Genomic DNA, 53,816 nt, shown 5'->3' on the forward strand with positions numbered 1-53,816 from the left:
CCATTTTGAGGGACGCTTAGAAAACCATATCGATCTGTGAAATTAACCTGACACAGAATTATGAACAGCCTCATTGTCATCGCCATTTTGAGTTGCAATGTGTTCATAGTTATTAACGCCTAGACCTGCACCAACATACCAAGGTGTTAGCTCCTGAGATGCGCTGGCAGCAAGTGGAAGCATTGACGTAAGTAAAACTACTTTTAATGTGTTCTTCATCATTTTCTCTAAGTCCATTGTTTATGATTCTCCACCAATATGCTTTGCGGGTTTTATGCAAAACATTGCTAGCACTTAGTGTGGGGATCCTTTGGTATTGTAGCCAGCGGTTAATTATCACTGCATTTGTTAAATTTTTCCAGTGGTTAATCTTAAGTTTTTTATGGTCACTCATTCTGTTAGTTGCGCTGAGTGTTAAAAAGGCATTCCTTAGAATGCCTTTTGTGTTTGTATTTTGTTAAATAAATTTATTGCTAGCGTGTCCAAATCCAGTTTTCAATCTCTACAGGATCGACACCATTAGCCTTAATATAATTGCGATGATCAACGAGTCTTTGAAGCATATCAGTCGTAATTGAAACATGTTTGGTTTCATCAATAACGCCCTGTTGGAACAGCTTGTATGCCATATCAATCACTAAGTGATAGCGAGAAGTACCATTACGAACGCCCATGTCGAACGGTGTCGTTGTTGAGCCTTCTTCCTCATAACCTTTAATTCTAAAACGACGACTTCCTTTGTAATCAAAAATTAACTTTTTGATTGTATTTGGGTAACCGTGATAGTTAAAGACAACGCCTTTATCTTGAGTAAATATTTCATCCATTAGCCAAGATTTTTCTTTAAACTTGCGACTACCTAAGCCATCACAGCTTAATTCGGTTACGCTAACAAAGCGAATTCTAACTCTTGGAAGTAACTCTCGAATTAATACTAAAGATGCCATACATTCTTGGGTGACATAATCACCACAACCTGCCAGTACAATATCTGGATTCTCATCTGAGGCGAAATCCCATACCATCACGCCATCTTTAGCTTGTTTGCGAGCTTCTTCTAAACTGAGCCATTGTGGCAGTTCTTTTTTACCTGCCACAAGAATGTTGAGTTTGTCACGATCTGCAAATGCGCGCTCTGTGTAAACGAGAGTGCTGTTGGCGTCAGCGGGCAAATAAGCCGAGATAATTTTGGGATGTTTTTCTAACATTGCCCCAAGGAATGAGGGGTTTTGATGCGAATAACCATTGTGGTCTTGGCGCTCTAGCAATGAAGAGAGCACAATGTTACAGGCAGGAAGTGGTTTGCGGAAATGCACTCCTTGGCTGGCATAAACGTATTTGCAGTATTGATCCGCCATAGATGAGACGACCTGCGAGAATGATTCGTAGGTTGGGAACATCCCGTGACGGCCTGTGACTGTATAGCCATGTAACATGCCAAAGAGTAGGTTTTCAGACAGCAATTCGAGTACGCGACCATCGCGTGACATGTCATCATCCCAACTTTCGATTGGCCACTGCCAAGCTCGATCGGTTTCTTCAAATACTGCTTGTAATTGGTTCGAATAGGTTTCATCGGGACTGAAAATGCGTAGGTTATGCTGGTCACGGTTGAGTTTGAATGCGTCACGCATCCATTCGCCCATTTTCAGCATTGAGTAGCCACGATGACCACGTGGAACCTCTGGACCGTAACTAAGCTTCTCTAGATCAGGGTTAGATAAGGCCCTTACGACTTCACCCCCATAGGTTAGATGTTGGCGACCACAGGCTAAGTGTTTAGGTGGAATTAAAGAACAAATATCAGCATCAAAAATCAGCTCACCTTTGTCATTCATATGGTACAGATCTTGGAAATGATAGTTGGCAAGCCAAGTATCCAGAGCTTCAAGATGACCTTTATCGGTAGCGCATTTATTGACGATCACTTGGTGTGATTCGCAGTTGCCTTCTAATTTTTTACCATTATATTCGCTAACCCCCGTCCAGCCTTTTGCTGTACGCATCAAAATGACTGGCCAACGTGGTTTTACAACATCTTCACCACTACGAGCACGATGTTGGATCTCATTGATCATGCCATAGGCGGTATCCATTGCATTAAGCATTTGCAGGTAGACATCTTCTTCTTGCTCGCTGTCAACAATAATCGGGAAATAGCCAAGACCACGGAATTCTAGATCCAATTCTTCATGGCTCATGCGTCCCATGCGTGTAGGGCCAGAGATTTTATAACCATTAATATGGACTATGGGTAAAACGGCACCATTTGTCGCTGGTGACACTAAACGGTTTGCATACCAGGATGCCGCCAATGGGCCTGTTTCAGACTCACCGTCGCCAATGAGTACTGTTGCAATCAGGTCTGGGTTGTCTAGAACTGCGCCCCAACCAACAGCGAGTGAATAGCCGAGTTCTCCGCCTTCGAGGATTTGACCGGGCGCCTCTGGGTTCGCGTGTGAAGGATAACCATAGGCGGCGGAAAACTTTTTACAGATATCTTCAATCCCCGTTTCATTATAGGGGATAGTCTCGGGGTAAAAATGGCTTAATGAGCCTTCGAGAAATAAGTTTGCCTGTACAGCGGGAAAACCGTGACCTGGGCCGACTAAATAGATGAATGGACGATTATGTTTGACTATGAGTCTGTTAATGTTGGCATAGACAAAGTTGATCCCTGGGCATGTACCCCAGTGGCCGAGTAAACGTGGTTTAATGTCTGAATGTGCTAGTGGACGTTTATGTAAGACGTTTTGTTTAAGGTAAATTTGTGATGTTGCGAGGAAGTTGGTTGCTCTAACGTATTTTTTTAGAGCATTAATTTCATGTATGTGCGTCATATTAAGCCTCACTAGAGCTGACGAAAGTATGTGGGTTTTCGATGTAGCTACTATATTTGTAATTTTATTACAAAAATGTGCCCTACATCCAAATTTTAAAAGTTGTGTTAGCTGTTAAGTATAGTCGCTCGAGGTAGATTATTTGTTAATTTAGCTTTAACAAAGACTTGGAAAAGTTATTAGCTGTGATGACGGCGACATTTTAGTGTGCAAACACAAGCTTGATCACATGAGTAATTTCGAATACTGTGCTATTTTGCCGCGTTGAATTCGGTAGCCGTGTTGTTGTAAATTCACGGAAGGATAATTTGAAGAAATAAATCTACTGATATTCTTATCTTTAATCTGGAAGGATTCATTCACCACAAATATTGTGCCTCTCGCTTTTACTGCGTAGAAGAGGGGAGTATTTGCTACGGGAAGACGTAAAATAATGTTAGAAACCATTGTTAATTTTTTGAACGCACTGCTTTGGGGTAAGTTGTTAGTTTATGGACTGGTTGGAGCAGGTCTCTATTTCACCCTTAGACTGATGTTTATTCAGCTTACTCACTTCAAACACTCTCTGAAAGTCATGGGCATGAGCCGTCAAGGCTGCGATAGTGGGTTATCTTCATTTCAAGTATTTTGTACTAGCATGGCAGCCCGTGTCGGGGCGGGAAATATGGCGGGTGTTGCGGTTGCTATTGGGGCTGCGGGACCTGGAGCCGTATTTTGGATGTGGTTGATTGCCGTGCTGGGGATGGCCACTGCTATGGTTGAATCCACCCTAGCCCAAGTTTATAAAGTACGTGATAATGATGGTCAATTTCGCGGCGGCCCTTCTTACTATATGGAAAAGGGGCTAGGTCAAAGATGGATGGGGGTGTTATTTGCCTTTTTCCTGATTATCGCCTTCGGACTCGTTTTCAATGCTGTTCAAGCCAATACCATCACAGGTGCAATGGAGCGGGTATTTGGCTTTGATCCAACCTATGTGGGCATTGGTTTAGTGTTAGCCAGTGGCTTTGTGATTATGGGTGGGCTACGTAAAGTGGCTCGAGTTTCCGAGTTTATTGTGCCAATCATGGCACTAGCCTATATTTTAGTCGCTTTTATCATTGTTGTTTTCAACTTAGAACAGTTACCTGCAATCATCAGTCTTATCGTAAAAAGTGCTTTTGGTTGGCAAGAAGCCGCCGCTGGTGGTGTTGCCTATACAGTAGCGCAAGCTATGCAAGCAGGCATAGCACGCGGCTTATTCTCTAACGAGGCGGGGATGGGGAGTGCTGCCAATGTGGCTGCGAGTGCTTCACCAAACCCCAATCATCCAGCATCCCAAGGGTTTGTGCAGATGATGGGAGTGTTTGTCGATACTATTGTTATCTGTACTGCAACTGCCGCCATCATCTTACTTTCCGGTGATATAGGCTCCAGTGAGGATGGTATTCGTTTAACGATTAATGCCATGTCCAATCATGTCGGTGATTGGGGCGGGGCCTTTATTGCGGTTGCTATTTTCCTCTTCTGTTTCACCTCGATCATTGCCAACTATTCCTACGCCGAAACCAATGTGATGTTTTTAACGGGTAACAGCACAAAAGCACTGCCTTTATTTCGACTATGTGTTCTGGCTATGGTGATGTTTGGCGCTGTCGCTAAGATTAGCCTAGTATGGAGCTTAGCGGATGTGTCTATGGGACTGATGGCTACGGTGAATATTGTGGCGTTATTGCTATTGTCGGGTTTAGCTATTCGAGTGATTAATGATTATCGTGAGCAGCTTAAGGCGGGTCAGACTCCAGAGTTTGATCGCAGTAAGTTTCCTGAATTGATGGATCAGCTAGATAATGATATTTGGCAGGATGCAAGTGCTACTGAGCCTGTTGAGAGTCGCTAGCCGTCCCCGAGAGTTATTTGGCTGATGGCCACAATCGGAAAAACCACGCAGTCAACGCGTGGTTTTTTTATCTCTCTTGCGTATCATAGGCGTGTATTTCTTTCTGTTGGAGTTTTTAATGTTGATATTGGTTTCACCGGCGAAAACCTTAGATTTTGAGCAACCCCCGCTGACACAGATTCATACTCATCCCGATTTTTTATCCCATAGTCAGGAGTTGATCCAGATCTGCAGACAGTTAACGCCAAGTGACATAGCCACATTGATGAAGGTTAGTGACAATATTGCAGGCTTAAATGCCGCTCGCTTTGGGGACTGGCAGCCGCATTTCACCCTTGAAAATGCGAAACAAGCTATTTTTGCTTTTAGAGGTGATGTATATACCGGTTTTGATGCCGATACATTATCGACGCCAGAGTTGGAAAGAGCGCAATCTCAATTGCGTATTCTGTCAGGATTATATGGTTTACTGCGCCCCCTCGATTTGATATTGCCCTATCGTTTAGAAATGGGAACCTCATTAACCAATCCAAAGGGAAAGAATCTTTATGAATTTTGGGGCAATATTTTAACCCAGGCGGTTAATCAAGCCATAGTAGACCAAGGTGATGACATCATTGTTAATCTCGCCTCGAATGAGTATTTTAAAGCCATTAAAGTGAAGCAGTTACAAGGTGAACTTATTACACCAGTCTTTAAAGATTTGAAGAATGGCCAATATAAAGTGATTAGTTTTTTTGCTAAACGAGCACGGGGAATGATGGCCCGTTATATTATTAAACAGCAAATTAATTCAATTGAAGGGTTAAAAGGATTCGATGTTGCGGGTTATTACTATAGTGAAGAATTGAGTAAACCAAACGAACCAACTTTTTTAAGGGAAGCACAGCTATAAAAGTAGACTGTGAATAATAAAGAGCAGTTAAGGCTGCTCTTTATTATAGTAAAGAATTATAGTAGATTATTTATTACTCTCAACAACGAGAGGTGTTAACACTATATTTGAATTTGCCATGATATAAGCAAATTGGGCATAGGCTGCGACATTTTGTGCCAGTGCAGCCGGATCGATTTTGTCTAAGGTATCATTTGGGGTATGGTGATAATCAAAATAATCATGACCATCCTGCCTCAATGATGCAACTGGTACACCTAATGCTGGCAGCATTGATACATCGGGTCCTCCAGATGCTTGGTTATTACCCAGTGCGACACCGTTAGCTGCCATAGGGCTAAGGGCGGTTTGGACTTCAGCAAAGACACTGTCATTCACTTTAGTATCGATTTGATAAATCCGCCCTGCGCCGAAGTCTGATTCCGCGGCAATATAGTGTTGAGTTAACTCGGTTTTATGGGCCTCGGCATAAGCTTTACCTCCGATCAGTCCCATTTCTTCAGCGGCATATAACACGACCCGAACTGTACGGGCGGGTTTAACTTTAAGGTCTTGAATGTGCTTGGCTGCGGCCGTGATAATCGCGACACCAGCACCATCATCAATAGCGCCCGTTCCCTCATCCCATGAATCTAAATGAGCACCAATAAGGACTATTTCACTGGGCTTACTGCTGCCTGTGACCTCGGCAATCACATTATAGGAAGTGTTAAATCCTAGGTCTTTTGGTGACATATGCAACTCGAGTACGGCATTGGGATTACGTTTTAATATGGCGTCGATTAAATCTGCATCTGGGTTTGACATGGCCGCTGCTGGGATTTTAGGCACCCCATCTTGATAGCGCATCATGCCAGTATGAGCCATACGATCATGATCAGTGCCTATGGAGCGAATAACGATAGCAACAGCGCCTTTTTGTGCCGCTGCAACAGCTCCCTTAGCGCGTCCTCCGACACTTTTACCATAACCTTCACCCGTAATATGCCGTTCGGTCTTTTGATCAATAAAGGCAATCTTACCTCTTACTTCATCGGGATTTGCCTGTTGAAGTGCTTCTAGACTATCAAAGCGGGCGATCTGGGCTTGAATGCCTTCAATGGGGGTTGCAACACTTCCTCCTAATGCGGTAATGACGAGTGGTTGTTCCGTTGGCGAGATAATTTTTGCTTTGGCTTCACCACGTTCCCATATTGGCACTTGTACTGGCTCTTTATAAACGCGGTCAAATCCAAGACTCGTTAATTTATCCATAGCCCAGTTTACCGCAATAGTATCCTTTGGACTGCCGGCCAATCTTGGACCAACTTCAACGGTTAAGGATTCAACTATCTCGTATCCAAGCGAAGAGGATAATGCAGTTTGTTTTAATTGAGAGACTTCATCTGTCTGGGGCGCCCTGTCAATGTGATTTTGGCAAGCACTTAAACCGCTAATTAAAAGGCCTGTTATTAGTGCTGTCTGATAGGATTTCATAGGTTTCCTTTATTTTTATTAAGCATGTCCCATTTTTGAAAACAATCTAGCAAAAAATGTGCTTTATGTCCCGACTATATCTGTAAGGCAACGCTATATTAGCGCAGGGGTTAGTTTTAGGAGAAAAAGTGCGTAATGAATATTGAATTGATGCAGGAGCGAGCCGATCATGCCGTAGTGCTATTAAAGGCACTTGCGAATGAGCGACGTCTATTTATTCTTTGTTATTTATTGAATGAAGGCGAGATGTGCGTTGGCGAAATGAATAAAAAATTAGGCTTGAGTCAATCGGCACTATCACAACATCTTGCTTGGTTACGCAAAGATAATTTAGTCACCACACGCAAAGAAGCGCAAACGGTATTTTATTCGCTGAAAAGTGATGAGGTACGGGAGATGATCCATCTACTGAACAACATTTATTGTCATTAATGGTGTTTTTCAGATATAAAAAAACCGGCAATTGCCGGTTTTTTCTATTTGCTACAGATATTAAGCAGCGATTGCTTTGATCTTAGCGTTCAAGCGAGCCTTATGACGAGCAGCTTTATTCTTGTGAATAAGGCCTTTAGTCGCCATACGGTCAACGATTGGTTGTGCAGCAGCAAAAGCTTCTGTTGCTGTTTTGTGATCGCCTGCTTTAATTGCAGCGATTACTTTTTTAACGTATGTACGTAACATTGAGCGACGGCTGGCGTTATGCTGACGACGCTTTTCAGATTGAAGCGCGCGCTTCTTTGCAGACTTGCTATTAGCCAAGGTGCAACTCCTAAAAACTGGATTTGATACTTTTAAAGGCCGAGGAATATGCCTGCATTTAGTCACTTTGTCAATGACTATGATTGAATATTCATCATAAAGATAAATTAATCCAACCTGCCTTGGCTATCTTCAACCCAACTCGTGTAATATGTGGCGCAATTCTAACAGCTATTGCCGCAGTGTGACAGAGCCTGAGTCGATTTTTTGAGATGTATCACCTAATCAATTCGATACGGGTCTGGGGGACGATTGAGTAAAAAATTATTAAAATCTGGCATGATCGTTAGTGCTATGACATTGATATCCCGTGTTTTAGGTTTAGTCCGAGACGTTGTAGTTGCCAATTTAATGGGAGCCGGGACAAGCGCCGATGTTTTTTTCTTCGCCAATAAAATTCCCAATTTTTTGCGCCGATTGTTTGCCGAAGGAGCATTTGCGCAAGCTTTCGTTCCCGTTTTAACTGAATATCAAGAAAAGCACTCTTCGGATGAAACCCGTGAGTTACTGAGCAAGGTGGCGGGGACGCTTGGTTTGCTCGTCACTATAGTGACTCTAGTTGGTGTGATAGCATCGCCCGTTTTATCTGCGCTTTTTGGTGGCGGCTGGTTCGTTGCTTGGCTGAACAATGAGCCCGACGGCGCTAAATTTGAACTTGCCACCGTTGTGCTTAAAATTACCTTTCCTTACCTGTGGTTTATTACTTTTACGGCGTTGGCGGGCTCGATTTTAAACACTCGTGGACGTTTTGCGGTATCTGCGTTTACCCCCGTCTTTCTCAATGTGGCAATCATTGCCGCCGCCATTTTTTATGCTCCGACATCGAGCCAGCCAGAGATAACCTTGGCGTGGGGGGTGTTTTGTGGTGGTTTAATCCAATTCCTATTCCAAATTCCATTTCTTTTACGGGAAAAGGCCCTTGTTAAGCCTTCTTGGGGCTGGCATCACCCCGGCGTGGTAAAGATTAGAACCTTGATGATACCGGCATTATTTGGGGTCTCGGTTTCACAAATAAACCTGTTATTTGATACTTTTATTGCCAGTTTTTTGATGACAGGCTCCATTAGTTGGCTGTACTACTCTGATCGTTTGTTGGAGTTCCCCTTAGGCTTGTTCGGCATCGCCATTGGAACCGTAATTTTACCCGCATTATCACGGAACCATGTCAATGACGAAGGGGCAGGTTTTGGGTTGACTATGGATTGGGGAATAAAAGCCATTCTCTTGCTTGGATTGCCTGCGATGATGGGGTTAATTGTATTAGCTAAACCTATGTTAATGGTCCTGTTTATGCGCGGTGCTTTTTCAATTAATGATGTTGAAATGGCATCCTATAGTTTGATGGCTTATGGCAGTGGTTTGCTCAGCTTTATGCTGATCAAGGTTCTGGCTCCTGGGTATTACTCTCGCCAAGATACTAAGACACCCGTTCGTTATGGCATTATTGCCATGATCACTAACATGGGATTCAACTTGTTGTTTGCAATACCTTTTGGCTATGTTGGACTGGCGATTGCGACCTCGATGTCGGCTTTACTTAACGCCATATTATTGTACCGGGGATTACATTTAGCGGGCGTTTATCGAATTTCACAGCCAACTATAGTGTTTTTTGTTAAAGCCGTGGTCTCGACGGCCCTTATGGTGGTAGTCTTACACTACTTTTTACCTTCGCAATCACAATGGTTAGAGTGGCATCTGATCGATCGCACCAAAGCATTGATAAGTTTGATTTCTATGGGGGCGATAACCTATCTACTTGGGCTACTTTTGCTTGGAATTCGTCCTTGGTCTATTAAACGGGGAGTTTGATTGCTGATTCTCATCGCGAGCTGTTATATAATCAGCCGATTTGCGCTTGGCAGTTGTCTAACGTTATGGAATTAATCCGCGGTATACATAACATTTTGTCATCCCACCACGGGTGTGTTTTGACTATAGGTAATTTTGATGGCGTTCATCGCGGTCATGCACAAGTGATTACAAACTTAGTGCAGAAGGCCAAGCAGTTATCGCTTCCATCTACTTTGATGACGTTTGAACCTCAGCCGCAGGAATTGTTCAGTGGTGAGAATGCTCCCGCCCGTTTGAGCTTATTGCGAGATAAGGTCATTTTGCTCGATGAGTTGGGTGTCGAGCGGTTAGTATGTGTTAACTTTAATCGCGCTTTTGCCGATCAACCCGCCGAGCATTTTATTGAAGAACTGTTGGTTCGTAAGCTAGGGGTGAAATACCTCGTTATTGGCGATGATTTTTGCTTTGGCAAAGGGCGTAAAGGCAATTTTGAAATGCTGATGCAAGCGGGGGCTCGCTATGGTTTTACTGTAGTCAGTACCCAAAGTTTTATGCTTGGCTCACAAAGAGTGAGTTCCACGGCGGTGCGTGAGCAATTGGCGAAGGGAAACCTTGAACAGGCTCGGCGTCTGTTAGGTCATCCATTCACCCTGAGTGGGCGGGTTGCCCATGGGCAAAAAATTGGTAGAACCATAGGTTTTCCTACTGCCAATATTGCACTTAAACGTAATGTTGTGCCCGTGCGTGGGGTATTCGCGGTTAAGTTATATTGGGATGATAGTGACATTTATGAAGGGGTTGCCAATATTGGCTTTCGCCCAACCGTAAACGGCCAAGTGTGTCAGCTCGAAGTCCATCTATTTGATTTTGATGATGACATTTACGGCAAACATGTTGAGGTTGAATTAGTGGCAAAGTTGAGGGATGAACAACCCTTCGATTCATTGGATGCGCTAAAACAACAAATTTTGAATGATGCAAATGAGGCCAGGGCTTTATTTGGTAATGATGCAGGCTGAAATTTATCAGTTTAATTAACGGTATAGGATCAATGAGCGACTATAAATTTACTTTGAATTTGCCGGAAACAGAGTTTCCGATGCGTGGTAATTTGGCAAATCGCGAGCCAGAGATGTTAGAGCGCTGGACAAAAGACGGTCTGTACCAACAGATCCGCGATAGCCGCATTGGCCGCACTCCCTTCATTTTGCATGATGGTCCACCCTATGCGAATGGCAGCATTCATATTGGTCACTCAGTAAATAAAATCCTTAAGGACATCATTGTTAAGTCAAAAACCCTATCCGGTTTTGATGCGCCTTATGTCCCTGGTTGGGATTGTCATGGCCTGCCTATTGAACTCAAAGTTGAACAAAAAGTCGGTAAGCCTGGCCAAAAAATCTCTGCGGCAGAATTTCGCGAAGAATGCCGTAAATACGCGGCTGAGCAAGTGAATGGTCAGCGTGAAGACTTCGTTCGCCTAGGTGTGCTCGGTGACTGGTACAATCCGTATCTCACTATGGATTTTTCAACCGAAGCCAATATCGTGCGCTCTTTGTCAAAAGTGATTGAAAACGGTCACTTGCATAAAGGGGTGAAGCCTGTTCACTGGTGTACTGACTGTGGTTCAGCACTTGCCGAAGCCGAAGTTGAATACGAAGACAAGACATCACCCGCTATCGATGTGGCTTTTATCGCCGTAGATAGTAAGGCTGTTGCCGCTAAGTTCGGCGTAAGCGATTACTCACATCCAGTCGCTATGGTGATTTGGACGACTACGCCATGGACTCTGCCTGCAAACCGTGCTTTATCTATCAGCCCAGAGCTTGATTACAGCTTGGTTGAATTTGTTAAAGAGGGTGTGACGCAAGCATTGATCTTAGCCGATGTGTTAGTTGAAGCTTGTATGACTCGTTATAGCGCCGAGAGCCACAGCGTGTTAGCCAAAGTCAAAGGCGCAGCACTTGAGCTGGTTCGCTTTAAGCATCCATTCTTAGCCTTTGATGTGCCGGCGATTTTAGGTGATCACGTCACAACCGATGCAGGTACCGGTGTGGTTCACACCGCCCCTGGCCACGGTCAAGACGACTTTGTTGTCGGTCAAAAATACGGTTTAGAAGTGGCAAACCCCGTTGGCGATAACGGTGTTTATAAGCCAGATACAGAATTTTTTGCCGGCCAACATGTCTTTAAAGCCAACGATAATGTCGTCGCGCTGCTGAAAGAGAAAGGTGCATTGTTACACCATGTCGCCTATCGCCACAGCTATCCACATTGCTGGCGCCATAAGACACCGATTATTTTCCGCGCAACGCCGCAGTGGTTTATTTCTATGGATAACCACGGGTTGCGAGCGCAAGCATTGAAAGAAATTGAACAGACCCAGTGGATCCCTGATTGGGGCCAAAGTCGTATCGAGAAGATGGTTGAGAATCGTCCGGATTGGTGTATCTCGCGTCAACGTACTTGGGGTGTGCCAATTACCTTGTTTGTGAATCGTGAAACCGAAGAGCTGCATCCTGATAGCGTGTCATTAATGGCGCGGGTAGCAAATCGTATTGAACAGCAAGGCATTCAAGCCTGGTGGGATCTCGATGCTGCCGAGTTGCTCGGTGACGAAGCGGAGCAATACCGTAAAGTGACTGATACTTTGGACGTTTGGTACGATTCAGGTTCTACCTTTGCCTCTGTTATTGCCGCTCGCCCTGAATTCCACGGGCATGGCGTTGATTTATATCTTGAAGGTAGCGACCAACACCGCGGTTGGTTTATGTCATCTTTGATGATTTCAACGGCAATGAATGGCAAAGCGCCATACAAGCAAGTGCTTACTCACGGTTTTACCGTCGATGGCAAAGGCCGTAAGATGTCAAAATCTATTGGTAACGTGATTGCACCGCAAACGGTAACGAATAAATTAGGCGCCGATATTCTGCGCTTGTGGGTTGCGGCGACGGATTATAGTGGTGAAATGACGGTTTCCGATGAAATCTTAAATCGCAGCGCCGATGCCTACCGCCGTATTCGTAACACTGCTCGTTTCCTATTGGCCAACTTAAACGGTTTTGATCCTGCGAAGGATTTAGTCGCAGTGGAAGATATGGTGGCACTCGATCGCTGGGTAGTTCGCCGTGCGACCGCACTACAGCAGGAAATTATTGAGGCTTTTGAGCAATATAACTTCCATAGCGTGACACAGAAATTAATGCAGTTCTGTTCGGTTGAACTGGGTAGTTTCTACTTAGATATCATTAAAGATCGTCAGTATACGGCTAAGCAAGAAGGCCATGCGCGCCGTAGCTGCCAATCTGCGTTATTCCATATTGCTGAAGCTATGGTGCGCTGGATTGCGCCAATTCTAAGCTTTACCGCCGATGAAGTATGGCAATTATTGCCAGGTGAACGCGATGCCTATGTCTTTACTCAAGAATGGTACCAAGGTCTGCAATCTATCACTTTAGATACTGATCTGAGTGATGTGTACTGGGAAAATCTGCTGACCGTTCGTAACGAAGTCAACAAGGTCATTGAGCAAGCTCGCCGTGACAAACGTATCGGTGGTTCGCTAGAGGCTGAAGTGACGCTGTTTGCCGATGCAGCTTTAACCGAGCAATTAACCCATATCGGTGATGAGCTGCGCTTTGTGCTTTTGACCTCAGCAGCAAAAGTGTTGCCGCTTGCAGATGCAACGACCGATGCGGTTGAAACTGAGCTGGCTTCATTGAAGTTATTAGTGACGGCTAGCGCTGCACAAAAGTGTGAGCGTTGTTGGCACCATAGGGAAGAAGTTGGCACCATTGAGGCCCACCCAACCCTCTGTACTCGCTGCGTAACAAACATTGAAGGTGACGGCGAAGTTCGTCAGTTTGCGTAAAGGATCTGTATGCCATTAACTTGGAAGGACAGTGGCTTACGTTGGTATTGGGTAGCTGTATTGGTGTTTTTGGCCGATCAGCTATCTAAGCAATGGGTCTTAGCCAATTTTGATTTGTTTGAATCTGTGCAGTTATTGCCCTTTTTTAATTTTACCTATGTCCGCAACTATGGTGCCGCTTTTAGTTTTTTAAGTGAAGCCGGTGGTTGGCAGCGTTGGCTGTTTACCATTATTGCTGTGGGTTTTAGCACTTTATTAACCCTTTGGTTGCGTAAGCAATCGGCTTCATTATGGAAACTGAACTTAGCTTATACCTTAGTGATAGGTGGTGCTTTAGGTAATTTGATCGATAGATTGGTGCACGGCTTTGTGGTGGACTTTATCGATTTTTATTGGGGAAAAAGCCATTATCCGGCTTTTAACATTGCCGACTCAGCGATTTTTATCGGTGCCGTATTGATCATTTGGGATGCATTCTTAAGCGGTAAATCCGAGCAAAATACAAGCGAAGGGGTGAAGTAGTGACTGTTACACGTTCATTGTTGTGCCATATGAATATTGTGCTAGAAGATGGCTCAACGGCCGATAGTACTAAAGCCTCCGGTAAACCAGCGCGTTTGAATGTGGGCGATGGTACTTTGAGCCCTGCATTTGAGGCTCAACTAGTCAAACTGAACGAAGGGGATAAACACAGTTTTACCCTAGACGCTGTGGATGCCTTTGGCGAATCGAATCCAGATGCAATCCATTATATGGATAGAAGCCGTTTCCCTGCGGACATGACGTTAGAAGCGGGTGTGATTGTCAGTTTTGCAGGGCCAGGCGGCAGTGAGATCCCTGGTATTGTCCGTGATGTAGCGGGCGATTCCATCACAGTCGATCTGAATCATCCTCTGGCTGGACACAAAATCACATTTGAACTGGATGTTGTAAAGGTACTTTAAAATGAAATTCGATCCTACCAGCCCTAGTTTGAATATTATGCTTGCCAATCCGCGAGGCTTTTGTGCGGGAGTGGATCGGGCGATTAGTATAGTCGAACGCGCACTTGAACTATTTTCACCCCCGATTTATGTTCGCCATGAAGTAGTCCATAACCGTTATGTGGTGCAGAATCTTAAGGATCGGGGTGCTGTTTTTGTCGAAGAATTAGACCAAGTTCCTGATAACAATATCGTGATCTTTAGTGCCCATGGGGTTTCTCAAGCTGTGAGGGCAGAGGCCAAGGCGCGTGGCTTAAGGGTCTTCGATGCGACTTGTCCCTTAGTCACTAAAGTACATCTACAAGTGACCCGTGCTAGCCGTAAAGGGATCGAATGCATTTTAATTGGCCATGAAGGTCACCCTGAAGTTGAAGGGACAATGGGCCAATACGATAACCCAAATGGCGGTGTTTATCTGATTGAATCCCCTGCAGATGTCGATACTCTAGTCGTTCGCAATCCCGATAATCTTTGCTTTGTAACCCAAACAACCTTATCGGTAGATGATACGTTAGATATTATTGCGGCACTGCAAAAACGTTTCCCCTCGATCGAAGGGCCACGTAAAGATGATATCTGTTATGCGACACAAAACCGTCAAGATGCGGTGCGCAATTTGTCTGCCGATGTGGATTTATTGATAGTTGTAGGTTCTAAGAACAGCTCTAACTCTAATCGGCTGCGTGAGTTAGCATTAAAAACGGGAACTCAATCATATCTCGTGGATACTGCGGATGATGTTGAATCAAGCTGGTTTAATAATGTGACGCGTGTTGCTGTTACTGCGGGGGCGTCGGCACCTGAAGTGCTAGTACAACAAGTGGTACAAGCGATAGCCAAGTTGGCTCCGAGTGTTGTGACCGAAGTTGAAGGTCGTAAAGAAGACACTGTTTTTGCTGTTCCAGCAGAATTGCGCTAATCCACTTTAATGTAGCTAATAAAAAAGAGGCTTAAGGCCTCTTTTTTATTAGCTAAAATTTCCCAAATGCATACAAAGCATAATGGCACCAAGGCTTATATGCTATTGTTACTGGCTACTTACAATTTAGTCATCTATTATTAACTCCTGATGGTGTTTTCATCGTAAGATTAAGATTTTTAAAGGGTAAATTGCTGAAAAGCTTGTCAAAAATATGACTAAATTCGAATGTTTGACACAAAAAAAATTTCAACGAGGCTTCTCATTAATAGAAGTGCTTGTCGCATTAGTGATCTTAGTTATTGGCTTAATAGGCATTTTTAATCTGCACATAGTCGCAAAGCGAAGTAGCTTCGAGTCATTTCAACAGACACAGGCCTCATATTATGCCAACGATATCATCAACCGCATGAAGCTTAATCGAACGCAGCTCGCTAGTTACAATGGTGATTATACAGGCTCCCAAACCGCTATCACTCCAGTATCACCTGCGTGTGAAGGAGGAACGCTATGCACCCCCACTCAATTGGTTGCTTGGGATTTATATGAGTGGCGCTCAGCCTTTTCTGGTGAAGATGAAATTGTAGGTACTCAAAATGTAGGCGGACTCGATACACCCTCTGCATGTATTCAAGTCACTGATAATGATGTTTTAGTGGTTATTGCATGGCGTGGTATACGCAAAACAGCAATTGATAGTTCGAAAATTGTAGATACTTCACCTAAATGTGGTGCTAATAAGGAAAATCGCCGAATATTTTCCATTAAAACGGTGATTATATAAATGAAAATAACAATTATGGTTATTGCAAAGAAGAAACCGCAGTCAGGAATGTCACTTGTCGAATTGATGGTTGCTATGGTGATTGGCCTATTTTTAACTGCAGGCGTATTCACTATGTTTAATATGTCGTCATCAAATGTCACTACAACCAGTCAATTTAACCAATTACAGGAAAATGGGCGTATCGCATTAGCTATTATGGAACGTGATATCAGTCAGTTAGGTTTTATGGGGGATATGACTGGTACACCGTTAACTGGTGTAGCCATTACAATTGATAACCCAATTAGTGGGGTTGATTGTATTGGTGAGGGATTAAACAATCAAACATTGCCTAATGCTCAACTTGCTAATTTCAGGTTTTTATGGGGGTATGAAAGTGGTGGCAGTAAATCGTTATCTTGTCTCGCATCTTCAAACGTTCGAGGGAATACAGACGTTATTCAAATAAAAAGGGTAATAGGGCCTAGTGTGCTGGTCGCTAATAGTGACCAGTATTTTGTTTTAACCGACGGAACTAACGAAGCTATTTTTTTTAATGATGGCCTTCCATCGAAAGCCATTGCTGGTGCGAGGTTATGGGAATATCAGCAACATGTCTATTTTATTGCCAATGATAGTGCTGGGGTTCCTGTTTTGAGACGGAAAACATTAACAGATACCGGTATGGATAATGATGAGCAGTTAGTGGAAGGCATAGAAAATCTGCGAATTCTATATGGGGTTGATTCAAATAATGATAGTACCCCCGATAGTTTTGTACCTGCATCTAGTGTCACAACCGTTATGTGGGAGAATGGATCAGAACCTCCTCAGAAGTTAGTTGCGTTAAAACTTTATATTTTAGTGCGTTCCGCTCAGCAAGACAGTAGCTATATAAATGACACTAAATATATTTTAGGGGATAAAGTTATATTGGCTCCGAAAGACCATTTTCGCCGAAAAGTAATGTCAGTAACGGTCATGTTAGAAAACGCTGTATTGGATGGAGGGCAAATATTGTGAGGCGATATCAGCAGGGCATAGTATTATTTTTCTCACTAATAGTATTGATCATTATGACTGTCATTGGAGTTGCTCTCGCAGTAAATTCTAATCAATCATTACGAATGGCTGGTGCTGGCGCAGAAAGAATCGAAGCTAAGGCACTTGCAGATGGTGGATTAGCTGAAGCATTAGCAGCTAAGTCAAAGGCATACTTAGCAACCATGTCTAAAATTGATACAAATAATAGTTATTTAGGAGGGGCTCAAGTATTAACCCCGTTGCCCTTGGTTGATGATGGTTCTGGTAATTTAATTGTTAAACAAGGGACTTTTACCTGTCTACCGAATCCTGCTGCAAACCAAAGTAATAAATTTGGATGTCGAAGAGTAGAGATTTCAAGCCAAGTTAATTTTGGTAGAGAAAAACTTGGCCAAATAATCGTTGTCACTGGTATAGAGCAAGAACGGTTTAAATAAAAGGAGTGGCCATGAAACTTAAAAAATTAATATATATTTTTTTGTTTTCAGCGTTGAGTTTGCCCGTTGATAGTTGGGCCGATGATACCGATTTATACTTGTTGCCGCCTCCAAATCAAGGTCGAAGTAAGGTTTTGATTATATTTGATAATTCTGGAAGTATGGATACTATTATTGAGGGGGCTCCGGGGGGGTATAAACCTGATAAGGTTTATCCACCGGTGGGTGACTCTCATTCTTATTCAGGTCGTATGATTTACTTTTCTATTGGTACAGGGATGGATGAGAGCATATTACCTGTTCCTGATAGCCCCTCTGAGTCTCGTCGTTTTAATGAATTGATTAATGGTTGTTCGGCTGCAACTACCGCACTAAATACGTACGGACGTTTTACTGGCTATATTCGAGAATATAAAAAGACAGGGCAGGATAAAGGAACTTGGCAACAAATAAAAGAAAATAGTGGCGCAGAAACAAATAACCCAGTTGATTGTTGGGAGGATATTAATGCTGAAAATACCTCTAATAATAGCTCGATAACAGGTTATGCAACTGGCTATCCTCAAAACAGTGTTAAATCTGGAGGCGACTACGTTCCCTTTGGCGGTACATTAGCTAATGCACAATCTATGGGATTTAATTCTGGTGAGTTAGTGACCTTATATACGGATAATTATCTTAGATGGTATACCCTGTACCAGAATGGGCAACTTCCGCCTGAGGATGTTTCACCAACTCGACTTGAGATGGCGCAAGATGCTATATCAGGCGTTATTAGTTCTATAGGCTCGGTTGATTTTGGTATGGCTGTATTTAATCTCAATTATCCAAGTGAAGGACTCCGCGATGGTGGTCGCATTATTGCAGGTATTAAAGAGCGTACATCAGCAGAAAAAGATAGCTTAATTAGTACACTGTCAAATTTGTCCGCTCAAACTAATACACCATTGTGTGAAACTATGTTTGAGGCGTATCGTTATTTTAGTGGTGGCCCTATTACCTTTGGGCATTCAGATGAGGATTATAATAGCTGGGGTATACATTATACCAAAAATAACCCTACCTACGATACAAGTATTGAAAAAGGAGGGAGCTATATATCACCAATGGATGTATGTAGTGATATTGCTTTTGTTATCTATATTACGGATGGTGCCCCAACGCTAGATGAGAGTGCTAATAATTATATAAATGCACTTACCGCTGGTGGTAATGCTGATGGGGAATATGATGCATATCAATACAAGGATGCTATAGGTGATGAATCAGCTCGAAGCAGTTATTTGCCGGCATTAGCAAGTTATATGTACCAAAATGATCTATTACCAGCTACGGAGAAATTTCAAAGAGTAATTACTCATACAATTGGTTTTAGCCTAGGGGAGGAGTCCTATGCCGAGCCGTTATTAATCGAAACAGCAGCTCGTGGGAATGGTGAATATTTTAGTGCTGATAATACGGCTAACCTTCAAGCAGCTATTTCAAATATTGTTGATAGTATTACCGATGAAGGGCGGCGTTTTTCTGCTCCCGGTGTTGCATTGAGTAATGCTGACCCAACTCGTACATTGGACTCTGCATATTACGCATTATTTAGTCCATCCCAAGGGACCCGATGGGCTGGAAATATTAAGAAGTTTAAGGTTAATTCTGATGGGGTATTAATTGATAAAAATAATACTCCAGCCATTGGTGGTGATGGTGGGATTATAGATACAGTTTGCAGTGTGTGGAGTGCTTGCAGCTCGATCCCTGATGGTAATGATGTGCAAGAAGGAGGGGTTGCACGTCAAATTGATCCTACCAATCGTAGCTTATTAAGTAATATAGGCATTAATGGCGCGTTAGATGATTTGACATTAACGAAAGCAGTATCATACGCAGGTAGTGATACTAATCTCGCCAACTATTTGGGGATACTCGTTAGTGATACTACTACTGTTCAAGCGGAGCTTTCTAATGCTTTTCGTTGGATACAGGGCTGGAATGTTGATAGGGATGAAAATGGTGCTTTAACTTCTGATGATTTTAATGGTATCCGTGGCGATATCATGGGTGATCCAATGCACTCCCAACCTTTAGCGATTGACTATGGTGGAAATGGTACCAATGTTAGAATTTTTGTTGGGACTAATCATGGTGTTTTGCACGCATTTAAAGATCAGGGGACAGAGGTGTCAGAGAGTTGGGCATTTATGCCTTATGAATTGCTGCCAAACACAACAATACTAAGAGAGAATAGCTATGCAAGTGGTCACAGTGTTTATGGACTCGATGGCTCCCCTGTTGCATATTTAGAGCGTTCAACCTCAGGCAGTATCACTAAAGCATGGTTGATCATTGGTATGCGTCGAGGCGGCCAATCTTATTATGCATTTGATGTTACATCCCCTGACTCACCTAAATTAATGTGGAAAGTCTCAAGTGATTCTGCTGGTTTTACTGAGATGGCGCAAACATGGTCGACACCAGTATTTGCTCAATTAGCAGGTATAGATGATCCCGTTGTTATTTTTGGGGGAGGTTATAACTTAGGTTATGACTCTACTACAGGGGCTAATTCAGATGGACGGAATGTATATCTTGTTAATGCAAGGACTGGGGCTCTTATACATAATTTTGGTTTTAACGGTGGTACGGCTTTATCTGGGATAGAACACAGCATAGCAGGACCAATAGCTATCCTTGATAGTAACGGTGATGGATACACTGATAGATTATATGCCGCAGATTTAGGGGGGAACGTATGGCGTATGGATATGCCATCTGCAGCGACAAGTACATGGAGCGGTTTTAAGTTTGCTCAGCTTGGTGGGATGCTTGCTAATGATAGACGCTTCTTCTACGAACCGATTGTAGCTCAAACATATTTAACTAACACTGTTGAAGTGACTTCGACAGATGCTAGTGGAGTGACAACAACGTCAATATCTTACCAAGATATTCGTTATGATGCAGTGACTCTTGGTTCCGGTAATAGGGCAAAACCTTTGGCGGTTGGGGCGCAAGATATGTTCTTTGTACTTCAGGATAGAAATGTTGTGAGTAAAACATTTGGCGAAAATGGAGATACTGTCCCTAGCGCGATAACCAGTGCTAACTTATATAATGTAACGAGCGCATCTCCTAGTTCTGATGCTGAGAAGATTGAATTTGGAACAAAACGAGGTTGGTATTATGACTTTACAGATGCAGGAGAGAAGAGTTTATCTTCTTCTGCGATAATAAATGGTAAAGTTTACTTTACTTCTTTTGTTCCTGCACAAGATACCGCCGCAACGGATTCTAGTTGTTTTATATCTTCAGTGGGTAAGTTGCATGTATTAGATCTCCATAAGGGACTACGTTTTGTGCGTCATGAGGATGGAACAGAAGAGCTCATTGAGACTGGGAGTCCTTCGACAACGGTATGTACTGATTGTATTCCATCACCGCCAGAGTTTATAACACCTCCACCTCCTAGTGATCCTACAGATCCTACAGTTCCTAATCCTCCACAATGCGATGCAAGTTTGTTTATGTTAATGGGAAGTGGGGAGTGTGATGCCAAAGGCGAAAACTGTTCAGGTACTGTGAAACTGAATGCTTGTTTGAATACCAATAAAGTTTATTACCATATTAATGAGTGACAATATTAATGAAAAAGAATCGTTCACAGGGCTTTACTTTGATTGAAGTGATGATTGCAGTTGTTATTGTTGGTATTTTAGCTGCGATTGCCTATCCATCGTATATTGACTATATCGTTAAAAGTGGGCGTTCGGAAGGTGTTGCTGCGGTAATGAAAGTGGCAAATTTGCAAGAGCAGTATTACTTAGATAATCGTGCTTATACGACTGATATGACAAAGCTTGGCCTACCAGCAAGCCCCTTTCTAACTGAGCATGGATATTATAGTGTTGTTTCTGCTGGTACTAGCTCGTTTACCATAACGGCAACAGCGAAAGGGAGTCAAGCAAGCCGAGATTCCACCTGTGCAACTATTACGATGACATCTGCGGGTGTAAAAGGCCCGTCAGCGGAGTGTTGGAAATGAGCAGATATCTTATTGGCTTAGTGTTAGGTATTTTTTCTTGTGTGTCCGTTGCGGCTACGAGTGAGTCAGCGCAGGACTATAAATGTCACATTACGGCATCTAAAGGGGATAAGGTGGTTTTTTATCGTTGGAAGGTAAAAGACGTTAACCTGAACATTGCCAGTTTACCAGGCAAGCAATTAACTGCCTCTGATGGTAAAAAGTATTTTATAAAAGATGTCGTTGAATGTGTTTCTCTAAACCAAGAGTTTACCAGTGATAAGAGTCAACAGTTAGATAAGGTTACGCTTAGATAGTTACCTTCGAGAAACATTAATAAAAATTTTTCGAAGGTTTTTATGTTATTTATAAAGTCAATTTTAGTGAAGGGTATAGCTCATAATTCCGTGTCAGCAAAGATCTATATGGTTTTCTAAGCGCCCCTCAAAATGGATTGAGAGCTGTGATAGCGTCAAACTCCAGTTTTAGATGGGATGCCTAATGCCCAAAAGCCTTTCATATACCCGCGAATAGTAGCTTAAGCTACTATTCTTGTTAGCAAAAAATGATACTGTGATAATGTGGACTGACTTGCGATGATTAGCAGCTACTGCCATTGGCGCCGTATGAAATGATACCGCCAACATTTACTATAACGCCTTTTGATTCCGCGGTTTTTCCTCCGGGGCAATAAATTAATGTTCCTCCAGAAGAAAGGCCGTCAGCTGAGAATGTTAGTGAATCAACAGAACCTGTAATTTTGTCACTCGAATGGAAACCGTCAATAGCCCGCAATTCTTTATCGGTCCCAATATATACACGAATTCCTTTGCTCCAGTCAGCACTTGCATCACATGATGAGGCACTCCCAAATGGGCATACATTTACGGTCGTTCCATAGCTGATGGCTTGATTGCGAGCAAAGACCATAATGTCATGGATTTTTGTAATATTATTATTTACCCGCATACCTTCGTAGAGAGAGACCAGTGACGGTATTCCAATGGTCAATAAAATTGCTGCGACAGCAATTGTGACCATTAACTCAATTAAGGTAAAACCTGACATTTTTTTTTGCATGCGGACTATCCTCACTTATCTTCCATAGAGTATAAGCGAGAATGCTGCTGATATCAGTATCTAAGTAATGCCTTTTTAATCTTATGTTTTTAATGCGACATAGTTTCCTTATAGTGACATTGAGTACGGTTTTGTTTTCAAGATATAAATTTTTTACTCATTCTTTTAGCGCCGTTAGGCTAAGTACAATTTATAGTGTTATCGGTTGAAACTCGAGCTCTACCTGCTTGATTAATAACGATTGCTTGTGAATACGGGCTTGTCGGACTGGATGGACAATATTTAAGCGTTCCATTGGTACCAGAAGCTAATCCATCTGGTAGAAAACGAATGACTGCACGATTGTATTTAACAGTATCTTTTGAGTGAAAAGCATTGGTTGTATAGAGCTTTTTATCGTCGCCATCCAGTTGATTGTCATTATCAATATCAATAAAAACAGTGAGGCCAGCTTGCCAGTTTGGATCGCATTTATCGTCGACAAGGGCGCAGACCGTTACCTTCATGTTGAAGGAGATTGCTTGATTACGGGCGAACTGCAATGTTTGCTGGATAACCCGTATACTGCTATCGGCTCGATATCGGGTGTAAAAATCTGTTAATGATGGCGCACCTATGGCTAATAGGATTGCTGATACTGAAAGTGTGGTAATAAGTTCGATAAGGCTAAAGCCTTTTTGATGAATGCTCATAAAACGTCCTTGTCTTTATTGCGCTTGCATCCCGCGAGCGAATGGGTTTTAAACCTCTAGGTGTTAAGTATAAAATCTCTGAGCTTCAGTATTGTCCTTTTTTTAGACTGTTATGTGCTAACTGCATTTTTGTAGAAACTGTGTTTTATGAGCAAAGCAGCGTATGTGCTTCAATATTGACGTAAGCCCGTGTAAGCTAGTGCTATTCTGTTTGATTATGTTAATGCAAGTGCCGAGGAATTTTTGATGAAAAAAGTTGAAGCCATTATTAAACCTTTTAAATTAGATGATGTGCGCGAGTCACTTGCTGAGATTGGTATTACAGGGATGACAGTGCTAGAGGTAAAAGGTTTTGGACGCCAGAAGGGGCACACGGAATTATATCGTGGTGCCGAGTATATGGTGGATTTTTTACCTAAAGTGAAAATTGAACTGGTTATCCAAGATGATCTTGTCGATCAAGCGATTGATGTTATTGTTGAAACCGCTCGGACTGGCAAAATTGGTGATGGTAAAATTTTTGTGACCGACGTTGAGCGTGTGATCCGCATAAGAACGGGTGAAGAAAACGAAGAGGCGGTATAAGCCATCACTATGATGTTAAAGGGCCTTAGGGTCCTTTTTTATTGGGCTTAAAGCGTTTTTGGCATCTACTCTATATGCCACATTCTGAAATATCTTTAATGGAAAATAGCCCACTTTACTTGACTAAAGTAGTTATCTCTTATCTGTAACATGATATAACTTAGCCACTTAAATGGGGTTATTGAGGTTGTTATTTTGGCTACAAAAAGAATAGTGATTGTGGGGGGCGGCGCCGCGGGTTTAGCGCTTGCATCTAAGTTGGGCCGAAAATGGGGCGGTAGTGATGTCGTCGATGTGTGCTTAATTGATAAAAGTCCTATTCATATATGGAAGCCTAAATTACACGAAGTTGCAGTTGGTGTGATTGATCAATCGATTGAGGGGTTACTCTATCGTGATCATGGGCTTAAAAATGGTTATCGCTATATTCGGGGTGAAATAGAACAATGCGAACCCGATGCTAAGATTATCCAATTAGCTGCAGTCTATAGTGATGAAGGGGAACTGCTATTAGCGCCACGCCAACTAGAATATGACTATCTTGTGCTTGCATTGGGTGGTGTCTCGAATAGTTTCAACACATTAGGCGCAGAAGAGCATTGTATATTTCTCGATAGCTTAGAAAATGCGAATCTGTTCCACCATAAATTGCTTGATGCTTTGCTGCAGTTAAATGAAACACAGGAAAGAGTGAGTATCGGTATTGTGGGCGCCGGGGCTACAGGGGTTGAATTAGCAGCAGAACTTCATCATGTGATTGAGTCAGTTAAAGAATATGGTTATCTCAATATTTCGAAGCATCATCTCGATGTGCACTTGATTGAAGCCTCCCCAAAAATACTGCCGCAGTTACCAGAACGAGTGAGTGCTCGAGCCCAAGCCGTACTAGATAAAATAGGTATTCGCTTACATATTGGTGTGCAAGTTAAAGAAGTGACTCGTGATGGTTTTATCACTCAAGATGGCGATGTGATTGAGGCCGGATTAAAAGTTTGGGCTGCTGGGGTAAAAGGACCTAGTGCTTTTCAAAATTTCACAAAACTCCCCATCACAGCGCGCAACCAAGTTGAAGTCGATGCTTGTATGCGAGTAAAGGGTCATCATGACATTTATGCCCTCGGTGACTGTGCTTTATTAATTCTTGAATCGGGCCAAGCGGTTCCTCCGAGGGCGCAAGCTGCAGCCCAGATGGCTGATACCTTATTTGATAATATTGTTAATCGCTTACAAGGGAAATCAGAAAAGGCTTTTGTATATAAAGACTATGGTTCGCTGGTGTCATTGAGTCGCTTTTCTGCCGTGGGGAATTTAATGGGGAACTTACGCTCTGGCACTTTCTTTGTCGAAGGCCATATTGCTCGGATTATGTATATCTCTTTATATCAAAGGCACTTAGCGAGTCTTTACGGTTGGTTTTCAGCGATCGTCTATCGTATTGCACAAAAACTATTAAAGTGGCAACGGCCTAAACTTAAATTACATTAGAATGAATGACTTATTAACTAAAACAGAGAGTATTGGCTCTCTGTTTTAGTTAGAACTGTGGACAATATTAGCGTTTGGGTGCTGCAGATGAATCGCGGATCACAGGCTCAGGTGTAAAGGTCTTCGCATATTTTGCATCTTGCTCTCGGCGCTTAGCGATAAGTAGCTCTGTTGCGACCTGTGCAATTTCTGAGTTGGGTTGATGTACTGTTGTGAGTTTAGGCCAAGTTTGGCGGGAGAAAGGGCTGTCTTCGAATCCGACAATCGAAAGATCCGAGGGGATATCTAAGCCCGCTAAACGCGCCGCAAAAAGTGCCCCGGCGGCGATTTCATCGTTACATGCGACTATGGCTGTTGGGCGATGTTTAAGCTTGATAAGACTGTTAGCGCCTTCAACCCCTGACTCAAATGAATACTTTCCTTCAATTATGTAATCTTCATTCAGAGCTAAATGGTTTTTTGTTAATGCTTGTTTATAACCGAGTAATCGTTCCTTGGTCGATTCGTGATGCAAATCACCACTTAAGAATGCGATTTCTTTATGGCCTAAATCGATTAAATGCTGGGTGATTTCGATGGCACCGGATTTATCGTTAACAAGAATTGTGAGCCCATCCTGATCTTTTACGTTTTCGCCAGCGATGATACGAACGTAGTTAGCATCAATCTCTCTCAGCGCTTTAAGTACGGTTGGATCTTCAGAAAGGGGGGGCGTTAGCACTAAACCTGCGAGTCTTGAGTACTTGACAAGAGCCGTTAGCTCTTCACATATTGACGCAGATTTTGCATTGCAGGGATGAATAACCAGCTCATATCCTTTGTCTTTACAGGCCGATAAAATCCCATTTTGCATATCAATGATGTAATAGGCGTTGGGATTATCATAAATAAAACCAATAGCATAAGATTTTGTCCCCGCGAGATTTCTCGCCGCGAGATTAGGTTGATAATTTAGTGCTTTGATAGCCTCATTAACTTTATCAACCGTGGCCTGCTTCACCGATGGTTCGTTATTGGTAACACGGGATACCGTCTTAATTGACACTCCAGCATATTTAGCTACGTCGTTGATGGTGACTTTCATTGATGTAAAAACTCTTTATCTAAGGTCGCGAAGGGCTAGCTGTTCCATGAACGTAAATGCTTTAACAGCGATTTACAAGCTTACATTTTTGTAGCCATTTTTATATTTGTGGAACTTATAGTGCGAGCATTTAAGGTGCTTAGCAATGGCAGATTGTTACAAACTGGCATTATTTTCATTCTGTTACGGGAGAGTTGATGGTTGTAATTTTACACCTATTTTTATAACTGTATGTTTTAAAATAAAAATCCTAATCCGCATTGTTTAATAATTGCGCTTTATGACATTTTTTTTCGTCAGGCGTTATTTTGTTGTGGCAAGGCTGTTAATTATTGTGTAATGTTTGCTCTAGACATGACAGCGTTGTCATTCCGTGGGGAATGGTTATGAATACTAAAACGATAATAAAGTTATGGAAGGGAAACGAGATGCGACCATCAACCTTTAAGAAAAGTGTACTAGCTACAAATATTGCTATCCTACTCGGTAGCGCTGTCTCTATCAGCGCTGTTGCTGCGGAAGACGCAGCAGCAACCACAGCTGCGCCAGAAAATATTGAAAAAATTGAAGTCCGTGGTATGCGTGCTTCTATGAAAGCATCGGTTAACGATAAGCGTTTCTCTGATGCTGTCGTTGATGCTGTTACCGCTGAAGATATTGGTAAATTTCCTGATGGTGATGTCGGTGAGTCTTTAGGCCGTATTCCAGGCGTTGCCGTAAACCGCCAATTTGGTCAGGGGCAGCAAGTGTCAATCCGTGGCGCTTCTAGCCAATTAACCAGTACATTGTTAAATGGTCATGCCGTTGCTTCAACAGGTTGGTTCGATCAACAAGCCATTGACCGTAGCTTTAACTACAGCTTACTGCCACCAGAAATGGTCGGTGGTATTCAAGTTTATAAATCATCTCAAGCCGATATCGCCGAAGGCGGCATCGGTGGAACCGTGGTTGTTGAAACTCGTAAGCCATTAGATTTAGATGCAAACTCAGTATTCTTAAGTGCAAAAGGCGATTACGGCAGTATCTCTGAAGAAATTGATCCACAAACATCAGGCCTTTACAGCTGGAAAACGGAAGATGAAAAATTTGGTTTCTTAGTCGCAGGTTCATTGGATAAAACCCAATACCAGCGCAATGGTATCGAAACCTTACTTGGTTGGGGTGAAATTGTCCCAACCACATTCCAACAGGATCGTGAACGTACGGCCTTAAATGCGGCGCTCCAATACAGACCAACAGAGAATCTTGAGTTTGGTTTGAATCTGATGAGTCTGCAGCTTGATGCAAACAATGCGAACACGTCAATTTTCCTATTCCCAACTCAACAAGGTGAGAATACTTGTCTTAAGAAAAATGCCGCCGGTGTTTGTACTTTAGTTGAGCATACGGATAAAGGTGGTTTTGCTTGGGCACAGACATGGGCGCGTAAAGCAAGTATGTCCTCTGATACTGTTGACCTGGATTTTGTATATCAAGCAGATGCCTATAAATTAGAAGGCCGTATCGGTAAAACTAAAGCCGAAGGTGGTACAGATCTTACATCTAACTACGGTCAATCTATTGGTAAACCAGAAGATTTTGCTGGTACTTATGATGCGACAGGTGATGTGATTGATATTAACATCGCCAATAACTCATTCGACGCGGGCGATTTTAATGGTCAGTTAGAAACTGCTGGCTGGGCCCTTAAAAAGCAACCCAATACAGATGAAGAGTCGTTCGCGACCTTCGATATTACCGTTCCCCTCGAACTTGGCGTTATTACCTCAATTAAATCAGGTATTAGCTATGCCGATCACGATGTGACTCAAACGACAGAAGCAGCTCAATCATCAAACATCGTTGCCAAAGATGCCTCTGAATACTATTCAGGCACTATGTCGTCTGGCGCAGGTTTCACTTTGCCTAAGCCAATTTTTGATAACATGATCAACGATGCCTATGCCGCAATCGATGGCTTTACTCTCGATAAATCTGGCTATGGTACTTTGCAGGAAAAGAACCTAGCACTGTATGGCATGGCGACATTTGCGGGCGAAGGTGTTCGCGGTAACTTTGGCTTAAGATATATTTCTACAGATGTTGAATCTGATTATTATGCATTTAGTCAAACAGGTACTTATGCCGATGAGTTAAGCACTGATAAAGCGAGTTATAACGATGTATTACCCAGCGTAAACATTGCATTTGATTTAGCCAGCGACTTAATTTTAAGAGCATCAGCCGCTCAAGTTATTTCACGTCCAAACTATGCAGATCTATTTGCAACATCTAAATTGCCTGGTTTCAATGATGGTACTCCTGGTAATGAAAAGAAAGTCACTGGTAGTGTAAATCTACAACCCTTTAAAGCTTCTCAAGCGGATTTAAGCATAGAGTGGTATTTCAGTGGTGAAGGTTTATTTGCTGCGACTTACTTTATTAAAGATGTTAGCTCGTTTATCTCTACTCGAGAAAAACTGAATCAACAAATTGGTATTGAAGATCCTAACTTAGTTGCAGCGGGTGGTAGCTCATGTGGTGCTGGTGTCTACGACTGTTGGACCGTGAGTGAAAACTACAATGCTAACGGTGGCTCAATCGATGGTATTGAACTTCAGTTACAGGATGCATTCGATAATGGTTTTGGTTACTCTGCTAACTACACCTTTGCGGATGCTTCTTCTCCAGCTGAAAACTATGCAGACCGTGTAGGTGTATTCTCTGATTCATCTAAGCATACTGTGAACTTAGTTGGCTATTACGAGATGGATGATTTCTCTGCCCGTGTAGCCTATAACTGGCGCTCTGAATATATGATGCGTGAATTACCAGGCTTCTACGGTAACCGCGAACATCAAGCCTATGGCACAGTGGATTTAAGTGCTAACTACAATGTGACCGATTACTTATCTGTCACCTTTGAAGTGGTTAACTTACTTGAAGAAGACAGCATACAGAAAGGTGTTGCACCAGTGGATGCTGAAGGCGTTATCAGTGAGTTTAAAGATGACTACCCAGTATGGAGCTTTGAAGGTGAAGCCCGCTATAAACTCGGTGTAGCATTACGTTTCTAAAATGATAATGTAAAAATAAAAGCCTAGCACTCGCTAGGCTTTTTATTAAGATTCAAATTTACCTATTAAAAGTAAAATAAATACAGAACGAGTAAGAAATATAAACCTAGCTGTTCATGTTTCTATCTAAAAGGCGGGGCGAGTTATGACAATTAGAAAAATCGCCATTATTGGTGGTGGAACTTCTGGCTGGTTAGCGGCTAATCATTTAGGTCGCGTATTGAAAGATAATCCTGAGCTTTCCATCACCCTGATAGAATCGCCGGACATTCCTATCATTGGTGTCGGTGAAGGGACAGTGCCAGCTATTCGAAGATCATTACAGAGTTTTGGAATTAGTGAGTCAGAGTTTATTCGTTCATGCGATGTCACCTTCAAACAATCAATTAAGTTCGTTAATTGGTTAGACAAATCTCGCCACGGCAAAGGGAATTTTTATCACCATCTTTTTGACATGCCAAGTTCCTTAGGTGAGGATTTAACGCCAAGTTGGCTAATGGATAAGAGTGAACATTTTGCGGAATATGTGTCGCCACAACATGCCGTTTGTGAAGCCAATAAGGCTCCAAAGCTCATTACTACCCCTGAATATTCAGGCGTGCTTGGTTATGCTTATCATCTCAATGCCGCCAAATTTGCAAAGTTATTAGCGAAAAACGCAGTAGAAAAGTTTAAGGTCGAGCATATCTCTACGACTGTCCGGGATGTTAATTTAACTGCAGACAGCGCGATAGCGTCATTGTTGACTGACAATGGCGTTTTGTCCTTTGATTTCTATATAGATTGCAGTGGTTTTGAATCCATTCTTTTAGCAAAAAAATTAGAAGTTCCTTTTATTAATAAATCACACCAGCTTTTTATTGATACGGCATTAGTGGCTCAAGTACCGACACAGCAATCGGATATTATTCCCCCATTTACTCTTGCAACAGCACATCAAGCGGGGTGGATTTGGGATATTGCGCTAACCCAAAGACGCGGCACTGGCTTTGTTTATTCTTCCCAGCATATGGAACATGCTGAGGCTGAGGCTAAATTTGACCGTTATTTAGGCGGTAAGCTTGCGGATGTTGTTCATCGAAAAATCCCCATGACGGTAGGCTATCGCCAGCAGTTTTGGGCCAAAAATTGTGTGGCTTTGGGTTTAGCGCAAGGCTTTTTAGAGCCTATCGAAGCCACATCAATACTCTTAACTGATTTTTCAGCACGTTTGCTGGCCGAACGGTTTCCAACGGATAAAGAGGATATCAGTTATTTAGCTAAACGATTTAATGATACTGTCTCCCAAGCATGGGAAAGGGTTGTTGAATTCGCCAAATTACATTATTGCTTATCGGATAGAGCTGATTCTGCATTTTGGCGTGATAACCGAGCCGATGAGACTATCCCAGATTTATTAAAACAGCGGCTTACACTGTGGAAGCAATTTAGTCCGATCTCAGAGGATTTCCCATCAAAGTTTGAAGTTTTTAATATGGATAATTACTTGTATGTTCTTTATGGCATGAAGTATCCGACTAAGCAGCCCCATACTAACCCTGCTTCGCTGAAAAATGCCAAATTGCACCTTAATGAATTGAGGAACATAACACTGCGAATGGTAGACGGACTTCCCGAGCACAGGGAGCTTTTGGAAAAAATCAGCCTTTATGGATTGCAACGGATTTAAAATATCAGAGTTAATGTGTTAATAAAGGAAAATAAAATGAAAACACAATTTGTGCCTCTAAATGATGCTGTACATAAAAATTTAGCAGTAAATGATGTCATTGATTATAGTTGTTTTGAAACTGCCCATATGTTACCCCTTCAGGTGCAGGAGTTTATGTCTGCTGCCACTAGCTTTCCTATTGTATTTACAAAAAATACTCAGACAGGTGAGTTTATCCCTGTGGCTATAACGGCGTTAAAGCCTAACAGCAATAAACTGCTACAGAACGGACAGTGGCTATCCCGTTACTTACCGATCCAAGTGCAGCTATATCCTTTCGGTATGAGCGATACTTCGGAGGGGAAAATTATTTTAGGCATAGATATTAATAATTCGGCAGTGACGGAAAACGGTTCTAATCGATTGTTTAATGATGCTGGCGATAAAACTATCTACCTTTCAAAACGATTAGAACTCGCTGCGCTACAAGCCAATTACCGAGATATGACAAAGTATTTCATTAGTTTATTACTTAAGTATAGTCTATTACAGCCTAGAATATTGACTGTAACTGGACCCGATGGCACTAAAACGAATATTGATGGAATATATGCTATCGATGAACAAAAACTACAGCAGCTAGATGATGTGACTTTACTCGATTTTGCTAAACGAGGTTTTTATTCTGTTATTTATGCTCACCTTTGCTCACTGAGTTTAATTGATATTGTAATGGATAAGTAAACTATTAAGCTGATGATGCTGCTTTATAGTGGCATCATAGTGCTTGCTGTAAAGTCACTTTATTTAGAGCATTACAATACCCGTCAAAATTATCCAAATAGAGAAAAAGAGCTTTAATACTTTTACTGGGAGATATAGCGCTAATTTGCGAGCGAGTAATCCTCCGATAACGGCGCCCGGGCCTGCGAATAACACTAACTCAAAGAGGGCTTGGCTATTTGTTGAAAAGATATGAATAGGGCTTGCCGACCAAACTGTAATTGCAGAGACAATGACACCGGTGGCGACTGCCATTTTGGCGCATAGTCCCCGTAACATCAGATAAATGACGACTAATTCTCCGACGCCTACCGATAACCAAGCTGTGATAATACCGCCGAAATAACCAATGATGGCGAGCGATAGAAAATCAATCGGCATTATAGCGCGAGTTATTTGCGTACTACTTTTGCTACTGAGAATGATGGCAATACCGAGTATTATCGAGAAAATGCTGAAACTTGTGTGTAGAGAAGAGGGCGAATTGAGCTGTAGTAATTGGCTACTCCAGAAACCTAATACTGAAAAGAAGGCTGCAAGTAATGCTGCTTTCACAAAACCAGACCAGGCGACATCTTCTCGGTGACGCTTTTTATAATGCAGTGACCATGAAATCGCGCCTGCTGTCATACCAAAGCATTGGATCATAAATGAAGTCGCGATGCTTTGAGACTCACTAAAGTTGAGGCTCGAAAAAACGGGAATAAAGATGACGCCACCGCCTGCTCCAGTCGCATTTGCAAATACGGCGCCTGTGATGCCCAGGAAAATAAAGCGGCCATATTCTTGGATAAGATCAAATAGCGAATGAAAATGGCTCGCCCAAAATAACCAAGCTCCACAAAGTAGCAACATCAAACTGAGGTTTCGGTAGTGCCGAGTAAAGCGCGGAGCAGATTGGGTATTACTGGGCACTAATGTGTTAAGGGGACTCATCGATAGCTACCGTGATCTTTGTCATGTTATCGCCATGTTACCAATGAAAGATAACGTTGTCACATAAGCTTGAATAAATAAATTAAACATTTTAAGCAATTGAATAATAATGATTAAGTATGTCTATTCATAAAAAATAACAATAATTGTCAAAAAAATGTAGAAATCCTGTTCTTTCTTGTGTACTTTAATAATGACAACGCTGTCATCTGCTTGTGTGATACGTTGTTTGTAAGGTCTGCATGAGAGGATGAGGTCTCCTTTTCATGTGTTTGGCAGGAGTATTGCTGTCGGGCGGCGATACGTTTGTCTTTGATATTTTGATAGTCTCTCCCCAGAAACTAGCGTGGGCTGGGTACTGTAAGCAGTGCCCAGCCATTTTTTTAGGGTGTTTTTACAATATGACTTAAATGCCTACCTCAGCATTTGAACGTTAGCGGCATAGATCAATAAAACTCTCTGGTAAAAACCAGATAATAAAAAGAGGCTGCAATTTATGGCGATTCATTTAACGGCTGCGATGCGTGTCATTGCAACGGGCATGACGAGTGTCATTCGTCCTGTTTTTACACTAACGCCAGTACTCATTATCACTCAACGAGCTGTCTGCTTGTCATCTTTCATCCTGGCATTGACGGGGCTTTCGACAGCCGCCTCCTTCACTGTGTTTGCCGCCGATACCGTCTCAAGTCATTTCGCTGCAAACTCAAACTCAAATTCTAAATCTGACGCCATTAAGTCTGATGCTTCTAACACTCGGCCACCGATTTCAAAAACAATCGTCACCACCATACAACAGACTTGGCAGTTAAATTTACTTAAGGAAGCACTGCGCCGTTCGGATAGCGGCTATCAAGTGCAGCAAATGTCGACTCAGATGAATCAAAAACGTAAGGTCGAAGAAGCACTCGCTGGGACAGTCGATGTGTTTTGGAGCATGACCTCAAAAGAATTAGAAGAAACTGTGCTTCCCGTGCGCATTCCATTGTTTAAAGGATTACTCGGTAATCGACTGCTGATTATCCGCAAAGCGGATGAGGCACGATTTGCTAAGGTGAAAACCATGGCGGATTTTAGGCAGTTAAAGGCGGGGCAAAATCGTTATTGGCCCGATGCCGCGATTCTAGAGGCCAATGGATTACCCGTCGTTACGAGTTATCAGTACACCAATTTATACCCCATGTTAGAAGGCGGGCGTTTTGATTATCTTGCCCTCGGCGCCCAGGAAATTGGTGAAGAACTCGCAAACCACCCCGATCCCGCACTTAAGGTCGATAGTCATATTCTGCTGCAATATCGCTCGCCAGCTTATTTCTTTGTGTCCCCTAAGCGCCCCGAACTCGCGGCGGCCATTTTAACTGGGCTTGAAAGTATGGTCAGTGACGGCTCCTTCGATGAGATGTTCAATCGCGAGCTAAAAATTGAGCAACTGTACCGTGAGGCTAAGTTTGAACAAAGGGTCATTATCCGCCTCGATACGCCTGATTTAAGCCCGTTAACGCCAATAGAACGCAAAGAATTATGGTTAGATCTCTTTAGTATGCAAGGTACAAAATAATGAAAACATTAGCCTTAAAAGTACAAATTGGCTTAGCAGCAGCGATTTTTATGATAGTCAGCGTGTTGTTTGGCGCATCATACTGGTTGGCGAGCGATAAATTGGCCGTCAGTGAAACTGAGTTTGAAGACAATACCGTTGCCAATTTGCAAGTTACTATGGCGCAGCCCATCTTCACCTACGATTATGAACAAATCCAAGCCGTGTTATCTGTGATGCTTAAATCTGCGCAGATTTATCATATCGTCGTGAGCGACCATCGCGGTAAAGTGCTCGCCGAGAGTCAACAGACTCAAACTGTGGCCGATGAGTATCTGGTAAAACGTGAAATTCAATTTGCTGACCAAGGTAATCCGACGGGCCAATTGGCCATTCAGTTTTCTATGTTGCCAATTCGTGCTCAGTTGTCAGATTTACTCTTAGGTTATTTCTTGCAGGCGTTGTTAATTCTCGGTGGCAGTCTATTTGTTATCTTCATTATTCTTAAACGTTTAGTGATTAACCCACTGGAGAATATTGTCCGCGCCATGGAAGAAATTGCCAGCGGTGACGGTGATTTATGCCACAGATTACCGGTTGAGAGTCAGGATGAGATAGGTCAGCTTGCCAAGGCATTTAATGGTTTTGTTGAGCAAATTCACGGCACGATTTCTAGAGTGCACGAAACCTCGGGACAATTACTGGGCGATGCCAAAGCGCTTGGCTCATTGTCGCAAACCAACAATGATCGCGTGCAAGCACAACTAAAAGAAACCGAGGCCGCAGTGACGGCGGTAACTCAGCTAAGTGCCAGTGCCAATGAAGTCGCCATTAATGCCAAACGTACCGCGGATGCGGCGACTCAGGCCGATAAAGCGGTCGATGACAGTCAACGGCAGTTCGATTCGGGATTAGATATTACCCGCAAGCTGGCATCTGAATTAGCTCGCTCGGCATTGTCCGTCTCACAGTTACAGCAAGAAACCCAAAAGATTGATGAAGTGGTCGTGGTGATCAACAGCATTGCCGAACAGACCAACTTACTGGCGCTTAATGCTGCCATTGAAGCGGCGAGGGCGGGTGAACAAGGGCGCGGTTTTGCTGTGGTGGCCGACGAAGTGCGTACCCTGGCGAGCCGAACTCAACAGGCCACAGGTGAAATACAGAAAATGATCCAGCAGGTTCAGAGCCGCGTGGCCGAAACTGTCACTGTGATGCAAGCGAGCCAAGCCCTCTCGACTCAGGGCGTGAACCGCTCGGAAGAAATTAAGTTAGTACTCACTAAAGTGACTGATTTAGTCTCAAATATCAGTAATATGAACATCGAAGTTTCCCATGCGGCGCAGGAGCAAACCTGTGTCACCGAAGCGATTTCTCGTACGTTAAATGATCTTGCCAATGTCTCAGGTTCAGCGTCCCTCGATAGCGAGCACTTAGCGCACTCGAGCGAGCGACTGTTTCACCAAGGGGAAAGACTGCGGACGTTAGTCACTTCCTTCAGATTGTAGCCATTTCTGGAGCTAGATAAGGATAATCATGAAAAAAACACTCTCAGCAAGCGCCATTTTACTGGCTTTAGGATTAACGGCCTGTTCCGAGACGCCTGTGACGCCTTCCGCAGCGTCAGCCGATAAGGCTGTAGCTCAAACACAGCAAGCTCGGGAGGCATTAACTCAAGCGCAGTTACAACAACTCGGGGATTCGTTAGTCGTAACTTACCGTGTTGTGACCAATGTGCCAGACGATAACTGCCTAAAAGATAAAGCCGATGGTCGCTGTTTTGTCGCTCAAATTGATTTCGTGCCCGGTATGGATTTAGCCAGCCAAGATTGGGAAATTTATTTAAGCCAAATGCGCCCAGTGCAATCGGTTGAAAACGGTGAATTGACGATAACGCACGTTAAAGGTGATTTACATCGTATTACGCCAACGGCGGCTTTTAAGGGATTTGTTAAGGGCGGGAAAAAGCAACTGACGTTCCGTGGTGAGCCGTGGCAATTGGCTGAAACCGACGCTATGCCAAACTATTACCTCGCCGCAAAAGGATTAGAACCCGTCATTATCGCCAGCACTCAGGTGGGTAAAGATGCCGAAACGGGTTTAGAGACGCGTCCGTATGTTGAAGGGTTTACGAATGTTAAAACCCAATATCAACGCACTGAAACGGATAAACTCGCGCCAGCCGATGCCGCACAATTATTTAAAGCCAATCAAAGCGTGAGTGAAGATGCCGCCTTGGCTGTGGATACCATTATCCCAACGCCACAAAAGGTGAAGGTTCATTCAACCGATACACCAGTATCTCTTGCTGGTGGTATTAAGCTCGAATATCAGCAAGATAACCCAGAGCAAAAGAGTCAAGTTGCGGCGGCGGTGGCACGTTTAGCTCGTCTGGGTGTGGCTGAATCTGCGAGTGGCATGACGCTGAAATTTGCCAGCCAAAAAGGGGATGAGGGCAGTTATCGCTTAGATATTCAGCCAACTGAAATTGTGATCGCTGCCAATGATGCGGCGGGCTTCTCTTACGGTTTGTCATCATTAGCAAGCCTTGTGGATGTGAATTCGCTGAAAGTGAATGCCATGACCATTGAAGACACCCCACGTTATCCGTTCCGTGGTATGCACATTGATGTGGCACGTAATTTCCACAGCAAACAATTGTTGCTGGATTTGCTCGACCAAATGGCGGCTTATAAGCTCAATAAACTGCATTTACACATGGCTGACGATGAAGGTTGGCGACTCGAAATCGACGGGCTACCAGAGCTGACCGACATCGGTAGTAAACGTTGCCATGATTTAGATGAAAATACCTGCTTATTACCGCAGTTAGGCAGTGGACCGTTTGGCGATACAAGCGTCAATGGCTATTACACCAAACAAGACTATATCGACATAGTGAAATATGCCGAGGCGCGTCAAATTCAGGTGATCCCATCGATGGATATGCCGGGTCATAGCCGCGCCGCGATTAAAGCGATGGATGCGCGTTTTCGTCGATTACAGGCTGAAGACGTAGAGCTTCAAAACGCGGGCAAAGTGCAGGTTGTCCCTGTGCAGGAAACGGCAAATCAAACTCGCACAGCGGTAAAAGCGTTAGATGCGGGCGCTCGTCAATTGCAAGCTGAAGGGCAAACCACAGCAGCTGAGCAATATTTGTTATCCGATGCAAACGACAAAACGGTTTATTCTTCAGTGCAATATTACGACGACAATACGCTTAACGTGTGTATGGAGTCGACCTATCAGTTTGTCGATAAGGTGATTGATGAAATTGCCAAGTTACACCAAGCCGCGGGTCAACCATTGACGCGTTACCACATTGGTGCCGATGAAACGGCGGGAGCTTGGAAACAATCACCCCAATGTTTAGCATTTGTCGCCAATAACGATAAAGGCGTTAAGTCGATAGATGACTTAGGCGCTTATTTTATTGAACGAATTTCGACTATGTTAGCGGCAAAAGGCATTGAAGCTGCAGGGTGGAGCGATGGCATGAGCCATGTTCGCCCTGAAAATATGCCCGCTAAGGTGCAGTCTAATATTTGGGACGTGATTGCCCATAAAGGTCATGAGCGCGCCAATCAGCAGGCGAATCTTGGTTGGGAAACCGTGCTCTCTAATCCTGAGGTGTTGTACTTTGATTTCCCCTATGAGGCCGATCCTAAAGAGCATGGTTATTACTGGGCGAGTCGTGCGACCAACAGCCATAAAGTCTTTAGCTTTATGCCAGATAACTTAGCCGCCAATGCCGAGCAATGGACCGATATTGAAAATCAGCCGTTCGAAGCGGACGACAGAATAAAACTCGATGAGGCGGGTAACAAAGTCTCGGGCCCAAGGGAGAAAGGCAAACCTTTTACTGGCTTGCAAGGGCAGATTTGGAGTGAGTCGATTCGCAGTGACGCTACGATTGAATACATGGTGTTCCCGCGTTTATTGATGTTGGCCGAGCGTGCGTGGCACCAAGCGGCATGGGAAGTGCCTTATCAATATCAAGGTGCTGTATATAACCAAAGTTCGGGCGCTTTTACTTTGACCATGCGTGATGCACAGGCAAAGGAGTGGCAACAACTCGCGAATACCTTAGGTCATAAAGAGTTTATCAAGCTCGATAAAGCGGGGATCGATTATCGCGTACCGACAGTCGGCGCCGAGATCCGTGAGGGCAAGCTGTTTGCCAATATCGCCTATCCCGGGCTCAAACTGGAATACCGAAGCCTCAATGGCCAATGGCAAGCTTATCAAGCGGGATTGGCGGTCACTGCACCGATCGAGATCCGCGCCATTGCTGCCGATGGTATTCGTAAAGGCCGAAGCTTAATCGTTAACTAAATTGGTTTTTATATCTGGCTGTATTTTAAAGATAAAATACAGCATTTTGTTTTTCTGTGTCAGTGATTTCCTAAATTTGATTTTAGATCATAAATCACTTAAAAAAGTAAATGACAACGCTGTCATTTTTACTGTAACATTGAGTTAACTAAAGTTGAGCGCTGTATTAACGGCAAATAATAAGCAACGGTAGCGCTGCATTGATAGGTGAAGAGGGGTGTCATGGGGTTAGTCCAGACAAAAGATCAACAACTGTTTATAGGTATCGATGGCGGCGGCAGTAAATGTCGCGCCACCATCTACTGCGCAGACGGTGCCGTTTTAGGGACAGGTGTTGCTGGACGCGCAAATCCACTGCATGGTCTCACACAAACATTTGAATCCATTGAAGCATCGACTCGCCTAGCGTTGCTGGATGCGGGCATGAACGAGAGCGATAGTCACTTGCTGGTGGCGGGTCTTGGTCTTGCTGGCGTGAATGTTCCTAGGTTATATCAAGACGTGATCAACTGGCAGCATCCTTTTGCGGCTATGTATGTCACTACAGATCTGCATACCGCTTGTATTGGTGCCCATCGCGGCGCCGATGGCGCAGTGATCATCACGGGTACGGGTTCTTGCGGTTATGCCCATGTTGGTGATACCAGCTTGAGTATTGGCGGTTATGGTTTTGCATTGGGCGATAAGGGCAGCGGTGCTTGGCTTGGATTAAAAGCCGCCGAACACGTGTTGTTAGCACTCGATGGCTTTGCCGTACCAACCCGATTAACTGACATGCTGCTGAATTATTTTAACGTCACAGATGCGCTCGGCATTGTCGAGAATCTAGCGGGTAAATCATCAAGTTGCTACGCCGCATTAGCCAGAAGCGTGCTCGATTGCGCCAATGAAGGTGACGCAGTCGCGACGGCGATAGTGCAAGAGGGTGCGGATTATATTAGCGAAATGGCGCGTAAGCTATTTAGCCTAAATCCGGTGCGTTTTTCGATGATCGGTGGCCTTGCCGAGCCTTTACAAGTCTGGCTCGGTGCCGATGTGGTCGCCAAAATTTCAGAAACCTTAGCGCCACCCGAACTCGGTGCTATGTATTTCGCCCAACAAGAATTTAGTAAGTCGTTGTCAGTGCAAATAGGCACTGAAGCCAAATCCAGTATTTGAACCTGAAGGTAAAAGACATGACAAACACTATTATGGAGCAAGAAGCTCGCACCGCACCGCAAAAAATCGCTGGTCAGTTAGACGCTAACGCTGAAATCATGCAGCAGTTAGGTGAAAAACTGCGCGCCTTCGATCCCCGTTTTGTGATGATCGTTGGTCGTGGTTCATCGGATCATGCGGGTGTTTTTGCTAAGTACTTATTTGAAATCGAAGCGGGCGTACCGACGTTTGCCGCCGCACCTTCAGTGGCGAGTGTGTATGGTAAAACCTTGAAACTCGAAGGCGGTTTAGTGATTGTGATTTCACAATCTGGCCGTAGCCCTGATATTTTGGCGCAGGCGCGGATGGCAAAAAATGCCGGCGCTTTCTGTGTTGCCTTAGTCAATGATGAAACTGCACCGATTAAAGATATCGTCGATGTGGTTGTACCTTTACGCGCCGGCGAAGAAAAAGCCGTTGCTGCGACTAAGAGTTACCTCGCAACCTTGTCGGCGATTTTACAACTCGCCGCCGCTTGGACTCAGAGCGAATCACTCGCTAGCGCCATCGCTTCTTTACCCCAGGCGCTGCAAACGGCGGTGGATGCTGAGCCACAACTCACGCCAGAATCCGTTGCCGACGTGAAAAACTTAGTCGTACTTGGTCGTGGCTTAGGTTATGCGGTATCTAAGGAAATTGCGCTTAAGTTAAAAGAAGTGTGCTCAATCCATGCTGAAGCCTTCAGTAGCGCCGAGTTCCTCCACGGTCCTGTGACCTTAGTTGAGAAAAAACTCACTATCGTCGATGTGTGCATTGGCGATGAATCCTACGCTAGCCACATCGAACAGATTGAAAATGTGAGCCAACGCGGCGCCGATTTAGTGCATCTGAATCAAACCTCGACCGACATACACCCACGTGTGGCGCCGTTAGCCTTATTACAACGTTTCTATATCGACGTGGCTGCGGTTGCGATTGCCCGCGGTATCGACCCTGACCAACCGGCTGGCCTTAAAAAAGTGACCCAAACGCTCTAAGCTGTCGAAATTAAAGACTTAAGTCACTCGTGTTATTTATTGAAAGAGGTTTGCGATGAAAATCACCCTGATCGCCGAGCGTATTTTCGATGGTGAATATTTCCATCAAGATGTGCCTGTGACTGTCGAAGACGGGCACATTCTGGCGTTTGATACGGTTGTTGGCGCGAAGGAAATCCGCCAAGCCGGAACGCTGGTGCCAGGTTTTATCGATGTGCAAGTGAACGGTGGCGGCGGGGCGTTATTCAATGCCGATCCGAGTGTTAATTGTATTGAGACTATCGGCCGTGCCCATGCGCGTTTTGGTACGACGGGATTTTTACCTACGCTTATCACAGATGATGTTAGCGTGATGACCAATGCGGCCGATGCCGTGGCCGAGGCCTTAGTCAAAGGTAGCGCTGGCGTTCTAGGGGTGCATTTTGAAGGGCCACATTTATCTGTGCCTAAAAAAGGTGTACATCCGCAGGGCTTTATTCGTGACATCACTGATGCCGAACTCGCGGTATTTTGTCGTCAAGACTTAGGGGTCAAAGTTGTCACGCTTGCACCCGAGAATGTGTCGCCAGAGGTGATCCGCATGCTTGTCGCCTCGGGCGTGAAGGTGTGTTTGGGCCATTCTAATGCTGACTACGATACTGTGGTTGCGGCATTAGCGGCAGGCGCGACGGGCTTTACCCATCTTTATAATGCTATGTCACCACTGGGTTCCCGCGAGCCGGGCATGGTTGGCGCGGCGATTGAGAGTGAAACCGCTTGGTGTGGGCTGATTGTCGATGGTCACCATGTGCATCCCGCGGCGGCAAAGGTCGCACTAAGGGCAAAACCTAGAGGCAAGATGATGTTAGTCACGGATGCTATGCCACCTGTGGGTATGGAGGATGAGACTAGCTTTGAGCTCTTTGGTACTCAAGTGCTGAGAGTCGGCGACAGATTAAACGCTGTGACCGGTGAGCTGGCGGGCTGTGTGCTCGATATGGCTACTGCGGTCAATAATACCGTCAACTTGTTGGGTTTACCTTTGGCGGAAGCCTTGAGAATGGCGGCGCTTTATCCCGCGCAGTTCCTCGGGATTGACCATAAAGCTGGCCGTTTAGCACTGGGGCATAGGGCTGATTTTGTCTTGCTCGATGGGCACAACAAAGTGCAGGCAAACTATATTGTTGGAAATGCAGTTTATGTTCGCCCTTAGTGTGCGTTGAGTCAGCAAAGCGTTAACCTTGGCCCTTGTCGTATTTTGATGACAGGGGCTAAGTTTTTTTATTGTACAGCACTCATTTTGTACAGCATTAGTTTTGCTCAACTTTACTAAAAGCTTTTAATAACAATAATAAAGGATGATGTATGGACACAACACAGATAAACGCGACTTTGCCAGTAAAAGCGAATAAACCTAGGTTGATGTCGCTGGATGCACTGCGCGGTTTCGATATGTTTTGGATTTTGGGCGGTGAGGCCCTGTTTGGTGGCTTGCTTATTTTAACGGGCTGGGCAGGTTGGCAATGGGGCGATGAACAGATGCACCATAGCCAATGGAACGGCTTTCGGTTTTACGATTTAATCTTCCCGCTGTTTATTTTCCTCTCAGGTGTGGCCTTAGGTTTATCTCCCAAACGTTTAGATCAATTACCTATGAATGAGCGGTTACCTGTGTATCGCCATGGGATTAAACGACTCTTTTTATTGCTGCTACTGGGCATTTTATACAATCACGGTTGGGGAACCGGTGCGCCTGCCGATCCTGAAAAAATTCGCTATGCCAGTGTGTTAGGCCGCATCGCCTTTGCATGGTTCTTTGCCGCATTACTGGTGTGGCACACGAGTCTACGAACCCAAGTTATCGTCGCCTTGGGTATTTTGCTCGGTTACGGCGCAATGCAACTTTGGTTGCCTTTTCCCGGTGGACAGGCGGGTGTGCTTTCGCCAACGGAATCTATCAACGCCTATATCGATTCGATTTTATTGCCTGGCGTCAGCTATCAGGGGCGCACGCCCGATCCTGAAGGTTTATTGTCGACCATCCCCGCCATAGTCAATGCGTTAGCGGGGGTGTTTGTCGGCCACTTTATTGTTAAATCCCATCCTAAAGGTGAGTGGGCTAAAGTGGGATTGCTCGCCGCTGCGGGTGGTGTTTGCTTAGCCTTAGGTTGGCTGTTGGATCTTGTCATTCCGGTTAATAAAGAGCTGTGGACCAGTTCATTTGTGCTGGTGACGTCGGGCTGGAGCATGATCCTACTGGCGCTATTCTATGCCTTAGTCGATGTGCTTAAGTGGCAAAAAGCCGCCTTTTTCTTCGTGGTGATAGGTACCAACGCCATCATTATTTACTTAGCATCGAGCTTAGTGGATTGGAAATATATCGCCCAAAGCGTGTTTGGCGGCTTAGTGCTGGCCTTGCCTGAAAGCGCTCAAGCGTTAGCTGCGGTTATCAGCTTGCTTGCGGTGCAGTGGCTGGTGTTATATTGGATGTATCGCCGCAATATTTTTGTCAGGATTTAGTCTGTTCGCTTAATAGCTTGAGATGAGCCGCACGCACTCAGTGTCTGCGGCTTTTTTTACATTATTTTCTGGATGTGAGTCATCACTTACTTATAACTTATCAGTTGGCCAATCGATGATTACGAGGGAATATTTGCGGGAATTTATTAAATGACAGCGTTGTCTTTTTGTGTTATTTGTTTTAACATCACTGAAACAATGGTGCGTTTGGATGATAACATTAGCCATTGCGGACGAGTCGCGATACGGATATTCGGGAACTTAGGCATTAATGTAAACCCCGTTATCACCTTAATAATTAATTACTATAAGAAGCAGGTTTATGGAAATGACACTCGATAAAAGCCAGCAGAAAAGCAGCTTTCTCCCCATGGCCATAGTGGCCGCGCTCTTTTTCATCCTCGGATTCGCCACTTGGTTGAATGGGTCTTTAATGCCGTATTTGAAACAAATATTGCAACTCAATCCCTTTCAAGCGTCGTTGATCCTGTTTTCTTTTTATATCGCAGTGACCTTTACTGCCTTGCCATCCGCTTGGCTTATCCGCAAAGTCGGTTATAAGAATGGTATGGCGATTGGCATGGGCGTGATGATGCTGGCGGGTTTACTGTTTATCCCCGCCGCGGAAACCCAAATATTTGCCTTATTTCTTTTCGCCCAATTAGTGATGGGCGCGGGCCAAACTCTACTACAAACTGCGGTTAACCCCTATGTGGTGCGTTTAGGCCCTGAAGAATCCGCCGCTGCCCGTGTGAGTGTGATGGGTATTTTGAATAAAGGTGCGGGTGTGATTGCGCCTATGGTGTTCTCTGCACTGATTTTAGACAGTTTTAAAGACCGTATCGGTACTGAGCTGACTCAAATTCAAATTGATGAAATGGCTGACGGTTTAGTATTGCCCTATTTAGGCATGGCGATTTTTATTGGCATTTTGGCGTTAGCGGTGAAGAAGTCACCCTTGCCAGAATTATCCAATGAAGGTGAAGTGGCTGAAAATACCGATAAAGGCCAACTTAAAGCGGCACTGTCTCACCCTAACTTAGCCTTTGGCGTGCTGGCGCTGTTTGTGTATGTGGCGGTGGAAGTGATCGCCGGTGACACTATCGGCACTTTTGCATTATCACTCGGGGTTGAACATTACGGGGTGATGACCTCCTATACCATGGTGTGTATGGTGCTGGGTTATTCTTTAGGTATCCTATTAATTCCTCGCTTTATTTCACAGCCTAAGGCCTTGATGGTGTCGGCCATTTTAGGTTTGCTACTGACATGCGGTATTTTGTTTGGCGACAATAACTCCTACGCTATCGCCAATGTTTTGTTAGTGCCCTTTGGTGGCGTCGCGCTACCTGACACCCTGTTGATGATTGCCTTCCTTGGTTTAGCCAATGCGATTGTTTGGCCTGCAGTATGGCCGCTAGCCTTGTCGGGTATGGGCAAATTGACCAGCACAGGTTCTGCGCTGCTTATCATGGGGATTGCTGGTGGCGCCTTTGGTCCAGTGTCTTGGGGCTTAATGAGTTCGGCGACAGATATGGGTATGCAGGGCGGTTATATGGTGATGTTGCCCTGTTATCTATTCATTCTGTTCTACGCGGTGAAAGGTCATAGGATGCGTCGTTGGTAAAGCCGTTTTGCTCAATAACAAAAAAGCCCTCGTAAACGAGGGCTTCTTATCTGGATATAAATGCTAGAGGATTAGAATGCGTAACTTACGCTGGCGAGTGCGGTATCTGAGTTTTTAAGTACGCCGTCAGAGACCTTTTGATCGCCGCTCAGATCTGTGGCTAACCAAGCAAGTGATAAACCAAAACCAGCTAACTCAGTTGATACGCCGATAGAATAATCCGAATAACTATCAAAGCCTTCACCGTCGTCCAGTGCGTCGCCAACGTTGTAGCCGTAGTGCAGATCGAGACTCCAGTTCTCAACAAATTCATAGGAATAGTTAAGCTCGGCATAGTGATAGTCTAAATCAGTGCCGCCGTAATCATCTGTGTACCAATAGGCAGCGCGAAAGCCTTTATAATCCATGCCAGCCGTGACTTCAAAGTAGCCTATGTCACTCTCGCCCGAGTAGTTATAACGGTTCAGGGTAATGTCGTAGGTCAGATCTTCGTTGATCTCGCCGCCATAGGCGACATAGAAATCATATTCGATATCAGGGCCGTTATAACCTGGCTCATCAAAATCCACGTTACTTGCCCAAGCACCGACAGAGAAACCCGATTCGAAACTCCAATCGATGCCGCCTTGCAGGGCAGGATCGCCCGCCGTTTGTGATATGCCACGGAAACGATAGTCGTTAGTCAGACTAATTTCCCCCGTCACTTCGGCGGCGGCCATGCCGGAGAATAGGGTCGTGGTTAGCGCGAGTCCGACAAGCTGTACCAGCCGTTTTTTATTCAGATTGTTATACACGGTATTTCTCCCATTTTCTTTGTTGACTCGGATGTTACTGGTTGCCATGTGGCGCAGTGCATCCGTTAGTTTGCCAAACAACAGCCTAGGAAAATCCGTTGCTGTGACCTCATGGCGAGTAGTGGCTAAGCTAACTTAGCTATTTTACTGGGGCTCAAATCAGCCCCTTTAGTATTACTTTTGCTCAAAAATGACATAAACCTTACGGCAGGGCTTCACGACTTCCCAAGTGCCTTGAAAACCTGCGGGTATGATAAACCTGTCGCCCACAGTGAACGTCTGCGATTGGCCTTGAAGATCGGTTATTACACTTATCCCTTCGAGGATCTCGCAGTACTCGTATTCAGTGTAGTTTATTTTCCAAGCGCCTGATTCACTTTGCCAAATTCCACTGTGGAATTGATCACAAGGGCTAGAATAATGATTCTCTAACCCTTGAGTTGGATTGCCTGAGAGCAATTTTTCCGCCGGTAACTGGTAGGTTTGGACGGCTGTTTGCGCCGTAGCAAAGCGAATAATGGCGTTGATACTCACAGTCATTTGCGATTTCCTTGTTGAGCCGAAATTCGGCTATTTCATCGTTGGCATCACAAACTCGGCTTGAGTCTGTTTACCCACGGGCCAGCGGGCAGTAATTGCCTTACGTTTGGTATAAAAACGCACGCCATCTGGGCCATGCATATGCAGCGGTCCAAACAATGAGCGCTTCCAACCGCCAAAACTGTGGAACGCCATCGGCACCGGGATCGGCACGTTCACCCCAACCATACCGACTTGCACGTGGTGGCAGAAATGGCGCGCCGCTTCACCGCTTTGAGTGAAAATCGCCGTGCCATTACCAAATTCGTGCTGGTTAATCAGCTCAAGCGCCGTCGGGTAATCTTTTACACGCACAATCGCCAGCACTGGGCCAAAGATTTCTTCGCGGTAGATGCTCATTTCTGGCGTGACATGGTCGAACAAACAGGCGCCGAGGAAATAGCCCTGTGGATTTTCTTCAACACTCAATTTTCGCCCATCGACCAGCAGCGCAGCGCCTTCCTGCACACCGGCTTCAACATATTGGGTGACTTTGGCAAGGTGCTGTTTGGAGATCAGTGGACCCATTTCCATCTCTGGTGTCAGGCCGTTACCGACTTTTAAGCTTTGGATTTGCGGTAGCAGTTTTTCCACTAACGCATCGCCCACATCGCCTACCGCGAGCACGACTGAAATCGCCATACAACGCTCACCAGCACTGCCGTAGGCTGCACCCATTAAGGCGCTAACGGCTTGATCTAAATCTGCATCTGGCATGAGTAACATATGGTTTTTCGCGCCGCCTAAGGCTTGTACGCGTTTGCCATGTTTAGAGGCTGTGCTGTAGATGTATTCGGCAATTGGCGTTGAGCCTACAAAGCTCACCGCTTGCACATCTTTATGGGTGAGTAAGGTATCGACGGCTTCTTTGTCGCCGTTAATGACGTTAAACACGCCATCGGGCAGACCCGCTTCTTTAAGCAATTCGGCAATCCGCATCACCGAGCTTGGGTCTTTTTCCGAGGGTTTCATAATAAAGGTGTTACCGCAGGCAATCGCGATTGGGAACATCCACATGGGAACCATCACAGGGAAGTTAAAGGGCGCTATGCCTGCGACAACACCTAAGGCTTGATTAACTGACCAGGAATCGACGCCGCCACCCACTTGCTGGGTGTGTTCACCCTTAAGCAAGTGCGGAATACCACAGGCAAACTCGACCACTTCGAGACCACGGATCAACTCGCCCTTAGCATCGTCTAACACTTTGCCGTGCTCACGGGTGATAAGCTGCGCCATTTCATCTAGGTGCTGCTCGACTAAGGCTTTGAATTTAAATAGCACTCGAGCGCGGTTGAGCGGTGTCACCTGCGACCAGGTTTCGAAGGCGGTTTTAGCGATAGCGATGGCTTCGCCGACTTCCGCTGCGCTTGCGAGTGAGACTTGACCGCGGCATTCCCCTGTTGCGGGTTCAAAAATATCTTGGCTTCTGGCGCTGGCTGGGGTGTGCTGACCATTAACAAAATGAGTGATCTTGAGCATAATTAACCTTTGCAGTTCCCCGCCGCTGCGGGGTGTTAAATGTGAGGGTGGCGCGAGCCGCTGGTGTTATTACCCAACGGCGTTAATGGCATCGCTTAGGCTATTAACCATTTGGTCAATCTCGCGTTTATCGACGATCAGTGGCGGTGACATGGCAATGATGTCGCCCGTGGCTCGCACTAAAGTGCCGTGGCGGAAGCAGTGTTCAAACACGCCGTAACCCCGTTTACCCGCGCCTTGGGCGTTAGGGGAAAATTGAATCCCAGCGACGAGCCCAGTGTTGCGAATATCAATCACATTCGGTAAGCCTTTGAGGCTGTGCACTGCGTCTTCGAAGTAGCGTTCAAGCTCAAAACTGCGTTCGAATAGTTGTTCATTCTCATAAATCGATAGGGTGGCGAGTGCGGCCGCCGCAGCCACTGGATGACCGGAATAGGTGTAGCCGTGGAAGAACTCAATCAGTTCAGTAGGGCCTTGCATGCAAGTGTCGTGGATAAAATCTTGCACAAACACTGCGCCCATAGGAATCGCACCGTTATTGATGGCTTTAGCCGTGGTGATCATATCAGGGATAACGCCCCAACGCTGGCTCGCAAAGGCGGCTCCAACACGGCCAAAGGCGGTAATAACTTCATCAAAAATCAATAGGATGCCGTACTTTTGAGTGATTTCACGCAGACGTTTTAAGTAACCTTGGGGTGGCAATATCACCCCAGCAGAACCCGACATAGGTTCAACGATAACGGCGGCAATATTCTCGGCGCCATGTAGGGTCACAAGTTGTTCTAATACTTCTGCTTTTTCCGCGCCAAAGGGCGATAGGCCACGGGTAAATGCCGCATTTTGGATATCTAAGGTGTGGGGTAAGTGATCGACCCCTTGCAGTAATTGGCCGCTAAAGGCTTTACGATTATTGCTTAAGCCACCCACAGAAATCCCACCAAAGCCGACGCCGTGGTAGCCCATTTCCCGGCCGATAAAGCGGGTGCGTGAGGCTTGACCGTTCGCCCTATGATAGCAAAGTGCCATCTTAAGTGCGGTATCGACGGACTCAGAGCCAGAGTTAGTAAAGAATACCTTGTTCAATCCCTCAGGGCTTAACTCGGTTAAACGCTCGGCGAGTTCAAAGGCAATGGGATGGCCCATTTGGAAGGAGGGCGCGTAGTCCATCTGTTTAATTTGGTTACTGACAGCTTCGCTAATTTCTCTGCGACCATGGCCAGCGTTACAACACCATAAACCCGCGGTGGCATCTAATACCTTATTGCCATCAATATCCGTGTAATACATGCCTTCTGCCTTGGCGAGTAATCGCGGACTGGCCTTAAACTGGCGGTTGGCGGTAAAGGGCATCCAGAAATGTTCAAGTGAGGGATGCTCAGTTGAAGATTGATGTGAAGCATCACTTGAGGAATTGAGCGGCAAATCGGCCATAGTGTCTACCTTGTCCTGTAGTATCGGATCTTGTCTTAGGGTGGCTAATATTTGCTATGCTATGTTAGAAATAATGAACATGGAAGAGCTGTGTGCAGTTATTTGTGGCAAAAAAGCTATTTTTGTAAAAAATATTGAATTTTATTGCTCAAACAGCGTAATCTGAAGCTCGGATTACGACTGTGATGATGTGTAGCATTTGCACTAATATCGTCACTGGTCACTATTTCTTGTCGATGAACGAAAAACCACATCTATGCGAACTATTAAGAGGTCATCATGAGCACACCGAAGAAACGCAGCGAATGGGAAAGTCTTGCTGCCAGCCTGTCTATTAATGGGAAGGCGTTTATCAATGGCGAATACCAAGATGCCGTTTCGGGTAACACCTTTGATTGTATTAGCCCTATCGATGGCCGCTTGCTGGTAAAAGTGGCGAGTTGCGATCTTGCGGACGCCAATCTTGCGGTCGCCAATGGCCGCAGCGTATTTGAGTCCGGTGTTTGGTCGCAGCAGTCTCCAGTAAAGCGCAAACAAGTGATGATACGTTTCGCCGAGTTACTCGAAGAAAATGCCAATGAACTCGCATTATTAGAAACCCTCGACATGGGTAAACCCATTCGTTTCTCTAAAGCTGTGGATGTGGTGGGCGCCGCCCGTGCGATTCGCTGGTCTGGCGAAGCGATTGATAAAATTTACGATGAACTCGCGCCAACGGCTCACAATGAAATAGGCATGATCACCCGTGAACCTGTGGGTGTTGTCGCTGCGATCGTGCCCTGGAACTTCCCTATGCTGATGGCGTGCTGGAAGCTCGGCCCCGCACTTGCCACGGGCAACAGTGTGGTATTAAAACCCTCTGAGAAGTCACCCTTAACGGCTATCCGTATGGCGCAATTGGCTATCGAAGCTGGGATCCCACAGGGCGTATTAAACGTGTTGCCAGGATTTGGTCATACCGTAGGTAAAGCCTTAGCCTTGCATATGGATGTGGATACGTTGGTGTTCACGGGGTCCACCAAAATCGCAAAACAATTAATGATTTATGCGGGCGAGTCGAACATGAAACGCGTGTGGTTAGAGGCGGGGGGCAAGAGCCCCAATATCGTCTTTAATGACGCGCCAGATCTGAAAGCCGCTGCCGTTGCCGCGGCCGAAGCCATTGCCTTTAACCAAGGTGAAGTCTGCACCGCAGGTTCACGTTTGCTGGTGGAATCAGGGGTGAAAGATGAGCTTATCGCGCTTATTGCAGAGGAGCTAGCCTCATGGCATCCGGGTCATCCACTCGACCCTGCGACTGTGAGCGGCGCCGTTGTCGATAAACAACAGTTAGAAACAGTACTCAGTTATATCAAAGCAGGTAAAGATGAAGGCGCAACCTTAGTCCACGGTGGCAGCCAAGTCATGGCCGACACGGGTGGTGTATATGTGCAGCCAACGGTATTCTCAAACGTAAACAATAAGATGAAAATTGCCAGCGAAGAGATCTTCGGCCCTGTGTTATCTGTTATTGAATTTAATGGCATGGAAGAAGCGATATCAATCGCCAACGATACCATCTACGGTTTAGCCGCTGGCGTGTGGACATCGGATATCAGCAAGGCCCATAAAACCGCTAAAGCCCTGCGTTCTGGCATGGTGTGGATCAACCATTACGATGGCGGCGACATGACAGCGCCGTTCGGTGGCTATAAGCAGTCAGGTAATGGCCGAGATAAATCCCTGCATTCCTTCGACAAATACACAGAGCTGAAAGCGACTTGGATCGTGCTATAAACGCTCTGTTTTTATAGCCGCTCTTTTTTGTCTATATAAGAGAATGAGCCGCTTTCGCTCAATACTAAAACCTCTTTTCATATTACATGGAAAGAGGTTTGTTATTTTTAGGGCGTCTTTACCCCAAGCAAGATCATTGAATCATCAGTTGTGCTGCATTTATTGCCATTGTTTCCCCTTTGACACGCCGCCTCTTTGTTTAACAAAAAGCGTCCCAGAGGGCGCTTCTAAAACATTTATGTTTTAGAAGGTCACTGGTGCAACAATGCCAATCCTCACCAACCCTCTGGCTTTTTGTTAAGCTAAAAAGCTATTGCCCCCAAACGAGTTAACAAGTTGTCGCTAGATCAGTAACTAACGAACTTTCCGGCCTAGAAATTTTCATCGTTACACCCGTGTGATGTAATTCACTATTACCCATCCTATAACGGGATAAGTATACAGTCGTATTCAAATTATAAGGATTTTGAACGATTTTTATTCTGCATTCGTGCGCGTTTCCTCATTTGTGTTTAAGTAAATAGCAATAAAAATTAATTGGTTACGATTTTTGTTAAATAGATAATAGGTTTGAAAAACGCGCATGCGCGTTTTTCTGGGTGGTGTATTTGATAGAAAGCTGATAAGTTCTTTGCATACAAGTAGTTAATTGTGTGCGTTTTCACTGGTCTAACGAGGTAAACAGCGCAGCGCATAAATACTAAGACGTTATGGCTGCAAGAGGATTGAGCATGGATAAAGATAATATCTGTATTCATTGTGGAGGAACTGGGAGAAACATCTCGGGTGGTACCTGTCCAATGTGTGGAGCTAGCGTTAGCATCGGGCGAGGAAAAAAAAGAAGGGAAATCTATGTTTCTGGTTCGGATCATAATGAAGTCTTGTCAGCCGCTAAAGGCCTTTCCGAAAACAATTCACCACACTCTTTTTTCTCGCTACTTGTTAACTGGTCTTTTGTCTTTGGTGTGATTCTAGCCATCTTGGGTGTCATCCTCGTGGCCTTAGGAGCCGTTGGTGAAACTGAATTCTCATTCTTTGGACAAACGTTCAAATCTCAGAATATCGGTATAGCATCTTTTTTCTTAGGCGCAGTTCTAGTGGTGTTGAATGTTCGGCGTATCTTAAATTCCTATGACAAAAAGCCATAAAAAAATCAATCAACTACGCACCTACTGCGCCGGTTATTGAGGCGTTAAACTTCTTGGTATCTTACTGCGTCTCCCTCTCAGTAAGTGCAGTTCCATTTCAAGGGAAATGAATGGAGATGAAATATGTCTACTACAGGAGAAAAACCAGAGAAAGGTGTATACACATGCGATAACTGTGGACAGGTGGTTGTATTGGATGACAATTCCGATACTTTACCGCCTTGTCCAAAATGTCAAGAAACTGAGTACACACCATAGGAGGGAGTGTTATGGGAGGTAAATCTACGCACGTCGTACCAAACCCTGATGGTGGCTGGGACATTAAGCAAAGCGGCGGTCAACGTTCATCTGGTCATTTTGACAGAAAACAGGATGCAGTAGATCGAGCAAGAGAAATTAGCCAAAATCAAAATACGGAGTTGGTTATTCACAACAAGGATGGCCAAATTGGTGGAAAGGATAGCCACGGTAACGACCCGTTTCCACCTAAAGGCTAATAAAAATTTAACAATTCAATCAGCCGACCACTAACGCGTCGGCTGATAGAGGCGTTAGGCTAATTAATCGAGGATGATCTAATGGCATGGTACAAGAATACATTTAGTTGGAGCGTGGTTTTATCGACTATTGCTATAATCTTATCTCAATCTCCCCCCATAAAAGACTGGATCAAACATGATTCCCTTATAATTAAATATGGAGATCGTGTTGGGATAAACAACGCAATAGGACTAACCGGTTATCATGTCACAATAGAGCTAGAAAACAACGGAAATACAACATTACCAATTGAATCAATAAATCTACATGTAGTTGATCCAAGTGCAAATACCAAAATATATTCTGCAGAAACACTATCAACACCGTCGGCCAATGGAAATGTGTTTAACTTGCCTGTTGCATCTCTAGTTTTGGAGCCAGGTCAAAGATGGTCTGGATCGATATTTTTTAATAAAAACATATCGCCAAGTGAAGAGGAAAAGTTTAACTCAATTAGATTAATTGTATCTCAAAATATACAAGAAAAACTGCAAATGCAAACATGGGAGAATTACAATCCTAAGGCGAATATCCCAGCAGACGAAGATGTATACAACCGTGCTGTAGATTTCTTTAATTCAAAGTTTGATCTTGAAAAGGGAATTTACAATGCTTTTGTAGAGGTCTCAATAAGGAATAAACATTCAGTTTCTGAATCGTTTGAGTTTACCTTGTACGAATATCATTTCGAAATGATAAAGGCGCAAGTTGCTGATTATAGATATGGATTTGGAATATACCTGCCTCATCTTCCGAACAAGCAATTTAGTGTAAAGCTTCAGCCTAACAAATAAGGATAGGCCGTGAGGCTGTTCATAATTCTGTGTCAGGTTAATTTCACAGATCGATATGGTTTTC

44 protein-coding genes and 1 pseudogene are annotated in these 53,816 nt (G+C 44.4%); 33 read left to right on the top strand and 12 right to left on the bottom strand.

The genetic code is table 11. From position 1 onward, the window contains the following. Positions 1-72: 72 nt before the first annotated feature. Positions 73-237: pseudogene (locus COW15_RS09945) on the bottom strand (OmpA family protein); the annotation flags it as partial. A gap of 236 nt (positions 238-473) precedes the next feature. Further along, on the bottom strand, positions 474-2,840 hold the full coding sequence (locus COW15_RS09950) for a phosphoketolase family protein (RefSeq protein WP_293632428.1): 2,367 nt from the start codon (positions 2,838-2,840) through the stop codon (positions 474-476). A 433-nt stretch (positions 2,841-3,273) separates the two neighbouring features. On the opposite strand from COW15_RS09950, the gene COW15_RS09955 reads away from it, so the two are divergent. Then, entirely contained in the window at positions 3,274-4,719 is a 1,446-nt protein-coding gene (locus COW15_RS09955; protein ID WP_293632430.1) for an alanine/glycine:cation symporter family protein, read from the top strand. A 118-nt stretch (positions 4,720-4,837) separates the two neighbouring features. After that, positions 4,838-5,614 carry a peroxide stress protein YaaA gene (gene yaaA, locus COW15_RS09960; protein WP_293632432.1) on the top strand — a complete coding sequence of 259 codons (777 nt, stop codon included), beginning with the start codon at positions 4,838-4,840 and terminating at the stop codon, positions 5,612-5,614. 66 nt (positions 5,615-5,680) lie between these two features. Here yaaA and COW15_RS09965 read toward each other — a convergent pair whose 3' ends face one another. Beyond that, a complete protein-coding gene (locus COW15_RS09965) occupies positions 5,681-7,090 on the bottom strand; it encodes a M28 family metallopeptidase (protein WP_293632433.1) in 1,410 nt (469 codons plus the stop codon). Between the two features lie 135 nt (positions 7,091-7,225). Between COW15_RS09965 and COW15_RS09970 the strand changes: the two genes are divergently transcribed. Next, positions 7,226-7,522 carry a metalloregulator ArsR/SmtB family transcription factor gene (locus COW15_RS09970; protein WP_006084975.1) on the top strand — a complete coding sequence of 99 codons (297 nt, stop codon included), beginning with the start codon at positions 7,226-7,228 and terminating at the stop codon, positions 7,520-7,522. Between the two features lie 60 nt (positions 7,523-7,582). On the opposite strand, the gene rpsT is transcribed toward COW15_RS09970, so the two are convergent. Beyond that, the gene (rpsT, locus tag COW15_RS09975; protein WP_007650172.1) at positions 7,583-7,849 is read right to left on the bottom strand and encodes a 30S ribosomal protein S20; all 267 of its coding nucleotides are present in this window, start codon (positions 7,847-7,849) and stop codon (positions 7,583-7,585) included. A 252-nt stretch (positions 7,850-8,101) separates the two neighbouring features. Here rpsT and murJ point away from each other — a divergent pair, with 252 nt between their 5' ends. The 12 genes from murJ (at position 8,102) to COW15_RS10035 (ending at position 21,998) form a co-directional block, all read left to right on the top strand. Next, positions 8,102-9,661, top strand: coding sequence for a murein biosynthesis integral membrane protein MurJ (gene murJ / locus COW15_RS09980; RefSeq protein ID WP_293632441.1), 1,560 nt, complete (start codon positions 8,102-8,104; stop codon positions 9,659-9,661). Between the two features lie 65 nt (positions 9,662-9,726). Further along, entirely contained in the window at positions 9,727-10,662 is a 936-nt protein-coding gene (gene ribF / locus COW15_RS09985; RefSeq protein WP_293632442.1) for a bifunctional riboflavin kinase/FAD synthetase, read from the top strand. A 32-nt stretch (positions 10,663-10,694) separates the two neighbouring features. After that, a complete protein-coding gene (gene ileS, locus COW15_RS09990; RefSeq protein ID WP_293632443.1) occupies positions 10,695-13,517 on the top strand; it encodes an isoleucine--tRNA ligase in 2,823 nt (940 codons plus the stop codon). Positions 13,518-13,526: 9 nt separating this feature from the next. Further along, positions 13,527-14,039, top strand: coding sequence for a signal peptidase II (gene lspA / locus COW15_RS09995; protein WP_293632444.1), 513 nt, complete (start codon positions 13,527-13,529; stop codon positions 14,037-14,039). Continuing rightward, complete coding sequence (fkpB, locus tag COW15_RS10000) at positions 14,039-14,461, top strand: FKBP-type peptidyl-prolyl cis-trans isomerase (RefSeq protein WP_293632445.1); 423 nt, start codon at positions 14,039-14,041, stop codon at positions 14,459-14,461. The genes lspA and fkpB overlap by 1 nt, the downstream gene beginning before the upstream one ends. A 28-nt stretch (positions 14,462-14,489) precedes the next feature. Next, positions 14,490-15,419, top strand: coding sequence for a 4-hydroxy-3-methylbut-2-enyl diphosphate reductase (gene ispH / locus COW15_RS10005; protein ID WP_253988759.1), 930 nt, complete (start codon positions 14,490-14,492; stop codon positions 15,417-15,419). Positions 15,420-15,633: 214 nt separating this feature from the next. After that, a complete protein-coding gene (gene pilV / locus COW15_RS10010; RefSeq protein ID WP_293632446.1) occupies positions 15,634-16,203 on the top strand; it encodes a type IV pilus modification protein PilV in 570 nt (189 codons plus the stop codon). Continuing rightward, complete coding sequence (locus COW15_RS10015) at positions 16,204-17,208, top strand: PilW family protein (protein WP_293632447.1); 1,005 nt, start codon at positions 16,204-16,206, stop codon at positions 17,206-17,208. Continuing rightward, positions 17,205-17,666: a pilus assembly PilX N-terminal domain-containing protein gene (locus COW15_RS10020; RefSeq protein WP_293632448.1), complete on the top strand. Its 462-nt coding sequence runs from the start codon at positions 17,205-17,207 to the stop codon at positions 17,664-17,666. The genes COW15_RS10015 and COW15_RS10020 overlap by 4 nt, the downstream gene beginning before the upstream one ends. An 11-nt stretch (positions 17,667-17,677) precedes the next feature. Further along, positions 17,678-21,295 carry a PilC/PilY family type IV pilus protein gene (locus tag COW15_RS10025; RefSeq protein WP_293632449.1) on the top strand — a complete coding sequence of 1,206 codons (3,618 nt, stop codon included), beginning with the start codon at positions 17,678-17,680 and terminating at the stop codon, positions 21,293-21,295. Between the two features lie 8 nt (positions 21,296-21,303). Further along, positions 21,304-21,702: a type IV pilin protein gene (locus COW15_RS10030; RefSeq protein ID WP_293632450.1), complete on the top strand. Its 399-nt coding sequence runs from the start codon at positions 21,304-21,306 to the stop codon at positions 21,700-21,702. Further along, the gene (locus COW15_RS10035; protein ID WP_293632451.1) at positions 21,699-21,998 is read left to right on the top strand and encodes a TapY2 family type IVa secretion system protein; all 300 of its coding nucleotides are present in this window, start codon (positions 21,699-21,701) and stop codon (positions 21,996-21,998) included. Before COW15_RS10030 ends, COW15_RS10035 begins: the two co-directional genes overlap by 4 nt. Before the next feature lie 283 nt (positions 21,999-22,281). Here COW15_RS10035 and COW15_RS10040 read toward each other — a convergent pair whose 3' ends face one another. Next, entirely contained in the window at positions 22,282-22,761 is a 480-nt protein-coding gene (locus tag COW15_RS10040; RefSeq protein ID WP_293632452.1) for a GspH/FimT family pseudopilin, read from the bottom strand. A gap of 179 nt (positions 22,762-22,940) precedes the next feature. Then, positions 22,941-23,453 (bottom strand): GspH/FimT family pseudopilin, encoded by a 513-nt coding sequence (locus COW15_RS10045; RefSeq protein WP_293632453.1) that lies wholly within the window; start codon positions 23,451-23,453, stop codon positions 22,941-22,943. Between the two features lie 246 nt (positions 23,454-23,699). Here COW15_RS10045 and glnB point away from each other — a divergent pair, with 246 nt between their 5' ends. Both glnB and COW15_RS10055 read left to right on the top strand, forming a co-directional pair. Beyond that, the gene (gene glnB, locus COW15_RS10050; RefSeq protein WP_011073353.1) at positions 23,700-24,038 is read left to right on the top strand and encodes a nitrogen regulatory protein P-II; all 339 of its coding nucleotides are present in this window, start codon (positions 23,700-23,702) and stop codon (positions 24,036-24,038) included. Between the two features lie 195 nt (positions 24,039-24,233). Next, the gene (locus tag COW15_RS10055) at positions 24,234-25,523 is read left to right on the top strand and encodes an NAD(P)/FAD-dependent oxidoreductase (protein WP_293632454.1); all 1,290 of its coding nucleotides are present in this window, start codon (positions 24,234-24,236) and stop codon (positions 25,521-25,523) included. Positions 25,524-25,590: 67 nt separating this feature from the next. Here COW15_RS10055 and COW15_RS10060 read toward each other — a convergent pair whose 3' ends face one another. Beyond that, entirely contained in the window at positions 25,591-26,607 is a 1,017-nt protein-coding gene (locus tag COW15_RS10060; protein ID WP_293632455.1) for a LacI family DNA-binding transcriptional regulator, read from the bottom strand. Positions 26,608-27,035: 428 nt separating this feature from the next. Between COW15_RS10060 and COW15_RS10065 the strand changes: the two genes are divergently transcribed. The 3 genes from COW15_RS10065 to COW15_RS10075 all read left to right on the top strand — a co-directional run bounded on the left by COW15_RS10065 (position 27,036) and on the right by COW15_RS10075 (position 32,058). Continuing rightward, positions 27,036-29,663 carry a TonB-dependent receptor gene (locus COW15_RS10065; RefSeq protein ID WP_293632456.1) on the top strand — a complete coding sequence of 876 codons (2,628 nt, stop codon included), beginning with the start codon at positions 27,036-27,038 and terminating at the stop codon, positions 29,661-29,663. Between the two features lie 145 nt (positions 29,664-29,808). After that, a complete protein-coding gene (locus tag COW15_RS10070) occupies positions 29,809-31,332 on the top strand; it encodes a tryptophan halogenase family protein (protein ID WP_293632457.1) in 1,524 nt (507 codons plus the stop codon). Positions 31,333-31,368: 36 nt separating this feature from the next. Beyond that, the gene (locus COW15_RS10075; RefSeq protein WP_293632458.1) at positions 31,369-32,058 is read left to right on the top strand and encodes a SapC family protein; all 690 of its coding nucleotides are present in this window, start codon (positions 31,369-31,371) and stop codon (positions 32,056-32,058) included. 63 nt (positions 32,059-32,121) lie between these two features. On the opposite strand, the gene COW15_RS10080 is transcribed toward COW15_RS10075, so the two are convergent. Next, positions 32,122-33,033, bottom strand: a complete 912-nt coding sequence (locus COW15_RS10080) for a sulfite exporter TauE/SafE family protein (RefSeq protein WP_293632459.1) — start codon at positions 33,031-33,033, stop codon at positions 32,122-32,124. Positions 33,034-33,529: 496 nt separating this feature from the next. Here COW15_RS10080 and COW15_RS10085 point away from each other — a divergent pair, with 496 nt between their 5' ends. From COW15_RS10085 to nagP, 8 genes are all read left to right on the top strand, one after another. Beyond that, the gene (locus COW15_RS10085; RefSeq protein ID WP_293632460.1) at positions 33,530-34,591 is read left to right on the top strand and encodes a transporter substrate-binding domain-containing protein; all 1,062 of its coding nucleotides are present in this window, start codon (positions 33,530-33,532) and stop codon (positions 34,589-34,591) included. Next, a complete protein-coding gene (locus tag COW15_RS10090; RefSeq protein ID WP_293632461.1) occupies positions 34,591-36,078 on the top strand; it encodes a methyl-accepting chemotaxis protein in 1,488 nt (495 codons plus the stop codon). Before COW15_RS10085 ends, COW15_RS10090 begins: the two co-directional genes overlap by 1 nt. Before the next feature lie 28 nt (positions 36,079-36,106). Further along, positions 36,107-38,905 (top strand): family 20 glycosylhydrolase, encoded by a 2,799-nt coding sequence (locus COW15_RS10095; protein ID WP_293632462.1) that lies wholly within the window; start codon positions 36,107-36,109, stop codon positions 38,903-38,905. 222 nt (positions 38,906-39,127) lie between these two features. Next, positions 39,128-40,063 carry an N-acetylglucosamine kinase gene (gene nagK, locus COW15_RS10100; protein WP_293632463.1) on the top strand — a complete coding sequence of 312 codons (936 nt, stop codon included), beginning with the start codon at positions 39,128-39,130 and terminating at the stop codon, positions 40,061-40,063. A gap of 17 nt (positions 40,064-40,080) precedes the next feature. Beyond that, positions 40,081-41,079, top strand: a complete 999-nt coding sequence (nagB-II, locus tag COW15_RS10105) for a glucosamine-6-phosphate deaminase NagB-II (RefSeq protein WP_293632464.1) — start codon at positions 40,081-40,083, stop codon at positions 41,077-41,079. A 55-nt stretch (positions 41,080-41,134) separates the two neighbouring features. Further along, positions 41,135-42,271: an N-acetylglucosamine-6-phosphate deacetylase gene (gene nagA, locus COW15_RS10110; protein ID WP_293632465.1), complete on the top strand. Its 1,137-nt coding sequence runs from the start codon at positions 41,135-41,137 to the stop codon at positions 42,269-42,271. 152 nt (positions 42,272-42,423) lie between these two features. Next, positions 42,424-43,578, top strand: a complete 1,155-nt coding sequence (gene nagX / locus COW15_RS10115) for a transmembrane glucosamine N-acetyltransferase NagX (RefSeq protein ID WP_293632466.1) — start codon at positions 42,424-42,426, stop codon at positions 43,576-43,578. 328 nt (positions 43,579-43,906) lie between these two features. After that, positions 43,907-45,205 carry an N-acetylglucosamine MFS transporter NagP gene (gene nagP / locus COW15_RS10120; RefSeq protein WP_293632473.1) on the top strand — a complete coding sequence of 433 codons (1,299 nt, stop codon included), beginning with the start codon at positions 43,907-43,909 and terminating at the stop codon, positions 45,203-45,205. 71 nt (positions 45,206-45,276) lie between these two features. Here nagP and COW15_RS10125 read toward each other — a convergent pair whose 3' ends face one another. From COW15_RS10125 to COW15_RS10140, 4 genes are all read right to left on the bottom strand, one after another. Continuing rightward, positions 45,277-45,999, bottom strand: coding sequence for a TorF family putative porin (locus COW15_RS10125; protein ID WP_293632474.1), 723 nt, complete (start codon positions 45,997-45,999; stop codon positions 45,277-45,279). 174 nt (positions 46,000-46,173) lie between these two features. Next, positions 46,174-46,539 carry a cupin domain-containing protein gene (locus COW15_RS10130; RefSeq protein ID WP_293632467.1) on the bottom strand — a complete coding sequence of 122 codons (366 nt, stop codon included), beginning with the start codon at positions 46,537-46,539 and terminating at the stop codon, positions 46,174-46,176. Between the two features lie 30 nt (positions 46,540-46,569). Continuing rightward, a complete protein-coding gene (locus tag COW15_RS10135; protein WP_293632468.1) occupies positions 46,570-48,060 on the bottom strand; it encodes a CoA-acylating methylmalonate-semialdehyde dehydrogenase in 1,491 nt (496 codons plus the stop codon). Positions 48,061-48,129: 69 nt separating this feature from the next. Next, positions 48,130-49,494 carry an aspartate aminotransferase family protein gene (locus COW15_RS10140; protein ID WP_293632469.1) on the bottom strand — a complete coding sequence of 455 codons (1,365 nt, stop codon included), beginning with the start codon at positions 49,492-49,494 and terminating at the stop codon, positions 48,130-48,132. A gap of 279 nt (positions 49,495-49,773) precedes the next feature. Between COW15_RS10140 and COW15_RS10145 the strand changes: the two genes are divergently transcribed. The 5 genes from COW15_RS10145 to COW15_RS10160 all read left to right on the top strand — a co-directional run bounded on the left by COW15_RS10145 (position 49,774) and on the right by COW15_RS10160 (position 53,752). Then, positions 49,774-51,270 (top strand): aldehyde dehydrogenase, encoded by a 1,497-nt coding sequence (locus COW15_RS10145; RefSeq protein ID WP_293632470.1) that lies wholly within the window; start codon positions 49,774-49,776, stop codon positions 51,268-51,270. 731 nt (positions 51,271-52,001) lie between these two features. After that, on the top strand, positions 52,002-52,418 hold the full coding sequence (locus COW15_RS10150) for a hypothetical protein (protein ID WP_293632471.1): 417 nt from the start codon (positions 52,002-52,004) through the stop codon (positions 52,416-52,418). A gap of 123 nt (positions 52,419-52,541) precedes the next feature. Beyond that, a complete protein-coding gene (locus COW15_RS20765) occupies positions 52,542-52,676 on the top strand; it encodes a hypothetical protein (RefSeq protein WP_363700169.1) in 135 nt (44 codons plus the stop codon). An 11-nt stretch (positions 52,677-52,687) separates the two neighbouring features. Continuing rightward, positions 52,688-52,915: a DUF2188 domain-containing protein gene (locus tag COW15_RS10155; protein WP_082038640.1), complete on the top strand. Its 228-nt coding sequence runs from the start codon at positions 52,688-52,690 to the stop codon at positions 52,913-52,915. 81 nt (positions 52,916-52,996) lie between these two features. Then, the gene (locus COW15_RS10160; RefSeq protein WP_293632472.1) at positions 52,997-53,752 is read left to right on the top strand and encodes a hypothetical protein; all 756 of its coding nucleotides are present in this window, start codon (positions 52,997-52,999) and stop codon (positions 53,750-53,752) included. Positions 53,753-53,816 lie beyond the last annotated feature (64 nt).

This window comes from Shewanella sp. CG12_big_fil_rev_8_21_14_0_65_47_15 (assembly GCF_002783505.1).
GTDB lineage: Bacteria > Pseudomonadota > Gammaproteobacteria > Enterobacterales > Shewanellaceae > Shewanella.

What these genes read in the sequence shown, in the direction of transcription:
- COW15_RS09950 (WP_293632428.1), bottom strand. Translation starts at nt 2,840, where the DNA reads ATGACGCACATACATGAAATTAATGCTCTAAAAAAATACGTTAGAGCA.
- COW15_RS09955 (WP_293632430.1), top strand. Translation starts at nt 3,274, where the DNA reads ATGTTAGAAACCATTGTTAATTTTTTGAACGCACTGCTTTGGGGTAAG.
- yaaA (WP_293632432.1), top strand. Translation starts at nt 4,838, where the DNA reads ATGTTGATATTGGTTTCACCGGCGAAAACCTTAGATTTTGAGCAACCC.
- COW15_RS09965 (WP_293632433.1), bottom strand. Translation starts at nt 7,090, where the DNA reads ATGAAATCCTATCAGACAGCACTAATAACAGGCCTTTTAATTAGCGGT.
- COW15_RS09970 (WP_006084975.1), top strand. Translation starts at nt 7,226, where the DNA reads ATGAATATTGAATTGATGCAGGAGCGAGCCGATCATGCCGTAGTGCTA.
- ribF (WP_293632442.1), top strand. Translation starts at nt 9,727, where the DNA reads ATGGAATTAATCCGCGGTATACATAACATTTTGTCATCCCACCACGGG.
- ileS (WP_293632443.1), top strand. Translation starts at nt 10,695, where the DNA reads ATGAGCGACTATAAATTTACTTTGAATTTGCCGGAAACAGAGTTTCCG.
- lspA (WP_293632444.1), top strand. Translation starts at nt 13,527, where the DNA reads ATGCCATTAACTTGGAAGGACAGTGGCTTACGTTGGTATTGGGTAGCT.
- pilV (WP_293632446.1), top strand. Translation starts at nt 15,634, where the DNA reads ATGACTAAATTCGAATGTTTGACACAAAAAAAATTTCAACGAGGCTTC.
- COW15_RS10015 (WP_293632447.1), top strand. Translation starts at nt 16,204, where the DNA reads ATGAAAATAACAATTATGGTTATTGCAAAGAAGAAACCGCAGTCAGGA.
- COW15_RS10025 (WP_293632449.1), top strand. Translation starts at nt 17,678, where the DNA reads ATGAAACTTAAAAAATTAATATATATTTTTTTGTTTTCAGCGTTGAGT.
- COW15_RS10030 (WP_293632450.1), top strand. Translation starts at nt 21,304, where the DNA reads ATGAAAAAGAATCGTTCACAGGGCTTTACTTTGATTGAAGTGATGATT.
- COW15_RS10035 (WP_293632451.1), top strand. Translation starts at nt 21,699, where the DNA reads ATGAGCAGATATCTTATTGGCTTAGTGTTAGGTATTTTTTCTTGTGTG.
- COW15_RS10040 (WP_293632452.1), bottom strand. Translation starts at nt 22,761, where the DNA reads ATGCAAAAAAAAATGTCAGGTTTTACCTTAATTGAGTTAATGGTCACA.
- COW15_RS10045 (WP_293632453.1), bottom strand. Translation starts at nt 23,453, where the DNA reads ATGAGCATTCATCAAAAAGGCTTTAGCCTTATCGAACTTATTACCACA.
- glnB (WP_011073353.1), top strand. Translation starts at nt 23,700, where the DNA reads ATGAAAAAAGTTGAAGCCATTATTAAACCTTTTAAATTAGATGATGTG.
- COW15_RS10060 (WP_293632455.1), bottom strand. Translation starts at nt 26,607, where the DNA reads ATGAAAGTCACCATCAACGACGTAGCTAAATATGCTGGAGTGTCAATT.
- COW15_RS10065 (WP_293632456.1), top strand. Translation starts at nt 27,036, where the DNA reads ATGCGACCATCAACCTTTAAGAAAAGTGTACTAGCTACAAATATTGCT.
- COW15_RS10070 (WP_293632457.1), top strand. Translation starts at nt 29,809, where the DNA reads ATGACAATTAGAAAAATCGCCATTATTGGTGGTGGAACTTCTGGCTGG.
- COW15_RS10075 (WP_293632458.1), top strand. Translation starts at nt 31,369, where the DNA reads ATGAAAACACAATTTGTGCCTCTAAATGATGCTGTACATAAAAATTTA.
- COW15_RS10080 (WP_293632459.1), bottom strand. Translation starts at nt 33,033, where the DNA reads ATGAGTCCCCTTAACACATTAGTGCCCAGTAATACCCAATCTGCTCCG.
- COW15_RS10085 (WP_293632460.1), top strand. Translation starts at nt 33,530, where the DNA reads ATGGCGATTCATTTAACGGCTGCGATGCGTGTCATTGCAACGGGCATG.
- COW15_RS10090 (WP_293632461.1), top strand. Translation starts at nt 34,591, where the DNA reads ATGAAAACATTAGCCTTAAAAGTACAAATTGGCTTAGCAGCAGCGATT.
- COW15_RS10095 (WP_293632462.1), top strand. Translation starts at nt 36,107, where the DNA reads ATGAAAAAAACACTCTCAGCAAGCGCCATTTTACTGGCTTTAGGATTA.
- nagK (WP_293632463.1), top strand. Translation starts at nt 39,128, where the DNA reads ATGGGGTTAGTCCAGACAAAAGATCAACAACTGTTTATAGGTATCGAT.
- nagB-II (WP_293632464.1), top strand. Translation starts at nt 40,081, where the DNA reads ATGACAAACACTATTATGGAGCAAGAAGCTCGCACCGCACCGCAAAAA.
- nagA (WP_293632465.1), top strand. Translation starts at nt 41,135, where the DNA reads ATGAAAATCACCCTGATCGCCGAGCGTATTTTCGATGGTGAATATTTC.
- nagX (WP_293632466.1), top strand. Translation starts at nt 42,424, where the DNA reads ATGGACACAACACAGATAAACGCGACTTTGCCAGTAAAAGCGAATAAA.
- nagP (WP_293632473.1), top strand. Translation starts at nt 43,907, where the DNA reads ATGACACTCGATAAAAGCCAGCAGAAAAGCAGCTTTCTCCCCATGGCC.
- COW15_RS10130 (WP_293632467.1), bottom strand. Translation starts at nt 46,539, where the DNA reads ATGACTGTGAGTATCAACGCCATTATTCGCTTTGCTACGGCGCAAACA.
- COW15_RS10135 (WP_293632468.1), bottom strand. Translation starts at nt 48,060, where the DNA reads ATGCTCAAGATCACTCATTTTGTTAATGGTCAGCACACCCCAGCCAGC.
- COW15_RS10140 (WP_293632469.1), bottom strand. Translation starts at nt 49,494, where the DNA reads ATGGCCGATTTGCCGCTCAATTCCTCAAGTGATGCTTCACATCAATCT.
- COW15_RS10145 (WP_293632470.1), top strand. Translation starts at nt 49,774, where the DNA reads ATGAGCACACCGAAGAAACGCAGCGAATGGGAAAGTCTTGCTGCCAGC.
- COW15_RS10150 (WP_293632471.1), top strand. Translation starts at nt 52,002, where the DNA reads ATGGATAAAGATAATATCTGTATTCATTGTGGAGGAACTGGGAGAAAC.
- COW15_RS20765 (WP_363700169.1), top strand. Translation starts at nt 52,542, where the DNA reads ATGTCTACTACAGGAGAAAAACCAGAGAAAGGTGTATACACATGCGAT.
- COW15_RS10155 (WP_082038640.1), top strand. Translation starts at nt 52,688, where the DNA reads ATGGGAGGTAAATCTACGCACGTCGTACCAAACCCTGATGGTGGCTGG.
- COW15_RS10160 (WP_293632472.1), top strand. Translation starts at nt 52,997, where the DNA reads ATGGCATGGTACAAGAATACATTTAGTTGGAGCGTGGTTTTATCGACT.